The organism is Burkholderia sp. Bp9016, assembly GCF_003857765.1.
GTDB lineage: Bacteria > Pseudomonadota > Gammaproteobacteria > Burkholderiales > Burkholderiaceae > Burkholderia.
Genome location: NZ_QTPY01000007.1, coordinates 114238 through 171908, shown reverse-complemented (window position 1 = coordinate 171908; position 57671 = coordinate 114238). Strand labels below are relative to the sequence as shown.

At 67.1% G+C, this 57671-nt stretch carries 49 protein-coding genes and 1 other RNA gene (1 of these 50 running past the window's edge); 36 read left to right on the top strand and 14 right to left on the bottom strand.

Translation table 11 applies throughout. From position 1 onward, the window contains the following. A protein-coding gene (gene thiL, locus DIE13_RS11050; RefSeq protein ID WP_124827172.1) for a thiamine-phosphate kinase crosses the window boundary here: on the bottom strand, positions 1-96 show its start. Its footprint begins 903 nt before the window's first position; only the first 96 of its 999 coding nucleotides appear in the window; the start codon lies at positions 94-96; the stop codon falls past the left edge of the window. 134 nt (positions 97-230) lie between these two features. On the opposite strand from thiL, the gene DIE13_RS11040 reads away from it, so the two are divergent. The 3 genes from DIE13_RS11040 (at position 231) to DIE13_RS11030 (ending at position 3962) form a co-directional block, all read left to right on the top strand. Beyond that, positions 231-2573 (top strand): NADP-dependent malic enzyme, encoded by a 2343-nt coding sequence (locus DIE13_RS11040; RefSeq protein ID WP_279607231.1) that lies wholly within the window; start codon positions 231-233, stop codon positions 2571-2573. A gap of 377 nt (positions 2574-2950) precedes the next feature. Continuing rightward, on the top strand, positions 2951-3382 hold the full coding sequence (locus DIE13_RS11035) for a ribonuclease (protein WP_124827170.1): 432 nt from the start codon (positions 2951-2953) through the stop codon (positions 3380-3382). 16 nt (positions 3383-3398) lie between these two features. Continuing rightward, a complete protein-coding gene (locus DIE13_RS11030; protein WP_124827169.1) occupies positions 3399-3962 on the top strand; it encodes a barstar family protein in 564 nt (187 codons plus the stop codon). 125 nt (positions 3963-4087) lie between these two features. Here the strand turns inward: DIE13_RS11030 and DIE13_RS11025 are convergent, their stop codons facing one another. The 3 genes from DIE13_RS11025 to speE all read right to left on the bottom strand — a co-directional run bounded on the left by DIE13_RS11025 (position 4088) and on the right by speE (position 6306). Next, complete coding sequence (locus tag DIE13_RS11025) at positions 4088-4855, bottom strand: 16S rRNA (uracil(1498)-N(3))-methyltransferase (protein WP_124827168.1); 768 nt, start codon at positions 4853-4855, stop codon at positions 4088-4090. 17 nt (positions 4856-4872) lie between these two features. Continuing rightward, complete coding sequence (locus DIE13_RS11020) at positions 4873-5289, bottom strand: glyoxalase/bleomycin resistance/extradiol dioxygenase family protein (protein WP_124827167.1); 417 nt, start codon at positions 5287-5289, stop codon at positions 4873-4875. A gap of 159 nt (positions 5290-5448) precedes the next feature. Then, a complete protein-coding gene (speE, locus tag DIE13_RS11015; RefSeq protein WP_124827166.1) occupies positions 5449-6306 on the bottom strand; it encodes a polyamine aminopropyltransferase in 858 nt (285 codons plus the stop codon). Between the two features lie 216 nt (positions 6307-6522). On the opposite strand from speE, the gene tkt reads away from it, so the two are divergent. Both tkt and gap read left to right on the top strand, forming a co-directional pair. After that, the gene (tkt, locus tag DIE13_RS11010; protein ID WP_124827165.1) at positions 6523-8595 is read left to right on the top strand and encodes a transketolase; all 2073 of its coding nucleotides are present in this window, start codon (positions 6523-6525) and stop codon (positions 8593-8595) included. A gap of 85 nt (positions 8596-8680) precedes the next feature. Continuing rightward, positions 8681-9691 carry a type I glyceraldehyde-3-phosphate dehydrogenase gene (gap, locus tag DIE13_RS11005; protein WP_096506298.1) on the top strand — a complete coding sequence of 337 codons (1011 nt, stop codon included), beginning with the start codon at positions 8681-8683 and terminating at the stop codon, positions 9689-9691. A gap of 88 nt (positions 9692-9779) precedes the next feature. Here gap and DIE13_RS11000 read toward each other — a convergent pair whose 3' ends face one another. Further along, positions 9780-10670 carry a LysR family transcriptional regulator gene (locus DIE13_RS11000; protein ID WP_124827164.1) on the bottom strand — a complete coding sequence of 297 codons (891 nt, stop codon included), beginning with the start codon at positions 10668-10670 and terminating at the stop codon, positions 9780-9782. 151 nt (positions 10671-10821) lie between these two features. Here DIE13_RS11000 and DIE13_RS10995 point away from each other — a divergent pair, with 151 nt between their 5' ends. From DIE13_RS10995 to DIE13_RS10980, 4 genes are all read left to right on the top strand, one after another. After that, entirely contained in the window at positions 10822-11595 is a 774-nt protein-coding gene (locus DIE13_RS10995) for an SDR family NAD(P)-dependent oxidoreductase (protein WP_124827163.1), read from the top strand. Positions 11596-11744: 149 nt separating this feature from the next. Then, positions 11745-13184 carry an MFS transporter gene (locus DIE13_RS10990; RefSeq protein ID WP_124827162.1) on the top strand — a complete coding sequence of 480 codons (1440 nt, stop codon included), beginning with the start codon at positions 11745-11747 and terminating at the stop codon, positions 13182-13184. 70 nt (positions 13185-13254) lie between these two features. Continuing rightward, the gene (locus tag DIE13_RS10985; RefSeq protein WP_124827161.1) at positions 13255-14211 is read left to right on the top strand and encodes a 2-hydroxyacid dehydrogenase; all 957 of its coding nucleotides are present in this window, start codon (positions 13255-13257) and stop codon (positions 14209-14211) included. Positions 14212-14222: 11 nt separating this feature from the next. Beyond that, positions 14223-15281, top strand: a complete 1059-nt coding sequence (locus DIE13_RS10980; protein WP_124827160.1) for an L-idonate 5-dehydrogenase — start codon at positions 14223-14225, stop codon at positions 15279-15281. A gap of 93 nt (positions 15282-15374) precedes the next feature. On the opposite strand, the gene DIE13_RS10975 is transcribed toward DIE13_RS10980, so the two are convergent. Beyond that, a complete protein-coding gene (locus DIE13_RS10975) occupies positions 15375-16574 on the bottom strand; it encodes an MFS transporter (RefSeq protein WP_124827159.1) in 1200 nt (399 codons plus the stop codon). Between the two features lie 307 nt (positions 16575-16881). Between DIE13_RS10975 and cynR the strand changes: the two genes are divergently transcribed. Further along, entirely contained in the window at positions 16882-17772 is an 891-nt protein-coding gene (gene cynR / locus DIE13_RS10970) for a transcriptional regulator CynR (RefSeq protein ID WP_124827158.1), read from the top strand. 59 nt (positions 17773-17831) lie between these two features. On the opposite strand, the gene DIE13_RS10965 is transcribed toward cynR, so the two are convergent. Next, positions 17832-18554 carry a FadR/GntR family transcriptional regulator gene (locus DIE13_RS10965; RefSeq protein ID WP_124827157.1) on the bottom strand — a complete coding sequence of 241 codons (723 nt, stop codon included), beginning with the start codon at positions 18552-18554 and terminating at the stop codon, positions 17832-17834. Positions 18555-18766: 212 nt separating this feature from the next. Between DIE13_RS10965 and DIE13_RS10960 the strand changes: the two genes are divergently transcribed. From DIE13_RS10960 to DIE13_RS10950, 3 genes are all read left to right on the top strand, one after another. Beyond that, positions 18767-20086 (top strand): C4-dicarboxylate transporter DctA, encoded by a 1320-nt coding sequence (locus DIE13_RS10960; RefSeq protein ID WP_124827156.1) that lies wholly within the window; start codon positions 18767-18769, stop codon positions 20084-20086. Between the two features lie 104 nt (positions 20087-20190). Then, on the top strand, positions 20191-21198 hold the full coding sequence (gene alc / locus DIE13_RS10955; protein WP_124827155.1) for an allantoicase: 1008 nt from the start codon (positions 20191-20193) through the stop codon (positions 21196-21198). Positions 21199-21212: 14 nt separating this feature from the next. After that, positions 21213-21737, top strand: a complete 525-nt coding sequence (locus tag DIE13_RS10950; protein WP_124827154.1) for an ureidoglycolate lyase — start codon at positions 21213-21215, stop codon at positions 21735-21737. Positions 21738-21916: 179 nt separating this feature from the next. Here DIE13_RS10950 and fur read toward each other — a convergent pair whose 3' ends face one another. Then, a complete protein-coding gene (fur, locus tag DIE13_RS10945; protein ID WP_006753314.1) occupies positions 21917-22345 on the bottom strand; it encodes a ferric iron uptake transcriptional regulator in 429 nt (142 codons plus the stop codon). A 142-nt stretch (positions 22346-22487) separates the two neighbouring features. Between fur and DIE13_RS10940 the strand changes: the two genes are divergently transcribed. The 9 genes from DIE13_RS10940 (at position 22488) to DIE13_RS10900 (ending at position 31744) form a co-directional block, all read left to right on the top strand. Beyond that, positions 22488-23282, top strand: a complete 795-nt coding sequence (locus tag DIE13_RS10940) for an outer membrane protein assembly factor BamE (protein WP_124827153.1) — start codon at positions 22488-22490, stop codon at positions 23280-23282. Between the two features lie 65 nt (positions 23283-23347). Continuing rightward, positions 23348-24145, top strand: a complete 798-nt coding sequence (gene dapB / locus DIE13_RS10935; protein WP_096506320.1) for a 4-hydroxy-tetrahydrodipicolinate reductase — start codon at positions 23348-23350, stop codon at positions 24143-24145. Between the two features lie 19 nt (positions 24146-24164). Continuing rightward, on the top strand, positions 24165-24833 hold the full coding sequence (locus tag DIE13_RS10930) for a MotA/TolQ/ExbB proton channel family protein (protein ID WP_124827152.1): 669 nt from the start codon (positions 24165-24167) through the stop codon (positions 24831-24833). Between the two features lie 22 nt (positions 24834-24855). Continuing rightward, entirely contained in the window at positions 24856-25311 is a 456-nt protein-coding gene (locus tag DIE13_RS10925) for a biopolymer transporter ExbD (RefSeq protein WP_124827151.1), read from the top strand. Between the two features lie 278 nt (positions 25312-25589). Further along, positions 25590-28184, top strand: a complete 2595-nt coding sequence (gene leuS / locus DIE13_RS10920) for a leucine--tRNA ligase (RefSeq protein ID WP_124827150.1) — start codon at positions 25590-25592, stop codon at positions 28182-28184. 38 nt (positions 28185-28222) lie between these two features. Further along, complete coding sequence (lptE, locus tag DIE13_RS10915) at positions 28223-28774, top strand: LPS assembly lipoprotein LptE (RefSeq protein WP_124827149.1); 552 nt, start codon at positions 28223-28225, stop codon at positions 28772-28774. An 18-nt stretch (positions 28775-28792) separates the two neighbouring features. Then, entirely contained in the window at positions 28793-29887 is a 1095-nt protein-coding gene (holA, locus tag DIE13_RS10910) for a DNA polymerase III subunit delta (protein ID WP_124827148.1), read from the top strand. A 139-nt stretch (positions 29888-30026) separates the two neighbouring features. Next, positions 30027-31298, top strand: coding sequence for a glutamate-5-semialdehyde dehydrogenase (locus DIE13_RS10905; protein ID WP_124827147.1), 1272 nt, complete (start codon positions 30027-30029; stop codon positions 31296-31298). A gap of 23 nt (positions 31299-31321) precedes the next feature. After that, positions 31322-31744 (top strand): CopD family protein, encoded by a 423-nt coding sequence (locus tag DIE13_RS10900; protein ID WP_098549765.1) that lies wholly within the window; start codon positions 31322-31324, stop codon positions 31742-31744. A gap of 84 nt (positions 31745-31828) precedes the next feature. Here DIE13_RS10900 and DIE13_RS10895 read toward each other — a convergent pair whose 3' ends face one another. Further along, entirely contained in the window at positions 31829-32677 is an 849-nt protein-coding gene (locus DIE13_RS10895) for a MurR/RpiR family transcriptional regulator (protein WP_124827146.1), read from the bottom strand. A gap of 293 nt (positions 32678-32970) precedes the next feature. Here DIE13_RS10895 and edd point away from each other — a divergent pair, with 293 nt between their 5' ends. From edd to DIE13_RS10870, 4 genes are all read left to right on the top strand, one after another. After that, entirely contained in the window at positions 32971-34827 is a 1857-nt protein-coding gene (gene edd / locus DIE13_RS10890; protein ID WP_124827145.1) for a phosphogluconate dehydratase, read from the top strand. A gap of 19 nt (positions 34828-34846) precedes the next feature. Further along, positions 34847-35473, top strand: a complete 627-nt coding sequence (eda, locus tag DIE13_RS10885) for a bifunctional 4-hydroxy-2-oxoglutarate aldolase/2-dehydro-3-deoxy-phosphogluconate aldolase (protein ID WP_098549762.1) — start codon at positions 34847-34849, stop codon at positions 35471-35473. Positions 35474-35693: 220 nt separating this feature from the next. Next, positions 35694-37055 (top strand): GntP family permease, encoded by a 1362-nt coding sequence (locus DIE13_RS10875; protein ID WP_124827144.1) that lies wholly within the window; start codon positions 35694-35696, stop codon positions 37053-37055. A gap of 13 nt (positions 37056-37068) precedes the next feature. Then, complete coding sequence (locus DIE13_RS10870; protein WP_124827143.1) at positions 37069-37572, top strand: gluconokinase; 504 nt, start codon at positions 37069-37071, stop codon at positions 37570-37572. A gap of 81 nt (positions 37573-37653) precedes the next feature. Here DIE13_RS10870 and DIE13_RS10865 read toward each other — a convergent pair whose 3' ends face one another. Further along, positions 37654-38301 carry a TetR/AcrR family transcriptional regulator gene (locus DIE13_RS10865; RefSeq protein ID WP_124827142.1) on the bottom strand — a complete coding sequence of 216 codons (648 nt, stop codon included), beginning with the start codon at positions 38299-38301 and terminating at the stop codon, positions 37654-37656. Between the two features lie 264 nt (positions 38302-38565). Between DIE13_RS10865 and DIE13_RS10860 the strand changes: the two genes are divergently transcribed. After that, on the top strand, positions 38566-39987 hold the full coding sequence (locus DIE13_RS10860) for an FAD-binding oxidoreductase (protein WP_124827141.1): 1422 nt from the start codon (positions 38566-38568) through the stop codon (positions 39985-39987). Positions 39988-40063: 76 nt separating this feature from the next. Here the strand turns inward: DIE13_RS10860 and purB are convergent, their stop codons facing one another. Then, entirely contained in the window at positions 40064-41452 is a 1389-nt protein-coding gene (purB, locus tag DIE13_RS10855) for an adenylosuccinate lyase (RefSeq protein WP_124827140.1), read from the bottom strand. A 252-nt stretch (positions 41453-41704) separates the two neighbouring features. Here purB and DIE13_RS10850 point away from each other — a divergent pair, with 252 nt between their 5' ends. The 6 genes from DIE13_RS10850 (at position 41705) to DIE13_RS10825 (ending at position 47576) form a co-directional block, all read left to right on the top strand. Then, positions 41705-42658, top strand: a complete 954-nt coding sequence (locus DIE13_RS10850) for a LysR substrate-binding domain-containing protein (protein WP_124827139.1) — start codon at positions 41705-41707, stop codon at positions 42656-42658. Positions 42659-42919: 261 nt separating this feature from the next. After that, positions 42920-44206, top strand: coding sequence for a Glu/Leu/Phe/Val dehydrogenase (locus DIE13_RS10845; protein WP_124827138.1), 1287 nt, complete (start codon positions 42920-42922; stop codon positions 44204-44206). A 252-nt stretch (positions 44207-44458) separates the two neighbouring features. Then, positions 44459-45352, top strand: coding sequence for a glutamate/aspartate ABC transporter substrate-binding protein (locus DIE13_RS10840; RefSeq protein WP_175750751.1), 894 nt, complete (start codon positions 44459-44461; stop codon positions 45350-45352). Positions 45353-45436: 84 nt separating this feature from the next. Next, a complete protein-coding gene (locus DIE13_RS10835) occupies positions 45437-46177 on the top strand; it encodes an amino acid ABC transporter permease (protein WP_124827136.1) in 741 nt (246 codons plus the stop codon). After that, the gene (gene gltK / locus DIE13_RS10830) at positions 46177-46854 is read left to right on the top strand and encodes a glutamate/aspartate ABC transporter permease GltK (protein WP_124827135.1); all 678 of its coding nucleotides are present in this window, start codon (positions 46177-46179) and stop codon (positions 46852-46854) included. The genes DIE13_RS10835 and gltK overlap by 1 nt, the downstream gene beginning before the upstream one ends. Further along, a complete protein-coding gene (locus tag DIE13_RS10825; protein WP_124827134.1) occupies positions 46851-47576 on the top strand; it encodes an amino acid ABC transporter ATP-binding protein in 726 nt (241 codons plus the stop codon). The genes gltK and DIE13_RS10825 overlap by 4 nt, the downstream gene beginning before the upstream one ends. A gap of 141 nt (positions 47577-47717) precedes the next feature. Here DIE13_RS10825 and DIE13_RS10820 read toward each other — a convergent pair whose 3' ends face one another. Further along, a complete protein-coding gene (locus tag DIE13_RS10820) occupies positions 47718-52952 on the bottom strand; it encodes an autotransporter outer membrane beta-barrel domain-containing protein (protein ID WP_124827133.1) in 5235 nt (1744 codons plus the stop codon). Positions 52953-53585: 633 nt separating this feature from the next. Then, positions 53586-54500 carry a class II glutamine amidotransferase gene (locus DIE13_RS10810; RefSeq protein ID WP_175750749.1) on the bottom strand — a complete coding sequence of 305 codons (915 nt, stop codon included), beginning with the start codon at positions 54498-54500 and terminating at the stop codon, positions 53586-53588. Positions 54501-54704: 204 nt separating this feature from the next. Here DIE13_RS10810 and pyrC point away from each other — a divergent pair, with 204 nt between their 5' ends. The 3 genes from pyrC to rnpB all read left to right on the top strand — a co-directional run bounded on the left by pyrC (position 54705) and on the right by rnpB (position 57068). Then, the gene (gene pyrC / locus DIE13_RS10805) at positions 54705-55769 is read left to right on the top strand and encodes a dihydroorotase (protein ID WP_124827130.1); all 1065 of its coding nucleotides are present in this window, start codon (positions 54705-54707) and stop codon (positions 55767-55769) included. Next, entirely contained in the window at positions 55766-56644 is an 879-nt protein-coding gene (locus DIE13_RS10800) for a DUF3025 domain-containing protein (protein WP_124827129.1), read from the top strand. The genes pyrC and DIE13_RS10800 overlap by 4 nt, the downstream gene beginning before the upstream one ends. 12 nt (positions 56645-56656) lie before the next feature. Next, an RNA gene (rnpB, locus tag DIE13_RS10795) (RNase P RNA component class A) lies at positions 56657-57068 on the top strand. 69 nt (positions 57069-57137) lie between these two features. Here rnpB and DIE13_RS10790 read toward each other — a convergent pair. Next, a complete protein-coding gene (locus tag DIE13_RS10790; RefSeq protein ID WP_124827128.1) occupies positions 57138-57602 on the bottom strand; it encodes an OsmC family protein in 465 nt (154 codons plus the stop codon). Positions 57603-57671 lie beyond the last annotated feature (69 nt).

The window sequence follows — 57671 nt, the reverse complement described above, 5'->3', positions numbered from 1 at the left end:
GTCGCCGATGCCGAGCGTCGACGCGCGCGGCCCCCGGGCTGCACGGCGTGCGAAGAAGCGATCGATCAGCGAAAACTCGGAAAGGGCGGCTGGCACGGCGGGAGATCCGGAGCGGTTGAGGGAACGGCATTGTACGAGGCGAACGGCGGCGTTCCTGCACCGTTCAGTACATTTTTGTCGCGGCTGTTGCACTCGAATCGCCGGTCTGACGGGCTTCGATTGGCGCTACAATGCCGTCGAGCAGTCATTCTAATCCGCCCGTCACAAGACACATGTCGACCCAAGCCTCCTCCAAAGCCAAGCTCCGCGAAGCCGCTCTCGACTATCACGAATTCCCGACCCCGGGGAAGATCGCGATTGCCCCCACCAAACAGATGATCAACCAGCGCGATCTCGCGCTCGCGTATTCGCCGGGCGTGGCGTATGCGTGTGAGGAAATCGTCGAGAACCCGCTGAACGCCGCACGTTTCACCGCGCGCAGCAACCTGGTCGGCGTCGTCACGAACGGCACGGCGGTGCTCGGCCTCGGCAACATCGGCCCGCTGGCGTCGAAGCCGGTGATGGAAGGCAAGGCGGTCCTCTTCAAGAAGTTTGCCGGCATCGACGTGTTCGACATCGAACTGAACGAGTCGGACCCGCACAAGCTGGTGGACGTGATCGCCGCGCTGGAGCCGACCTTCGGCGGGATCAACCTGGAAGACATCAAGGCACCGGACTGCTTCATCGTCGAGCGCGAAGCGCGCAAGCGGATGAAGATCCCGGTCTTCCACGACGACCAGCACGGCACCGCGATCGTCGTGGCCGCGGCCGTCACGAACGGCCTGAAGGTCGTCGGCAAGGACATCAAGAAGGTCAAGCTGGTCGCGTCGGGCGCGGGGGCTGCCGCACTCGCGTGTCTGGACCTGCTGGTCGACATCGGCCTGCCGCTCGAGAACATCACGGTGACCGACCTGGCCGGCGTGGTCTACAAGGGCCGCACCGAGCTGATGGACCCGGACAAGGAGCGTTTCGCCCGCGACACCGAAGCGCGCACATTGGCGGAAGTGATCGACGGCGCCGACATCTTCCTCGGCCTGTCGGCTGCCGGCGTGCTGAAGCAGGAGATGGTGAAGGGCATGGCCGAGCGCCCGCTGATCCTCGCGCTCGCGAACCCGACCCCGGAAATCCTGCCGGAACTCGCACTCGAAGTGCGCCCGGACGCGGTGCTCGCGACCGGCCGTACCGACTACCCGAACCAGGTCAACAACGTCCTGTGCTTCCCGTTCATCTTCCGCGGCGCACTCGACGTCGGCGCGACGACGATCACGCGTGAAATGGAGATCGCGGCCGTCAATGCGATCGCCGAGCTCGCGCAGCACGAGCAGAGCGACATCGTCGCGACCGCGTACGGTATTCAGGACCTGTCGTTCGGGCCCGATTACCTGATTCCGAAGCCGTTCGATCCGCGCCTGATCGTGAAGATCGCGCCGGCCGTCGCGCAGGCTGCGATGGATGGCGGCGTCGCGACGCGCCCGATCGAGGACATGGAGGCTTACAAGCAGCACCTGCAGCAGTTCGTGTACCACAGCGGCACGACGATGAAGCCGATCTTCCAGATCGCGCGCGCCGCGTCGGAAGAGAAGAAGCGTGTCGTGTTCGCGGAAGGCGAAGAAGAGCGCGTGTTGCGCGCCGTTCAGATCATCGTCGACGAGAAACTCGCGAAACCGATCCTGATCGGCCGCCCGGCGGTGATCGAGCACCGTATCCAGCGTTACGGCCTGCGCCTCACGCCCGGCACCGACTTCACGGTCGTCAACACCGAGCACGACGAGCGCTACCGCGACTTCTGGCAGACGTACTACAAGATGATGTCGCGCAAGGGCATTAGCGAGCAGCTCGCACGCGTCGAGATGCGCCGCCGCACGACGCTGATCGGCTCGATGCTCGTGAAGAAGGGCGAAGCGGACGGGATGATCTGCGGCACGATCAGCACGACGCACCGCCACCTGCACTTCATCGACCAGGTGATCGGCAAGCGCGCCGGCTGCAGCGTCTACGCGGCGATGAACGGGCTGGTGCTGCCGGGCCGTCAGATCTTCCTCGTCGACACGCACGTAAACGTCGATCCGACCCCGGAGCAACTCGCCGAGATCACGATCATGGCGGCGGAAGAAGTGCGCCGTTTCGGCATCGAGCCGAAGGTCGCGCTGCTGTCGCACTCGAATTTCGGCACGAGCAACGCGCCTTCGGCGCAGAAGATGCGCGATACGCTCGCGATCCTGCAGGATCGCGCGCCGGAGCTGAAGGTCGACGGCGAAATGCACGGCGACGTCGCGCTCGACGCGGCGCTGCGCAAGGAAATCCTGCCGGAATCGACGCTGGAAGGCGAAGCGAACCTGCTGATCCTGCCGAACATCGACGCGGCGAACATTGCGTACAACCTGCTGAAGACGGCTGCCGGCAACAACATCGCGATTGGGCCGATCCTGCTGGGCGCTGCCCAGCCGGTTCACGTGCTGACCGAATCGGCGACCGTTCGCCGCATCGTCAACATGGCTGCGCTGCTGGTCGCCGACGTGAACGCCACGCGCTGAGCCCGAATGCACGCGCCGTGCCGGTCGAACCGGTGCGGCGCGTCGGGAAAAATTGTAAACAAAAGCAAAAAGAGGCGTGCCCGCAATGGGCACGCCGCCGGGCAGGGCGCGAACGCGCTTCCCGCAAGCAACAGCAGCATCTCTCCACTCTGGGTAACGAGCGTGGCAAGGAGGCAGAGTCTCGCCATACGAGAGATGCCACACGCATTTTAACCTATGTAAGATAAATGTATCCTTTATTAGGTAGAAAATACCCGATTCGGCGTGGCGTGCGGCTTTCGGTTCCCAAACGAACATTGATTCGCGCGGACAATAGCGCTACGCTAACGCCTTTGTTGGTCGTCAACTACTTGATTTAACAGCGGGAACCCTGGTTCATGGCACGCAAGTGGCTCCGCAACGGCGCGCTCGCGTCCGTCTTCGCGATGTTCGCGATGGGTATCGTCGGCACGCCGACGGGCAGTCTGGTTTCCGCCGCTTACGCACGGCAGGCCGTTTCGGCCGACATGGCCGTCGGCGGGCTCGATACGATCCCGACCGCCCGCCTGCCGCGCGAGGCCGTGACCACGCTTGGCCTGATCGGCGCCGGTGGCCCCTATCCGTACGAGAAAGACGGCGTCGTATTCGGCAACCGCGAGCGGATCCTGCCGAAAGCGAGGCGCGGCTTCTATCACGAGTACACGGTGCCGACGCCGCGCGCACGCAATCGCGGTGCGCGCCGGATCGTCTGTGGCGGGCCGTTGCGCCGGGTCGACAACTGTTACTACACGGACGACCACTACAACAGTTTTAAACGTATTGTTGAATGACTTCGGGATGAACGGAATGAGCGACTCCATCTACGCGCACGATACGGCGGCGGCGGAACTGTTCGCAGCCGGCGACGGCAATCTGTTTCAGCGCGTGATGCAATTACACGCGGCGGCACAGGCTGGCGGCGCGCCGGTGCAACAGGAAGCCGAGCCCGGGCTTTCATCGAACGAGGAGCCTATGAGCCTTTTCACGACCGTGCGACCCAATCTCGTGCAGTCGATCCGCGCGTTTCGCGTGCAGGATCTCGCCGACGAAGCCGGTCGGCTCGGCCAGCATTTCCTGTATGCGTATTGCGGCGCCGCGCAGTCCAAGCAGGAGGTGATGGAGACGATCGCGACGTCGTTCCTGTTTCCGAAGCATTTCGGAAAGAACTACGATGCGCTGTACGACTGCCTGACCGACCTCGTCGCGAAGGCGGGCGCCCAGCCCGGTTTCGTGATCGTTCTCGAAGGGCTGCCGATCGCGCAGAAATTCGACAAGGAAGGGCGGGAGACGCTGCTCGACGTGTTTCGCGAAGCCGCCGAATTCTGGGCCGAGCGCAAGGTCGCGTTCCGCGTGTTCTATTCGTTCGCGTAAGCGCGAAACCGCCGGCCGCTCACCCGCGGCCGATTCGGTAAAAAGCCCGCGTCGTGCGGGCTTTTTTGCGTCCGCGGCCCGCGGGGATCAGGCCGCGCGCGCCGCGAGAGCGGTGCCGGGACGCGTCACCAGCCGCCCCACCGCGCGGCCAGCGCCGCGAGCACGGCCGCGCCGGCGGTCTCGGTGCGCAGCACGCGCGGGCCGAGCGACAGCGCGGTGAAGCCGCGCGCGCGGGCCGCCTGCTCCTCGTCGGGCGACAGCCCGCCTTCCGGCCCGATCAGCAGCGTGACGGTCGCGGCAGGCGGCGCGTCGGGCAGCGACGCGAACGGGATGCTCGCGCGCGGCGACAACAGCAGCCGCAGTTCGCCGTCGAGCGGTGCGGCCGGCAGTGTATCGAGCCACGCGCCGAAGCCGCGCACGTCGGCGACGTCGGGCACGCGATTGCGCCCGCATTGTTCGCACGATGCGCGCACGACGCCGCGCCAGTGCGCGACGCGCTTGTCCGCGCGCTCGCCCGACAATTTCACGACGCCGCGCGCGGTCGACAGCGGCACGACCGCCGCGACGCCGAGCTCGACGGCTTTCTCGATCACCCAGTCCATCTTGTCGCCGCCGGCGATGCCTTGCGCGAGCGTCACGCGATAGGGCGGCTCGGCTTCGGCCGGGTCGAATGCCTCGATCTGCGCGAGCGCGCTGCGCTTGTCGATCTCGACGAGCCGCGCGCGGTACTGGCCGCCGCTGCCGTCGAACAGTGCGAGCGCGTCGCCGGGCTGCAGGCGCAGCACCTGCGCGTGGCGCGCGACGTCGGCCGGCAGCGCAAGCGTCGCATCGGCACGCAGCGCGGTTTCGACGAAAAAGCGCGGCACGGCCGCGGTGGTGGTGGCTTCACTCATGCGTAGTGCGGCTCCGCTCATGTGCGCAGGCGGCGCGCGAGCGCCCAGCGGTAGCCGTCGAGATCCTCGATCTGGGCGAAGCGATCGCCCCAGAACTGGTCCTGCGGCGCGGTCAGGGACTTGGCGCCCGCATCGAGCGCGCGCTGCCAGGTTGCGTCGACGTCGTCGACATACAGATAGAACGACTGCGGCGCGGTTGCGTCCGCACTCTTCGGCGTGAGCGCGGTCGAGCCGAACGCGCCTTCGGGCGCGAACATCACGATCAGCTGGCCACGGTAGGTCATCTCGACGTGCATGATCGCGCCGTCCTCGTCGAGCACGTCGCGCAGTTCGAAACCGAATGCGGCCTTGAAGAACTCGATGGCTGCCTGCGTATTGCGGACAGCCAGGTAAGGCGTCAACCAAGGCACGTCGGCCGGACGTGGATCGGTCATGAAAATCTCCTGTCGAACGAACAGCGGGGTCGTGCGGGTGCTTCGGCGGGCCTCCGGTAGCGTTCCGGACCTGCGCTCGCGCCCCGGCGACAGCCGGTCACGGACCGGTCGCGGACGCATGCGCGATGGAACAGCGAAACGATGCGGCCGCCCGGAAGCTCAGCGGCGAACGCCCAGTGTATCGCGCAGCGCGCGTGGCAGGGCAAAGAGGGACGCATGCAGGCGCGCATCGTAGTAGCGCAAGCCGTGCACGCGGCGTTCGGCGAGACGTTCGTCGACGTCGTGCGCGAACAGCGAGGCCGCGTCGAGCGTGTCGCTCGCGATCGCCATCAGCCATTGCGAGCCGTACAGCGGCACGTGCGCCGACAGCGGATCGACCACGGCGAAGCACGCACGCAGGTCGTCGAGCAGCGCGGCGATTCGCGACGCGTGGAACACGGGCGAGCCGAGGTGCATCGAGATCGCGCCGCGCGGCGTCAGGATCCGCTTGAGCCGCGCATAGAACGCGCGTGTATAGAGGCCGGCCGCCGGCGAATCGGGCGGCGTGAGATCGAACACGACGAGGTCGAAATGCTCGACGGTCGACGCGACGAAATGCGCGGCGTCGCCGATCACGACCTCCACGCGCGGGTCGTCCAGCGCGCCCTGGTGTACATCGTCGAGATAGCGGCGGGCCATGCCGACCACTTCGTCGTCGAGCTCGGCGACGACGATCCGCTCGATGCACGCATGCTTGAGCAGCTGGCGCGCCGCGCCACCGTCGCCGCCGCCGAGCACGAGCGCCTTCCTCGGGCACGGATGCGCGAGCGCGGCCGGGTGCGTCATGCACTCGTGATAGACATACTCGTCGCCGACCGACGTCATCGGCCGGCCGTCCAGCGTAAACAGGCGGCCGAGCTGAGGCGTTTCCCAGACCTCGATGTGCTGGTGCGGCGATGCGACGTGCGCGAGCCGCCGTGCGTTCGGGAAGCCGTAGGTGGCGTCGGGCGTCGGGTGAAAAAAGAGGGTAGTGCTCACGGGCGGGCCGCTCAGGGCAGGCAGTTCCGACGTCTGAATTATAGGAGGCGTGCGGTTCGACGGAAAAGCGTGCCGGAACACCGCGCGCCGACAAGGGAAATGTCGGCCCATCTGTTAAAATAATGCGCTTTGCAGCCCCGTCCGTAGGCTCCGTCCGCTTCGCGTCCGTCAGGCGCCGCATTGCGCGCCCGGAACGATTGACGCTCGAGCTTCCGGATGCCGCCGTGCCCCCGTTTCCTCGACTCGTTCTCCGGACTCGACATGACGACTTCGTCTCCCGCCTCAACCACCCTGATGGCCAACGCGATCCGTGCGCTCGCGATGGACGCCGTCCAGCAAGCGAACTCCGGCCACCCCGGCATGCCGATGGGCATGGCCGAAATCGGCGTTGCGCTCTGGTCGCGCCACCTGAAGCACAACCCGACCAACCCGCACTGGGCAGACCGCGACCGTTTCGTGCTGTCGAACGGCCATGGCTCGATGCTGCTGTACTCGCTGCTGCACCTGACCGGCTACGACCTGCCGATGGAAGAGCTGAAGAACTTCCGCCAGTTGCACTCGAAGACGCCGGGCCACCCGGAATACGGCATCACGCCGGGCGTCGAGACGACCACCGGCCCGCTCGGCCAGGGTCTCGCGAACGCGGTCGGCATGGCGCTCGGCGAAGCGCTGATGGCGGACGAATTCAACCGTGACGGCGCGAAGATCGTCGATCACCATACGTACGTGTTCCTCGGCGACGGCTGCCTGATGGAAGGCATCTCGCACGAAGCCTGCTCGCTCGCGGGCACGCTGAAGCTGAACAAGCTGATCGCGCTGTACGACGACAACGGCATCTCGATCGACGGCGACGTCGTGAACTGGTTCCACGACGACACGCCGAAGCGCTTCGAGGCATACGGCTGGAACGTGATCCCGAACGTGAACGGCCATGACGTCGACGCGGTCGACGCGGCGATCGCGAAGGCGAAGCTGTCGGACAAGCCGACGCTGATCTGCTGCAAGACGGTGATCGGCAAGGGCGCGGCGACCAAGGCCGGCGGCCACGACGTGCACGGCGCGGCGCTCGGCGCGGAAGAAATCGCGAAGACGCGCGCGGCACTCGGCTGGACCTGGGAGCCGTTCGTGATTCCGCAGGAAGTCTATGCGGCATGGGATGCGAAGGAAGCCGGCAAGCGCGCCGAAACCGAATGGGACGCGACGTTCGCCGCCTATCGCGCGAAATTCCCGGCGGAAGCCGCCGAATTCGAGCGCCGGATGGCCAACAAGCTGCCGGCCGACTGGGCCGAGAAGGCTGCGGCGATCGTCGCCGGCGCGAACGAGCGCGGCGAGACGGTGGCGACCCGCAAGGCGTCGCAGCAGGCGATCGAAGGGCTTGCAGCCGCACTGCCCGAACTGCTCGGCGGCTCGGCCGACCTGACCGGTTCGAACCTGACGAACTGGAAGGCATCGAAGGCGGTGCGCGCGAATCCGGAAGGCGCGGGCGTGCTGCTTGGCAACCACATCAACTACGGCGTGCGCGAATTCGGCATGAGCGCCGCGATCAACGGCCTCGCGCTGCACGGCGGCCACAAGCCGTTCGGCGGCACGTTCCTGACGTTCTCCGACTACAGCCGCAACGCACTGCGCGTCGCGTCGCTGATGAAGGTTCCGTCGATCTTCGTGTTCACGCACGATTCGATCGGCCTTGGCGAAGACGGCCCGACGCACCAGTCGATCGAGCACGTGTCGAGCCTGCGCCTGATCCCGAACCACGACGTGTGGCGTCCGGCCGACACGGTCGAGACGGCCGTCGCATGGACCCACGCGATCGCCGCCGACCGCCCGTCGAGCCTGATCTTCAGCCGCCAGAACCTCGCGTTCAACCCGCGTACCGATGCGCAGATCGCGAACATCGAGAAGGGCGGCTACGTGCTGAAGGACTGGGACGAAGAGATCGTCGCGCGCAAGATCATCCTGATCGCGACGGGCTCGGAAGTCGAACTCGCGATGAAGGCCGTCGAGCCGCTCGCGCAGCAGGGCATCGCGGCCCGCGTCGTGTCGATGCCGTCGACCAACGTGTTCGACCGCCAGGACGCCGAATACCGCGAACGCGTGCTGCCGCACGGCGTGCGCCGCGTCGCGATCGAAGCGGGCGTGACCGCGTTCTGGCACAAGTACGTCGGCCTCGAAGGCGGCGTCGTCGGGATCGACACGTTCGGCGAATCGGCACCGGCCGGCGTGCTGTTCAAGTACTTCGGTTTCACCGTCGAGCACGTCGTCGAGACCGCGAAGGCCGTGCTGGCCTGAAAGCATTCGCGACGCGCGCCCCCTTCGCGCGTCGCACCGTGAAGCTGCACGCAACGAATTTTTTTCAGCCATCAGGAGATAGACCATGACGATCCGCGTCGCAATCAACGGCTACGGCCGCATCGGCCGCAACACGCTGCGCGCGTTCTATGAAAACGGCAAGAAGCACGATCTCGAGATCGTCGCCATCAACGATCTGGGCGATGCGAAGACCAACGCGCACCTGACCCAGTACGACACCGCGCACGGCAAGTTCCCGGGTGAAGTGTCGGTCGACGGCGACTACCTCGTCGTGAACGGCGACAAGATCCGCGTGCTGGCGAACCGCAACCCGGCAGAACTGCCGTGGGGCGAGCTGGGCGTCGACGTCGTGATGGAATGCACGGGCTTCTTCACGACGAAGGAAAAGGCCAGCGCGCACCTGAAGGGCGGTGCGAAGAAGGTGATCATCTCGGCGCCGGGCGGCAAGGACGTCGACGCGACGATCGTCTACGGCGTGAACCACAACGTGCTGAAGGCCGAGCACACGGTCATCTCGAACGCATCGTGCACGACGAACTGCCTCGCGCCGCTCGTCAAGCCGCTGAACGACCAGATCGGCCTCGAAACCGGCCTGATGACGACGATCCACGCGTACACGAACGATCAGGTTCTGACCGACGTTTATCACGAAGACCTGCGTCGTGCGCGTTCGGCTACCCATAGCCAGATCCCGACGAAGACGGGCGCTGCGTCGGCCGTCGGCCTCGTGCTGCCGGAACTGAACGGCAAGCTCGACGGCTACGCGATCCGCGTCCCGACGATCAACGTGTCGGTCGTCGACCTGTCGTTCATCGCGAAGCGCGACACGACGGTCGAAGAAGTCAACGCGATCATGAAGGAAGCATCGGAAGGCGCGCTGAAGGGCATCCTCGGCTACAACGACGCACCGCTGGTGTCGATCGACTTCAACCACAACCCGGCTTCGTCGACGTTCGACGCAACGCTGACCAAGGTGTCGGGCCGCCTCGTCAAGGTGTCGAGCTGGTACGACAACGAGTGGGGTTTCTCGAACCGCATGCTGGATACGGCAGTCGCATTCGCGAACGCGAAGTAATCCTGCACGTTGCGCGGCCGCCGCAAGGCGGCATGTGCAGCGAACGAGCCCGGCCGGGTTTTCCGGCCGGGTTTTTTTTCGCCCCGCGTCATTGCGCGGCGTTGGCCGTCACGTGTTCGAGCGCGTCGACGAACGCGCGTTTGATCGCGCTGTCGAGGTCGATCCACGCGAGACCGATGCCGGTGCGGTGGCCCGCGAGGTCGAGCGGCCGTGCGAGCACGTTCGGCGGCAGCGCGCTCGCGGCTTCCGCCGGAATCAGCCCGATCCCCATCCCGGCTGCGACAAGCGCGAGCATCGTCGTGAATTCGCCGAACTCCTGCGCGATCTCGAGCGTCATGCCCGCGCGGCTCAGCGCGAGAAGCATGTCGTCGTAAAAGCCGGGCGCGTAACGGCGCGCGAGCACGAATGCAGGCTGGCCGCGCAATGCGTTCGGCGCGATCGCTTCGTGCGCGGCGAGCGGATGGTCGAGCGGCAGCGCGACGACGAAGCCTTCCTCCAGCACCACGCGCGTATCGATGCCCGCATACGCGGCCGGCAGCCGGATCATCCCGAAATCGATGCGCCGGTCGCGCAGCGCCGCGATCTGGTCGGGCGTCGGCATGTCCTTCAGTTCGAGCGTGATCAGCGGGTAGCGCTCGCGCATCGTGCGCAGCACGGCCGGCAGCAGCGCGGGCAGTACCGACGACACGAATGCGATGCGCAGCGTGCCGATCTCGCCACGGCTCGACAGCCGCGCCATCTGCTCCGCGCGCGCAGCCTGCTGCAGCGTCGCTCGCGCTTCGGGCAGGAAGACGCGCCCGGTGTCGCTGAGTTCGACTTTGTGGCGGTCGCGCTCGAACAGGCGCGCGCCCAGTTCGTCCTCGAGCGCCTTGATCTGCATGCTCAGCGCCGATTGCACGATGAACAGGCGCTGCGCGGCGCGCCCGAAATGCAGCTCTTCCGCGAGCGTGACGAAGGCGCGCAATTGCTTGAGTTCCATGGTCGGCGGCCGGCAAGGGGCGGTAATCAGATTTCATGATAACCGGATCAAAAAAGACCATTGGCGCAATGCCGGGCCGAACGCCGAAGATAGTCTCAACGCGAGACCGGCCGCGACGGGCGGTCGGCTCGTCTGGTCTGAGGAGACATGCATGACCCACGCGCTTGACCGGTTCCGCCTCGACGGCCGCCGCGCACTGATCACCGGTTCCGGACGCGGGATCGGACTGACGCTCGCCCGCGGGCTCGCCGAAGCCGGCGCGGCGATCGTGATCAACGATCGCAATGAGCAGAAGGCCGCGACGCTTGTGCGCCACTTCCGCGAGGAAGGTTTCGCCGCCGATTACGCGGTGTTCGACGTTGCGGAGCACGCGCAGGTGCGCGCGGCGATCGACGATTTCGAGGCGCGCGTCGGCGCGATCGACATCCTCGTGAACAACGCGGGCATCCAGCGCCGCGCGCCGCTCGACGCATTCGATCCGGAAGACTGGCACGCGCTGATGCGCGTGAATCTCGACGGCGTGTTCAACACCGCGCAGGCGGTGGCGCGCCACATGATCGCGCGCGGCCGCGGCAAGATCATCAACATCTGTTCGGTGCAGAGCGAGCTCGCGCGGCCGACGATCGCGCCGTATGCGGCGACGAAGGGGGCGGTGCGGATGCTGACGAAAGGGATGTGCGCCGACTGGGCGCGCCACGGCATCCAGGCGAACGGCCTCGCGCCCGGTTATTTCGAAACCGAACTGAATCGCGCGCTGGTCGACGACGCGGCGTTCTCGGACTGGCTGTGCAAGCGCACGCCGGCCGGCCGCTGGGGACAGGTCGACGAGTTGTGCGGCGCGGCGATTTTCCTCGCGTCGGCGGCGTCCGATTTCGTAAACGGCCAGACGCTGTTCGTCGACGGCGGCCTGACCAGCGCCGTCTGAGCGATGGTGCTTGCGCCGTGTGCGCAGCGCCGTCGAGCCGGTTCGGGCCGGCATCCGAATTCCCAGAAGAGCCCGCCGCACGAGCGGGCCGATGTCCGGCGCATCTGGCGCCGGGTTCCGGAATGGAAGGCAGGAGACAGGAGACAACGATGGATCGCAATTCCCCGCGGCGCGATGCAATGCCCGCCACGTCGGCCGACACTGCCGAGCGACACGGCGTCGACCGGAAGCAGCTCAACCGCGCGGCATGGACCTGCTCGCTCGGCAGCGCGCTCGAATACTACGATTTCGCGCTGTACACGCTCGCGTCGGCGCTGGTCTTCGGACCGCTGTTCTTTCCGTCGCAAACCGTCGAGACGCGGCTGATCGCGAGCTTCGGCACGTATTTCGTCGGCTTCGCGGTGCGCCCGCTCGGCGGCGTCATCTTCGGCGTGCTCGGTGACCGGATCGGCCGCAAGTTCGTGCTGACCGCGACGGTGCTGCTGATGGGCATCGCCAGCACGCTGATCGGCGTATTGCCGACCTATGCGAGCGCCGGCTACTGGGCGCCCGCGCTGCTCGTGCTGCTACGCATCCTGCAGGGCCTCGGCGCTGGCGCTGAGCAGGCCGGCGCGGCCGTGCTGATGACCGAATACGCACCGCCGGGCAAGCGCGGCTTCTACGCGTCGCTGCCGTTTCTCGGGATCCAGCTCGGCACGGTGCTCGCGGCGGCCGTCTATTTCCTGCTGCTCGCGAACCTCGACCACGTCACGGACGGCTGGGGCTGGCGCGTGCCGTTCCTGTTCAGCGCGGTGATCGTCGCGGTCGGGGTCTACATGCGGGCGCGGCTGCATGAATCGCCGACCTTCGTGCGGCTCGAGAAGCGCGCGCAGGTATTGGCGAATCCGCTGAAGAGCGCCGTGCAGCACTCCAGGCGCACATTGCTGATCGGCATCGGGCTGCGGATGGCGGAGAACGGCGGCTCGTCGATCTACCAGGCGCTCGCGGTCAGCTATCTCGCCGGCGTGATCGGGATGAAGGGGCCGATCGGTGCGCTCGCGCTGGTGTGCGCGGCCACCGTCGGCGCCTGCACGGTGCCGCTCGCGGGGCGATTGAGCGACCGCTTCGGCCGGGTGCGGGTGTACCGCACGTTCGCGTGGCTGCAGCTCGCGCTCGCATTCCCGGTGTGGTGGATCTTCAGCCAGGGGAACGTGGTCGCGAGCGTGATCGCGATCTCGGTCGCGCAAGGCTTTGCGAACTGGGGGATGCTCGGCGCACAGGCCGCGCTGCTGCCGGAATTGTTCGGCGCGCGGCACCGCTACATGGGCGTGTCGTTTGCGCGTGAAGTGTCGGCCGTGCTTGCCGGCGGAATCGCGCCGTTGATCGGCGCGACGCTGATCGCGACCGTGATCGCGCTGCACGGCGGCGATCACGCGGCCGGCGTGTATGCCTGGGTGCCGATCGCCGCGTACCTGGTGCTGCTCACGCTGATCACGCTGTTCACCACGGCGCGGATGCCGGAGACGCTGAACCGCGATCTCGACGATCCGCTCGACGCGGCGCAGGCGCAGCCGGCCCCGGAAACCGAGCCGCTCGCACGGCATGCATGAGCGCGCCAGGCGGCTGACGCGGCCCGGCACGCACTCCGATTTCAACTTATTTCGACAGGAGCAAGCGCAGATGGCGCACGATTCGACCCGGCGGCCCGAGCTGCTGATGACGGGCCCCTACCAGCCGTGGGACGACGCATGGCTGTCGACCGGCTACCACGTCCACCGGCTGTGGGAGGCCGTCGACCGAGCGGCGTTTCTCGCCGAACATGGCGCCGGCGTGCGTGCGATCGCCACGCGCGGCGACCTCGGCGCCGATGCCGCGCTGATCGCCGCACTGCCGCAGCTCGAGATCATCTCGTGCTACGGCGTTGGCACCGACGCGATCGATCTCGCAGCGGCGCGCGAGCGCGGCATCCGCGTGACCAACACGCCCGACGTACTGACCGGCGATGTCGCCGATCTCGGCGTCGGGCTCACGCTCGCACTGCTGCGCCGGATCGGCGCAGGCGACGCGTACGTGCGCTCCGGCGCATGGCGTGACGGCGACATGCCGCTCGTCACCCGCCTGTATGGCAAGCGCGTCGGCATCGTCGGCTTCGGCCGGATCGGCACGACGCTTGCGCGCCGGTTGTCCGGCTTCGACGTCGAGCTCGGCTATTTCGACGTCGCGCCGCGCGCGGACAGCCCGCATCGTTTCTTCGGCCAGCTGACCGAACTGGCCGGCTGGTGCGACGTGCTGATCGTCACGCTCGCGGGCGGCGCGTCGACGCGCCATCTCGTCGATGCGGCCGTGCTCGATGCGCTCGGCCCGCACGGCCATCTGGTGAACGTGTCGCGCGGCACGACCGTCGACGAACCCGCACTGCTCGACGCGCTCGAGCGCGGCGCGATCGCCGGCGCAGCGCTCGACGTGTTCTGGAACGAGCCGAACATCGACCCGCGTTTCCTCGCGTTGCGGAACGTGCTGCTGCAGCCGCATCATGCGAGCGGCACCGTCGAGACGCGTCAGGCGATGGGCTGGCTCGTGCGCGACAACCTCGCCGCGCACTTCGCCGGCGAGCCGCTGCTTACGCCGGTCGTCTGAGGAGGGGTGTCATGCGTATGCGTTGCATGTGTGTCGTGATCCACGGGCCGAACGACCTGCGGCTCGAAGAGCAGGACGCCGGCGAGATCGGCCCGGGCCAGGTGCGCGTCGATGTCGCGATGGGCGGCATCTGCGGCTCCGACCTGCATTACTTTCGGCATGGCGGTTTTGGCGCGATCCGGCTGCAGCAGCCGATGGTGCTCGGTCATGAAGTGGCCGGCACGGTCGCGGCGGTCGCGCCGGACGTGACGGCGGTGAGGGTCGGGGATCGCGTCGCGGTCAATCCGAGCCGCCCGTGCGGCGCGTGCCGCTACTGTCTCGAAGGGCTGCCGAACCAGTGTCTCGACATGCGCTTCTACGGCAGCGCGATGCGCATGCCGCACGTGCAGGGCGCGTTTCGCAACGCGCTCGTGTGCGACGCCGCGCAGTGCGTGAAAGTGGCCGATCACGTGCCGCTGTCGCTCGCGGCGCTTGCCGAGCCGTTCGCGGTCGGGCTGCACGCGGTGTCACGGGCGGGGCCGCTGATCGGCCGGCGCGTGCTGGTGTCGGGGTGCGGGCCGATCGGCGTGCTGGCAGTCGCGGCGGCGCGCGTGCACGGCGCGGCGGAGATCGTCGCGACCGACGTGGTTGATGCGCCGCTCGACGTAGCACGCGCGCTCGGCGCCGACCGGACGATCAACGCGGCGACCGACAGCGGCTGGGTCGCGCGCTACGGCGCCGACAAGGGAACGTTCGACGTGATGATCGAGTGTTCCGGCAATGCGCGCGCACTGCGCGACGGCCTCGACGTGATGCGGCCGCGCGGCGTCGTCGTGCAGCTCGGGCTCGGCGGCGACGTCAGCCTGCCGCAGAACGTGGTGGTCGCGAAGGAGCTGTCGATCTGCGGCTCGTTCCGCTTTCATGCGGAGTTCGCGCTCGCGGTGCAGTTGATCAATGCGGGGCGCGTCGATCTCGCGCCGGCCGTGACGCGCGTGTTTCCGGTGCGCGAAGCGAACGATGCGTTCGAGCTGGCCGGCGACCGGCAGCGGGCGATGAAGGTGCTGATCGATTTCGCCGACGCGACGGCATGACTGCCCGCTGATGGCGCGCGACGGCGCGCATGCAGAAAAGGCACGCCCGCGATGCGCGGAGCGTGCCTTTTTGTTGGGCGGCGCGAAAGCCGGTTACTGAGTGGCTTGCCGCACGCCGACGCGCTGCGATGCGAGCCACAAGGCGATCAGCACGCCGGACAGTGCGGCCCCGGCGATGCATACGCCGCGCCAGCCGTCGACACCGTACGCGACGCTCGCCGCGAACGACCCGAACGCGCCGCCGATGAAGTAGCTCGTCAGATAGATCGTCGTCACGCGGCTGCGCGCGTTGCCGGCGAGCGCATAGATCACGCTCTGGTTCGAGATGTGCATGCCCTGCACGCCGACGTCGAGCAGCAGGATGCCCGCGATCAGCGCGACGAGCGAGTGCGCGCCGGTCGCGATCAGCGCGAACGATGCGAGCACGGCCGCCGCGAACAACCCGGTCGCCGCGTTGCCGTGGCCGCGATCGACGAGCCGGCCGGCCGACGTCGCCGCGAGCGCGCCCACAGCACCGACGACGCCGAACAGCCCGATCTGCCCTTCGGAGTAGCCGTACGGCGGCTGGCTCAGCAGGAACGTGAGGCCGGTCCACAGCAGGCTGAAACATGCGAACACGAGCGCGCCGTACGTCGAGCGCAGCGCGATCAGCGGCTGCGCGCGCACCAGTGCGAGGAGCGACTTCATCAGCGCCGCGTAGTCGAGCCGCGCGTGGCGGCGATCCTTCGGCAACTTCACCGCGAGCACGGAGGTCAGCGCGAGGATCATCACCGCGGCGATCGCGTACACCGCGCGCCAGCCGAACCCGTCGGCGATCGCGCCGGCCGCGACGCGCGCGAGCAGGATCCCGAGCAGCAGCCCGCTCATCACGGTGCCGACCGCGCGGCCACGCGTGCGCGCGTCGGCGAGCGACGCGGCGAACGGCACGAGCAACTGCGTCGAGCAGGTGACGAAGCCGAGCGCGATGTTCGCGACGACGAACATCGTGAAGTTCGTGCTGAATGCGACGGCCGCCAGCGCGATCACGTTGAGCACGAGCAGCCGCACGATCAGCGTGTGGCGGTTGACCGCGTCGCCGAGCGGCACGATCAGCAGCAGGCTTGCTGCGTAGCCGAGCTGCGTCAGCGTGACGAGGTAGCCGAGCTCGGCCGGCGGGCGGCCGAAGCTGCGCGCGATCGCGGCGAGCAGCGGCTGCGCGTAATAGATGTTGCCGATGACGATGCCGCACGCGCAGGCGAACAGCAGCGTCATGGCGCGGGTCAGTGGGGGATGGTTGTCGTGATGCAGTTCCATGGTCGCGAAAAAACGGCGGCGGCCGGCGGCGCGGGGACGGTCGGCTGCACGGGGATTGCGGAAATCGGGGCCGGCGTCAACGGATCGGCGATGAGCCGATGCGCGCCGGGCGGAGCGTGGCCGGCGCCCGGGTGGGGCGGCGGCGGATCGTCGTGCGGCGGGCGGGGCGGGCCCGGGCGTGCCGTTCCGGTGCGGCGGCAGGCGCCATGCGCAGGAGCGGAAGTGCGTATGATGCGGGAATCGAATCATAGCGTCCAAGACTGGATTGCTATGGTATTCATTGGTACAGCCAATACATGAGCCGCGCATGCTACTTCGCCACATCCGCTATTTCCTGGCCGTCGCCGAGCAGCGCAGCTTCACGCGCGCGGCCGACTCGCTGCATGTGTCGCAGCCGACGCTGTCGCAGCAGGTGCGCCAGCTCGAGGACATGCTCGGCGTGCAGCTGTTCGACCGCTCGGGCCGCACGGTGCGGCTCACCGAGTTCGGCGAAGTCTATGCGCGCCACGCGCGCGCGGCGCTGCACGAACTCGATACCGGCCAGCGCGCGCTGCACGACGTTGCGGATCTCGGCAGCGGTTCGCTGCGGCTCGCGATGATGCCGACCTTCGCCGCCTACCTGAGCGGCTCGCTGATCGACGCGTTCCACGCGGATTTTCCGAACGTCGCGCTGACGATCGACGCGATGCCGCAGGAGCGCATCGAGGCGCTGCTGGCCGACGACCGGCTCGACGCGGGTTTCGCGTTCATGCCGCCGCGCGCGCCGGACATTGACGCGCTGCCGTTGTGGGACGAGCCGCTCGCGCTCGTGACGGGCCGCACGCATCGCCTGGCCCGCCGTCGCCGCGCGCTGAGTCCGGCCGAACTCGTCGGCGAGCCGCTGGTGCTGCTGAGCCGCGCGTTCGCGACGCGCGAAAGCATCGACCGGTATTTCATCGAGCAGGGGGCGCAGCCGAAGATCGCGATCGAGACGAACACGATCAGCGCGGTGCTGGAACTCGTGCGCTGCGGGCGGCTCGCGACGGTGCTGCCCGATGCGGTCGCACGCGAGAGCGGCGATCTGTGCGCGCTGGAGATCGATCCGCCGCTGCCGACGCGCACGGCCGCGCTGCTCACGCGCAAGGGCGCGTACCGCAGCGTCGCGGCGCGTGCATTCATCGAGCGCGCGCTCGCGTATCGCGATCCGTCGGGGGGGTGACCGGTACGGCCGGCGACCGGTTGCGGCGCCAGCCGCGCGGATGGGCGGTGCTCAGGCGCTCAGGTGCGCGGCGTCGGGAAGAAGATGCCCGCGCGCTGCGCGGCGTTGGCAATGTGCGTCTCGATCGCGGTGCCCGCGGCCGCCGCATCGCGGGCGATCAGCGCATCGACGATCGCACGGTGTTCGTGCCATGTCGACAGCAGCAGCTCGCGCCGGTAGAACGGCATGCGCTGGCTTTCCTTCATGATGTCCGCGCTGCTGCGCAGTACCGATTCGATCGCCGCGTTGCCCGCGAGATGGATGATTCGCATGTGGAAGTCGAAATCGAGCCGCGACGCCTCGTCGAGCGCGCTCTCGGTCAGCGCGACGTGCAGGTCGGCGAGATTGTTCTCGAACCATGCGATGTCGTCGTCGCTGACGACGTGCGCCGCCATCCGCGCGGCAAACCCCTCGAGCGCATAGCGCATCTGGTACGTGTCGGGCGGCGACGACTGCTCGGCGAACCGCCAGGCGTGGGCGGCCGTCGCCTGCGCGCTTTCGACATAGACGCCCTTGCCGGCGCGGATGCGCAGCATCCCGAGCGCCTCGAGCGTCGACAGCGCCTCGCGCAGCGACGCGCGGCTGATCTCCAGCTCCTCGGAGAGCTGCCGCTGGGCCGGCAGCAGGCTGCCGACCGGATATACGCCTGCCTCGATCCGGTCGCGGATCGTCGAGATGGCGGCGTCGGTCACGGTGTGCGGAACGTTCTTCATGATGTGAGCGATGGCCGGTCTGACCAGCATTGTAATCCGCACGCAGGCAGTGCATGAGCGGCCTACGGGAAAGCCACGATCCGCCCCGATCCGGTGCATTCAGACCCCATGCCGAAGGGCGGGAAATCCCTATTTGATTCGTCCTTGACGCGACTATATCGGCTTCCTACTATCCACCATAACATCACTGGTCTTACCAGTATGAACAGACGAAACTGCAACCGTTGGATCGGGAGAGCGCCGTGTCGAAATTCCTCAATTCGCTGTTTGGCCGGGTAGTCGTCGCATTGATACTGGGGGTCGCGCTCGGCGCGTTCTTCCCGCATTTCGCCGAGTCGCTGCGACCGCTGGGCGACGGCTTCCTGAAACTCATCAAGATGGTCATCGGCCCGATCGTGTTCTGCGTCGTGGTCAGCGGGATGGCCAATGCGGGCGACCTGAAGAAGGTTGGCCGGGTCGGCCTGAAGGCGGTCGTCTACTTCGAGGTGATGACGACGATCGCGCTCGGCATCGGGCTAGTGCTCGCGTGGCTCACGCGCCCGGGCGTCGGGATGAACATCGACCTGCGCTCGCTCGATGCGGCGTCGCTCGCGTCGTATGCGAAGAATGCTGAAAGCCTGAAGGACACGGCCGGCTACCTGATGAAGATCATTCCCGAGACCGCGATCGACGCGTTCGCAAAGGGCGACATCCTGCAGATCCTCGTGTTCGCGGTGCTGTTCGGCTCCGCGCTGTCGCTGCTCGGCGACAAGGCGCAACGCGTGAACAGCCTGATCGAGGAACTGTCGCACGTGTTCTTCCGCATCATCGGCTTCATCATCAAGCTCGCGCCGCTCGGCGTGCTCGGCGCGATCGCGTTCACGACCGGCAAGTACGGCGTTGCATCGCTCAAGCAGCTCGGCTATCTCGTCGCGGTGTTCTACCTGAGCTGCTTCGTGTTCGTCACGGTCGTGCTCGGCACGGTGATGCGCCTCGCGGGCTTCTCGGTATTCAAGCTGATCCGCTACCTTCGCGAGGAACTGTCGATCGTGCTCGGCACGGCATCGTCCGACGCGGTGCTGCCGCAGGTGATGAGCAAGCTCGAATACATGGGCATCAAGGATTCGACGGTCGGCCTCGTGATTCCGACCGGATACTCGTTCAACCTCGACGGCTTCTCGATCTACCTGACGCTCGCCGTGCTGTTCATCGCGCAGGCCACCAACACGCCGCTGTCGACGCATGACCTGATCGTCGTGCTGCTCGTGTCGCTCGTCACGTCCAAGGGCGCGCACGGGATTCCGGGCTCGGCGATCGTGATCCTCGCGGCGACGCTGTCGGCGATCCCCGCGATTCCGGTGCTCGGCCTCGTGCTGATCCTGCCTGTCGACTGGTTCGTCGGCATTGCCCGCGCGGTGACCAACCTGATCGGCAACTGCGTCGCGACGGTGGTCGTCGCGGTGTGGGAGCACGACATCGACCGGGCCCGCGCGAAGCGCGTGCTGAACCGCGAGCTGCGCTACGTGGCCGACGCGCCGGGCGCCGCCGCACCGGTCGCGGGCGATCAGGCACACGCGCTCTGAGCGCGACTGCGCACGGCGCGGCGTCCCCTGGCCGCGCGGCGCGAACGAATTTCGTGCGACCGGCGTGCTGATGCGCCGGCGCTTCTCAAAATAGTGGAGACGACATGGCAGCCCCCATCCTCGATCCGAACGCGCCGGCCTTCACGCGGCGCTACATGAACCTCGCCGATCCGCGCCTGGGCGCGCAGGCGCTCTTCGCCAGCGACGAATTCTTCGCGCCGAAGGAGCGCATGCTCAATCCCGAGCCGGCCGTCTTCATTCCCGGCAAGTACGACGACCACGGCAAGTGGATGGACGGCTGGGAGACGCGTCGCAAGCGCACCACCGGCCACGACTTCTGCGTGGTCCGGCTTGCGCGGCCCGGCGTGATTTACGGCGTCGATCTCGACACGAGCCACTTCACCGGCAACTTCCCGCCGGCCGCGTCGATCGAGGCCTGCGCGGCGGATGGCGACACGCCGCCGGACGACGCCGAATGGCGCACGATCGTCCCCGCGACGACGCTGCAGGGCAATTCGCACCACTACGTCAGTGTCGACGATGCGCAGCCGGTCACGCACCTGCGCGTGAACCTGTATCCGGACGGCGGGCTCGCGCGGCTGCGCGTGTACGGCCAGCCGCAGCGCGACTGGCGCCATGTGCCGGCCGGCGAACTCGTCGATCTCGCGGCGATCGAGAACGGCGGTTATCTGGTGGCGGCGAACAACCAGCATTTCGGGCCGGCCTCGCAGATGCTGATGCCGGGGCGGGGCGCGAATATGGGCGACGGCTGGGAAACGCGGCGCCGCCGCGAGCCCGGCAACGACTGGGCGATCGTCGCGCTGGCGCGCCCGGGCATCATCCGGCGCGTCGAGGTCGATACGGCGTTCTTCAAGGGCAACTTCCCCGACCGCTGTTCGCTGCAGGCCGCGCACGTCACGGGCGGCACCGACGATTCGCTCGTCACGCAGGCGATGTTCTGGGCCGAACTGCTCGGCGAGCAGAAGCTGCAGATGGATCACGTGCACACGTTCGACCAGCTCGCGGCGCTCGGCCCCGTCACGCACGTGCGCTTCAACATCTTCCCGGACGGCGGCGTGTCGCGCCTGCGTCTGTGGGGCGAGCCGGCTTGACGGAGGGCGAAGGCATGAGCGGACCCCATATCCTGCGCGTCGAGCGCCTGACCCGCGAAGCGTTCGCGCCGTTCGGCGACGTGATCGCGCTCGAAGGCGCGCGGCATTTTCCGATCAACGGCGGCACGACCGAGCGTTTCCACGATCTCGCGACGATCGACGTCTGCGCGGACGGCGGCCGGCCGCTCGTCAGCATGTTTCGCGCGCAGCCGCGCGCGCTGCCGGTCGCGATCACGCTGATGGAGCGTCATCCGCACGGCAGCCAGGCGTTCATCCCGCTGGCGGCCGTGTCGCGCTACGCGATCGTTGTCGCGCCGGCCGGCGAATTCCGGCCCGGCGCGATGCGCGCGTTCCTCGCCGAAGGCTGGCAGGGCGTGAATTACGCGAAGGGCGTGTGGCACCACCCGCTGCTCGCGCTCGACGCGGTCAGCGATTTCGTGATCGTCGATCGCGGCGGCCCGCAGCCGAACTGTGACGAGATCCCGCTCGACGACGCGTGGGCGCTCGAGTTCGAACCGGCCTGCGCGAGCACTGCCTGACGCGCGGCGCGGCCGGCATCGGGTCACGCCGTGGCCGGCGCGCAGCCGCATGCTCGAGAACGTTTCCATACGGGCCCGCGTGTCACGCGGGCCTCGTCACATTGGTCTTGTCCCGAAAACGACACGGCCCGGGCGGCGAGGTGCCGGCCGGGCCGTCGCGCATGCGCGAATGGTGCGGATCAGTGCTTGCGGTGCGGGCAGTTTTCGGTCGTGCAGGAACCGTACATCGCGAGCGAGTGTTCCTGGAGCCGGAAGCCGCGTTCTTTCGCGATCGCTTGCTGGCGGCTTTCGATCTCGGCGTCGAAGAATTCTTCGACGCGACCGCAATCGAGGCACACGAGGTGATCGTGGTGCGAACCTTCGTTCAGTTCGAACACGGCCTTGCCGGATTCGAAGTTGCTGCGCGTGAGCAGGCCCGCCTGCTCGAACTGCGTCAGCACGCGGTAAACCGTGGCGAGCCCGATGTCGAGCTGTTCGTTGAGCAGGTTCCGGTAGACGTCTTCGGCCGTCAGGTGACGCACGGGGCTCTGCTGGAAGATCTCGAGAATCTTGAGGCGCGGTAGGGTGGCCTTTAGCCCGATATTCTTGAGATCCGTCGGATTGGTCATGGCTAGGCATCCCTAGAGTACAATGCAGGGCTTCAATGTTACCGGCTTTTCGCCGTTCCAGAAACACGCGCGGCTCGCGACGCGGGCCAGCACGGTGACGGAAATGATCCCAGAATCTCTTTCGCACTTTCAGAGGAGTCGCATGCGGAGTGCCATCATCGCTGCCGCCGCCGTTGCCGCGCTGGCTGGTTGTTCGTCGTACGACAGCGTGACGCAGCGCATCGCGCAGAGCATCACGCCCTATCGGATCACTGTCGTGCAGGGCAACTTCGTGTCGCAGGAAAAGGCCGCGCAGCTGCAGGCCGGGATGTCGCGCGAGCAGGTCCGCGCGCTGCTCGGCACGCCGCTGCTGACGGACATGTTCCATGCCGATCGCTGGGATTACCTCTTTTACTTCAAGCGCGGCTCGACGGCAGTCGTCCAGCAGCGCGACCTCGTGCTGACATTCTCGGGCGACCGGCTCGCGAGCTGGGCGGGTGCCGAGAACCTGCCTTCCGAGCTCGACCTGCTGGCCGATATCGACGGCGATCGCGGCGGCAAGAAGGCGAAGGCCGCAGCCGCGGCGAAGAGGGCGTCCGAAGCCGCTGCCGCGAGCGCCGCGCAGGCCACCGCTGCCGCGAGCCCGGTTGCCGAGCCGGCATCCGGCGCGGCGGTCGACCAGGACGCGAACGCCCAGGCCGCACGTGCGGCGAACCGCGCGACCAACCAGGTATCGGGGCAGGGGGCGGCCGCACGCCGCTTCACGCCGTCCGCGCAGGTCTCGAGCGGCGCACCGGTGCCGGGCGGCCAGCCGCCGGGCGTGGCGCCGGCGATCCAGCCGCAGTTCCAGTTCCATCGTCCGCCGCAGCCGAACGTGTCGAACGACACGACGCAGCCCGTCGGCCCGCAGGGTTCGGACACGCTGCAGAACCAGCCGCTCACCGCGCCGGCCCAGTAGGCGGCCGGCGTGCGGAAACGGGGCGGCATGCGCCGCCCGCCTTTATACCTGTCGTGTAGAAAGCCATGAAGATTGCGATTGCCGGTGCATCGGGCCGTATGGGCCGGATGCTGATCGAAGCCGTTCTCAACGATTCCGACGCGCAGCTCGTCGGCGCGCTCGACCGCGCCGATTCGCCGTTCCTCGGCCAGGACGCGGGCGCGTTCCTCGGCAAGGAAACCGGGATCAAGCTGACCGACGACCTCGACGCCGTGTTCGCGCAGGCCGACTACCTGATCGACTTCACGCGTCCGGAAGGCACGATCGCGCACGTCGAGGCCGCGCTGCGCCACGACGTGAAGCTCGTGATCGGCACGACCGGCTTCACCGCCGAGCAGAAGGCGGAGCTGCAGGCCGCGGCAGGCAGGATCGGCATCGTGTTCGCGGCGAACATGAGCGTCGGCGTGAACGTCACGCTGAAGCTGCTGGAATTCGCGGCGAAGCATTTCTCGCACGGCTACGACATCGAGATCATCGAGGCGCATCACCGCCACAAGGTCGATGCGCCGTCGGGCACCGCGCTGATGATGGGCGAGGCCGTCGCCGGTGCGCTCGGGCGCTCGCTCGACGAATGTGCGGTGTACGGCCGCCAGGGCGTGACGGGCGAACGCGATCCGTCGACGATCGGCTTTGCGGCGGTGCGCGGCGGCGACATCGTCGGCGATCACACCGTGCTGTTCGCCGGGATCGGCGAGCGGATCGAGATCACGCACAAGTCGTCGAGCCGCGTGTCGTACGCGCAGGGCGCGCTGCGTGCGGTCCGCTTCCTGTCGGCGCGTGGCGCCGGCCTGTTCGACATGCAGGACGTGCTCGGCCTGCGCTGACGCTCACGGGGAAACTCCGATGGCCATTCCCACCGGCGTTGTCCACTACCTCGAAAGCGGCGATGCGATCACGCACGCCGTCGCCTACGTGCTGCTGGCGATGTCCGTCGCCAGCTGGTGCTTCCTCCTCATGAAAGCCTGGCTCCTGGTCCGCGCGAAGCGGCAGGGGCCGCGCGCGCTCGCCGCGTTCTGGCGCGCGCCGTCGCTCGATGCGGGCATCGCCGCGCTCGTCGGCGCCGATCGCGAACGCGTGTTCGTGCCGCTTGCCGAAGCCGCGCGCGACGCGGCCGACGAACACGATCCGGCCGCGCTGGCCGCGCGCGTCGAGCGCAGCGAACGCGTGCTGCGCGCGCTGCGTCACGCGATGCTGCGCTCGCAGCGCCGGCTCGAGTTCGGCCAGGTGCTGCTCGCGTCGATCGGCAGCACCGCGCCGTTCGTCGGACTGCTCGGCACCGTGTGGGGCATCTATCACGCGCTCGGCAGCATCGCCGCGAGCGGGCAGGCGCAGATCGAGAACGTCGCGGGGCCGGTGGGCGAAGCGCTGATCATGACCGCGTTCGGGCTCGTGGTCGCGATTCCCGCGGTGCTCGCGTACAACATCCTCGGGCGGCTCGTGCGACAGCTCGCCGAGGAACTCGACGGCTTCGCGCGCGACCTGCACGTGTTCGTGTGCGCGCAGGGCGCCTGACGCGCGGCCCGGAGGAGCGACCATGGCATTCGGCGGACTGGAGCACCACAAGACGTCCGCGCCGATGGCGGAGATCAACATGACGCCGCTGATCGACGTGATGCTCGTGCTGCTCGTCATCTTCATCATCACCGCGCCGCTGATGACGCATGCGATCCGGCTCGATCTGCCGAAGGTCGCGGCCAGCGCCGCGCGCGATACGCCGCAATCGGTCACGCTGTCGATCGATGACGCCGGCAAGCTGTTCTGGGACGACACGCCCGTCGCGCTCGACGCGCTGCCGGCACGCTTTCGGGCCGCCGCCGCGGGCGCCACGCCGCCGGAGCTGCGGCTGCGCGCGTCGCGCGCGACCCGCTACGACGTGATCGCGCAGGTGATGGGCGCCGCGCAGGCCGCGGGGCTCACGCGCATCGGCTTCGTCACCGACATGCCGCCGGCGGGCACTGCCGCGCCGGCCGCAGCGGGCGCGAAACGCTGACCGGCCGGCCGCCTGCGCGTCCGGTGCAAGCAAGAATGCGTGCCGGCCCGCGAGACGGGCCGTGCCGCCCGCCACGGACGGTATAATCGTCGTTTCCGCCCGGTCGGCAGGGTTTCGCCGGGTAACCTGGAGACCTTCCGGGTTACCCGGCTGATCTCCGGACCATGAGGCAGGCCCGGGAACCGGGAGCCTGCCCGCGCCGCCGGGCTGCCCGATTTCGTCCACTTCCGCGTGCCCGCCCCGTGGCGCGCCGCTTAAAGCCTAGTCCGAACCACACCATGCACGAGAGATACGTACCCGCCGACGTCGAAGCCGCCGCCCAGGGCGACTGGCGCGCAGCCGATGCTTACAAGACGAAGGAAGACTCGCAGAAGCCGAAGTTCTACTGCGTGTCGATGCTGCCGTACCCGTCCGGCAAGCTGCACATGGGTCACGTGCGCAACTACACGATCAACGACGTGATGTACCGCTATCTGCGGATGAACGGCTACAACACGCTGATGCCGATGGGCTGGGACGCGTTCGGGATGCCGGCCGAGAACGCCGCGATGGCGAACGGCGTGCCGCCCGCGAAGTGGACCTACGACAACATCGACTACATGAAGGGCCAGATGCAGTCGATGGGTCTCGCGATCGACTGGTCGCGTGAAATCGCGACGTGCAAGCCCGACTATTACAAGTGGAACCAGTGGCTGTTCCTGAAGATGCTCGAGAAGGGTATCGCTTACAAGAAGACGGGCACCGTGAACTGGGACCCGGTCGACCAGACCGTGCTCGCGAACGAGCAGGTGATCGACGGCCGCGGCTGGCGTTCGGGCGCACTCGTCGAGAAGCGTGAGATCCCGATGTACTACCTGCGTATCACGCAGTACGCGGATGAGCTGCTGAACGACCTCGAAGGCCTCGGCTGGCCCGAGCGCGTGAAGATCATGCAGCAGAACTGGATCGGCAAGAGCTTCGGCGTGAACTTCGGCTTCCCGTACGAAATTGACGGCGAAAAGACGCTGCTGCGCGTGTTCACGACGCGTGCCGACACGATCATGGGCGTCACGTTCTGCGCGATCGCGGCCGAGCATCCGCTCGCCACGCGCCTCGCGCAGGGCAAGCCGGAACTGCAGGCGTTCATCGACGAATGCAAGCGCGGCGGCGTTGCCGAGGCCGACGTCGCGACGATGGAGAAGAAGGGCGTCGCGACGGGCTTCTCGGTGTCGCACCCGCTGACGGGCGAGCCGGTCGAGGTATGGATCGGCAACTACGTGCTGATGAGCTACGGCGAAGGCGCGGTGATGGGCGTGCCGGGCCACGACGAGCGCGATTTCGCGTTCGCGAAGAAATACGGCCTGCCGATCAAGCAGGTGATTTCGAGCGAAGGCCAGGCTTACTCGCTCGATGCATGGCAGGAGTGGTACGGCGACAAGGAAACCGCGGTCTGCGTGAACAGCGGCAAGTACGACGGCCTGCGCCATGCGGATGCGGTCGACGCGGTCGCGGCCGACCTGAAGGCCGGCGGCTTCGGCGACAAGCAGGTCACGTGGCGCCTGCGCGACTGGGGCGTCTCGCGCCAGCGCTACTGGGGCACGCCGATCCCGATCATCCACTGCCCGTCGTGCGGCGACGTGCCGGTGCCGGAGCAGGACCTGCCGGTCGTGCTGCCGGAAGACCTCGTGCCGGACGGCTCGGGCAACCCGCTCGCGAAGTCCGAAGCGTTCCTGAACTGCGCGTGCCCGAAGTGCGGCGCGGCCGCGAAGCGCGAAACCGACACGATGGACACCTTCGTCGATTCGTCGTGGTACTTCTCGCGCTACACGGCACCGGACGCCGACACGATGGTCGACGCGCGCACCGACTACTGGATGCCGATGGATCAGTACATCGGCGGCATCGAGCACGCGATCCTGCACCTGCTGTATTCGCGCTTCTGGACCAAGGTGATGCGCGACCTCGGCCTCGTGAAGTTCGGCGAGCCGGCAAAGAACCTGCTCACGCAGGGGATGGTGCTCAACGAGACGTATTATCGCGAAGACGCAGCGGGCAAGAAGACCTGGTACAACCCGGCCGACGTGACGGTCACGCACGACGACAAGGGGCGCCCGGTCGGCGCGACGCTGAACTCGGACGGCCAGCCGGTCGTGCTCGGCGGCATCGAGAAGATGTCGAAGTCGAAGAACAACGGTGTCGATCCGCAGGTGCTGATCGACCAGTACGGCGCCGATACCGCGCGCCTGTTCACGATGTTCGCCGCGCCGCCCGAGCAGCAGCTCGAGTGGTCGGGTGCGGGCGTCGAAGGCGCGAGCCGCTTCCTGCGCCGCGTGTGGAGCTTCGGCGCGGGCAATCGTGAGGCGCTCGCCGTGCGCGCCGGTTTCGACGCGGCGGCGCTCGGCGACGCCGACAAGGCGCTGCGCCGCGAGATCTACAGCGTGCTGAAGCAGGCCGATTTCGACTACCAGCGTCTGCAGTACAACACGGTCGTGTCGGCCGCGATGAAGATGCTGAACGCGATCGACGGCGCGAAGGGCGCGACGCCCGCCGTGCTGCGCGAGACGTACGGCGTACTGCTGCGCGTGCTGTACCCTGTCGTGCCGCACGTCACGTTCGAGCTGTGGAAGGCGCTCGGCTACGCGGACGAATTCGGCCCGCTGCTCGACGCACCTTGGCCGAAGGTCGACGAAGCCGCGCTCGAGCAGGCCGAGATCGAACTCGTGCTGCAGGTGAACGGCAAGGTGCGCGGCGCGCTGAAGGTCGCGAAGGACGCGAGCCGCGAGGCGATCGAAGCCGCGGCGGTGGCCGACGAAGCGTTCGCGAAGTTCAGCGACGGCAAGCCGGCGAAGAAGATCGTCGTCGTGCCGGGCCGCCTCGTGAACATCGTCGTCTGACGGCCGCCGGCCGTCGGGCGTACACAGAAGGAGCGAAGGTGATCCGCAGATCGTTTTTGGTGCTCGTCGGCAGCGCGGTCGCGCTGTCGGCATGCGGCTTCCAGTTGCGCGGCCAGCAGGACTACGCGTTCAAGCGGCTGCTGATCGCCGGCGCGCCGGCGGCCGTCGGTGCGCGGCTCACGCGCCTCGTCGAGGCAGGCAGCGACACGAAGATCGTCAAGTCGGCGGACGACGCCGACGCCGTGCTGCGCATGTGGGAGTCGCGCGGGCAGAACACGCTGACACTCAACAAGTACGGTTCCGCGCAGGAATATGCGCTGTACTACACGCTGAACTACACGCTGACGAGCAAGGACGGCACCGTGCTGATCCCCGCGAGCGCGATCGCGCTGAACCGCGCGATGACGTACAGCGACCAGTACACGAACGCGAAGGCGCAGGAAGCCGACATCCTGTACGCGGACATGCAGAACGATGCCGTCGACCAGCTGATGCGGCGTCTCGCGATCGTCCACTCGCTGACGCCGGCGCCGCAGGACGTGGTGCCGGGCGTGGCGCCGGGCGCGCCGCTGCCGCCGCCGCCGCTCTGATCGCCGGCGCACGTACCGATGCAATTGCGACTTGATGCGCTGGAGCCGCACCTCGCGAAGGGGATGGCCGGGCTCTACACCGTGTATGGCGACGAGCCGCTGCTCGCGCAGGAAGCGTGCGACCGCATTCGTGCGGCCGCGCGCGCGGCCGGCTTCACCGAGCGTTCGGTGCATACGGTCGAGCGCGGCTTCGACTGGAGCGTGCTGCTGGGCGCGACCCAGGCGATGTCGCTGTTCGGCGAGCGTCAGCTGATCGAGCTGCGCATTCCGTCGGGCAAGCCGGGCAAGGAAGGCGCCGATGCGCTGAAGACGCTCGCGGCGACGCCCAACCCCGACGCGCTGATGCTCGTCACGTTGCCGCGGCTCGACGCGGCAACGCAGAAATCCGCCTGGTTTACCGCGCTGCAGAACGGCGGCGTCGCGCTGAAGATCGATCCCGTCGAGCGCGCGCAACTGCCGAACTGGATCGGCCAGCGTCTGTCGATGCAGGGCCAGCGCGTCGCCCTCGGCGACGACGGCCGGCGCGCGCTGCAGTTCATCGCGGAGCGCGTCGAGGGCAACCTGCTCGCCGCGCACCAGGAAATCCAGAAGCTCGGGCTGCTGTATCCGCAGGGCGTGCTGGCGTTCGAACAGGTGCACGACGCGGTGCTGAACGTCGCGCGCTACGACGTCTTCAAGCTGAACGAAGCGATGCTCGCCGGCGACGCCGCACGGCTCGCGCGGATGATCGACGGGCTGAAAGGCGAGGGCGAGGCGATCGTGCTCGTGATGTGGGCCGTCGTCGAGGAGTTGCGCACGCTGCTGCGGATCAAGCGCGGCGCGACGGCCGGCAAGCCGCTGGCCACGCTGCTGCGCGAGAACCGCGTGTGGGGTCCGCGCGAGCGGTTGATCGCCCCCGCGCTGAACCGCGTGTCGGAAGGCGTGCTCGAGAAGGCGCTCGCGTTCGCCGCGAAGCTCGACCGGCAGGTCAAGGGGCTGTCGGCCATCGCGCCGGGCCGCCGCACGCAGGACGATCCGCCGCCCGATCCGTGGGACGGCCTGTTCCAGCTCGCGATGACGGTGGCCGGCGAGCGCGGCGAGCGACCGCCGACCGCGGGTCGCGTGCGGCGTTAAGCCTCGTCGAGGGCCTTCAGCGCCTGCATCGCAACCCGCTTACAATATTTCGATGGCCGGTGCGGCCCTTTCTGCTGCCGCGCTGCACGCTTTCCCCGAATTCACGCCGCGCCAAGCGGCTCGCTTCTCGAGTCACACGATGGATATCGACCAGTACATGACGGACCTGGGCCGCCGTGCCCGGCACGCTTCCCGCGCCATGGCGCGCGCCAGCACGGCCGCGAAGAATGCGGCGCTCGACGCCGTGGCCCGCGCGATCGAGCGCGATGCGCAGGCACTGAAGGATGCGAATGCACGCGACGTCGCCCGTGCGCGTGAAAAGGGGCTCGATGCGGCGTTCATCGATCGCCTCACGCTGTCGGACAAGGCGCTGAACACGATGGTCGAAGGTTTGCGCCAGGTCGCATCGCTGGCTGATCCGATCGGCGAGATCGGCAACCTCAAGTACCGCCCGAGCGGGATCCAGGTCGGCCAGATGCGCGTGCCGCTCGGCGTGATCGGCATCATCTACGAGTCGCGCCCGAACGTGACGATCGACGCGGCCGCGCTGTGCCTGAAGTCGGGCAACGCAACGATCCTGCGCGGCGGCTCCGAAGCGCTCGAGTCGAACGCTGCGCTCGCGAAGCTGATCGGCGAAGGGCTCGAAGCGGCGGGCTTGCCGCAGGACGCGGTGCAGGTCGTCGCGACCGCCGATCGCGCGGCGGTCGGCAAGCTGATCACGATGACCGAATACGTCGACGTGATCGTACCGCGTGGCGGCAAGAGCCTGATCGAGCGCCTGATCAACGAGGCGCGCGTGCCGATGATCAAGCACCTCGACGGTATCTGCCACGTGTATGTCGACGATCGCGCCGATCTCGCGAAGGCGCTGACGGTGTGCGACAACGCGAAGACGCATCGCTACGGCACCTGCAACACGATGGAGACGCTGCTCGTTTCGAGCGGCATCGCGGCGACGTTGCTGCCGCCGCTCGGCAAGCTGTATCGCGACAAGCAGGTCGAACTGCGTGTCGATGCGGCCGCGCGCGCGGTGCTCGCCGAGGCCGGCGTCGGCCCGCTCGTCGATGCGACCGAAGAAGACTGGCACACCGAATATCTCGCGCCGGTGCTCGCGATCAAGGTCGTCGACGGCCTCGACGCGGCGATCGAGCACATCAACCATTACGGTTCGCACCATACGGATGCGATCGTCACCGAGGATCACGACCGCGCGATGCGCTTCCTGCGCGAAGTCGATTCGGCGAGCGTGATGGTCAACGCGTCGACACGCTTCGCGGACGGCTTCGAATTCGGCCTCGGCGCGGAAATCGGCATTTCGAACGACAAGCTCCACGCACGCGGCCCCGTCGGCCTGGAAGGGCTCACGTCGCTGAAGTACGTCGTGCTCGGGCACGGCGAAGGCCGCCAGTAACCGTAAAGCGAGGCGCACAACCGATGGCAATGCTCTGGGTCAAGACGTTCCATATCGTTCTGATCGCCGCGTGGTTCGCGGGGCTGTTCTACCTGCCGCGCATCTACGTGAATCTCGCGATGGAAACCGATCCGGCCGCGGTGCGGCGTTTGCTGCTGATGGCGCGCAAGCTGTTTCGCTTCATGACGTTCATCGCAGTGCCGGCGCTGGCATGCGGGTTGTGGCTCTGGCTCGCGATCGGCATTGGCCAGGGGCAGGGCTGGATTCACGCGAAGGTGACGGTGGTGCTGCTGCTCGTGATCTACCACGCGTATTGCGGACACTTGCTGCGGGTGTTCGAGCGCGGCGAGAACCGTCGCACCGACAAGTGGTATCGCGTGTTCAACGAGCTGCCGGTACTCGGCATGCTTGCCGCGGTCGCGCTGGTCGTGATCAAGCCGTTCTGATCGCGCTGCACGGCAGCGCTGGCGATCGATACGCAACAATGGCGCCCCGCGGGGCGCCATTTTTCATGCGCGCGTCGGGCGCGTTCATTCCTTCGTCGGGTCGTCGATCCGGCGGCGCGTGATCGCTTCCTTCGCGCGGCCGACCCGCTCCATCAGCGCCGGCCCGCGCGACAGCGCGACGCCGACCGCGAGGATGTCGCCGATCGCGAGATGCGACATCCGCGACGTCATCGGCGAGAACACGTCGGTTTCCTCGGCGACGTTCGACGCGAGGCTCACCGTCGCGAGCTTCGCGAGCGGCGAATGGCTTTGCGTGATCGCGACGACCTTCGCGCCGCACGCGAGCGCGGAGCGCGCGGCATCGACGATGTCGCGCGTGCGGCCGGTGTTCGAGATCGCGACGACGACGTCGTGCGGCCCGAGCAGCGCCGACGACATCGAGAACGTGTGCGGGTCCGAGTACGCGACGCTCGGCACACCAAGCCGGAAAAACTTGTGCTGGATGTCCTGCGCGGCGATGCCCGAGCCGCCGGCACCATAGAACTCGATGCGCGACGCGTTCGACAGCAGCGAGATCGCGTCGGCGACGCTGCCGGCCGACAGGCTGTTGCGCACCTCGATCAGCGCGCCGATCGTGCGGTCGAACACCTTGCCGATGATGCCGGGCGCCGGTTCGTCGGGCTCGACGTCGCGATACACCGACGACACGCCGGGCGCGACGCTCTGCGCGAGCCGGATCTTGAATTCGCGAAAGCCGCTGCAGCCGAGCGCCTGGCAAAAGCGCGCGATGGTCGGCTGGCTGACGCCCGCGCGGGTCGAAAGCTCGGTCATCGCGAGGTCGAGCACCTCGCGCGGTGCGGCGAGGATGTAGTCGGCGAGCTTGCGCTCGGACGGGCGCAGCTCGGCGCGGATCGCTTCAATGCGAGGCAGCATGGGGCGGCAGATGAAAATCGGGTTCGGATGAGCGAGTGTATCGCAATCGAATTGTAGAAAATCTACAAGAAAATGCTAGCTCTTTCGTCGGTCTTTCTCGGGCTGCCCGATGAGGCGAATTAGGGTTTTCACTAGTTAAAGCCTTGCTGGTGGCGGGAATAAGGGTTGCGTGTATATCGATCCGCATTGCGCGCGTGTAGTTTTTCTACTAGACTTGCTTCGTTCGTTCGACGCACTCGATCGTCCCCACGATTCCAACCGCCGGTGTCGTCCGGCATACAGGAGCGCCCAGCATGACGTCGCTGCACCCCACTCTGGCGAAAGTCACCGACCGCGTGATCGCCCGCAGCCAATCGACCCGTTCCGCCTATCTGCAGCGCATCGCCGGCGCGCAAGGCAAGTTCCCGGCCCGCGGCGCGCTGTCGTGCGCGAACCTCGCCCACGGCTTCGCGGGTCTCGAGGGCAGCGACAAGTTCCAGATCAAGGCGATCCGCGAGCCGAACATCGGCATCGTGTCCTCGTACAACGAGATGCTGTCCGCGCACGCGCCGTACAAGGGTTTCCCCGACATCATCAAGGCCGCCGCGCGCGAGAACGGCGGCGTCGCGCAGTTCGCCGGCGGTGTGCCGGCGATGTGCGACGGCGTCACGCAGGGCAACCCCGGGATGGAGTTGTCGCTGTTCTCGCGCGAGGCGATCGCGATGGGCACGGCGATCGCGCTCACGCACAACATGTTCGACGCGGCGCTCTGCCTCGGCATCTGCGACAAGATCGTGCCGGGCCTGCTGATCGGCGCGCTGCAGTTCGGCCACCTGCCGACTATCTTCGTGCCGGCCGGCCCGATGACGAGCGGCCTGTCGAACGACGACAAGGCGAAGATCCGCCAGCAGTTCGCGACCGGCCAGGTGGGCCGCGACGCGCTGCTCGAAGCCGAATCGGCTGCGTATCACGGCCACGGCACCTGCACCTTCTACGGCACCGCGAACAGCAACCAGATGCTGATGGAGCTGATGGGCCTGCACCTGCCGGGCTCGGCGTTCGTTCATCCGCACACGCCGCTGCGTACCGCGCTGACGGCCGAGGCTGCGCGCCGCGTGCTCGATCTGACGGTGGAGCGCGGCCAGTACACGCCGATCGGCCACGTGATCGACGAGAAGGCGATCGTCAACGGGATCGTCGCGCTGCTCGCGACGGGGGGCTCGACCAACCACACGCTGCACCTCGTCGCGATTGCGCGCGCGGCCGGCATCCTGATCGACTGGAACGATTTCGACGAGCTGTCGGCCGCCGTGCCGCTGCTCGCGAAGATCTACCCGAACGGCAAGGCCGACGTGAACCACTTCCACGCGGCGGGCGGCGTCGCGTTCCTGGTGCGCAACCTGCTCGAAGGCGGGCTGTTGCACGAAGACGTGACGACGGTCGCGGGCAAGGGGTTGTCGCACTACACGAAGGAGCCGAAGCTGATCGACGGCAAGCTGACGTGGGTCGACGGCACGACCGAAAGCCACGACACGAAGGTGCTGCGCGGCATTCGCGAGCCGTTCCAGCCGGACGGCGGCCTGCGCCTGATGCAGGGCCGGCTCGGCCGCGGCGTGATCAAGATTTCGGCGGTCGCGCCCGAGCACCGCAAGGTGACGGCGCCCGCGATCGTGTTCGATTCGCAGGAAGCCGTGCAGGAAGCGTTCGATCGCGGCGAACTGAAGCGCGACTTCGTCGCGGTCGTGCGTTTCCAGGGCGCGCGCGCGAACGGGATGCCCGAGCTGCACCGTTTGACGCCGCTGCTCGGCGTGCTGCAGGATCAGGGCTTCCATGTCGCGCTCGTCACCGACGGCCGCATGTCGGGCGCGTCGGGCAAGGTGCCGGCGGTGATCCACGTGTCGCCGGAAGCGCTGCTGGCCGGCCCGCTCGGCAAGGTGAAGACGGGTGACACGCTCGTGATCGACGCGGACGCGGGCGTTCTCGACATCGAGATCGACGCAGCCGAATGGCAGGCGCGCCCGGTCGCGCAGCCGCTGCACCAGGCCGACAACGAGACGGGTTTCGGGCGCGAACTGTTCGGTGTGTTCCGCGCGGCTGCCGCGCCGGCCGAGCAGGGCGCATCGGTTTTCGGGACGCTGGTCGGCGAAACGGCCGTCCACGTCGCCGCGTGAATTTCAAGGAGCCAAATCAATGAAGACGATTGCGGAAATCGTGAAGCTGGGCCCGGTCATTCCGGTGCTCGCATTCGACTCGGTCGAGCAGGGCGAACACGTGTCGCGCGCGTTGCACGCGGGCGGCGTCAAGGTGCTCGAGATCACGCTGCGCACGCCGGCGGGCCTCGAGGCGATCCAGCGCGCGAGCCAGCTCGCGGACGATATCGTCGTCGGCGTCGGCACGATCACGAAGCCCGAGCACTGCGCGCAGGCGAAGCGCGCGGGTGCGAAGTTCGGCGTGTCGCCGGGCCTGACGAAGGATCTGCATCTCGCGTCGCTCGACGCGGACCTGCCGCTGCTGCCGGGCGTGATGACGCCGAGCGACATCATCCAGGCACTCGAATTCGGCTACGAGATCGTCAAGTTCTTCCCCGCGCAGCAAGCCGGCGGCGTGCCGATGCTGCAGGCGTTCCACGGCCCGTTCCCGGCGCTGAAGTTCTGCCCGACGGGCGGTATCACGGTCGAGAGCGCGCCGAATTTCCTGAAGCTGCCGAACGTCGTGTGCGTCGGCGGCTCGTGGCTCACGCCGAAGGCAGCGCTCGCGGCGCAGGACTGGGCCGAAGTCACGCGTCTCGCGCAAGCCGCGAGCCAGCTCCCCCGGTAAGACTTGTACGAAATGATGATTTAACCCTCGGTAAGCAGGCGCTTAGTGCTTGTTTTACCGAGGGTTTTTGCTGATGGAACCGGTTCTATCCGCGGACCGTAAAGATAAGTAAAATTCAGCGTCCTCGCGGGGTGGGTACCCCCCGTGTTTCGGAGACCTGCATAGCCGGGCATACTCGCTACAACTCGCCCGGTTCGAACAATCCAAGGAGGAGTGCCACATGGGGGCTGTCCAAGGCAGCATGCTGCTCGTATTCACGCTGATCGCGATCGCCGCGCTGATCCTGATGATCGCGCGTTTCAAGATCTACCCGTTCCTGGTGCTGATCATCGTTTCGCTTGGCCTGGGTCTCGCCGTCGGCATGCCGATGGACAAGATCGTCAAGTCGTTCGAAGCGGGCACGGGCGGCACGCTCGGCCACATTGCGATCGTCGTCGGCCTCGGCACAATGCTCGGCAAGATGATGGCCGAATCGGGCGGGGCCGAGCGGATCGCGACCACGCTGATCGACTGGTTCGGTGAGAAGAACATTCATTGGGCGATGATGTTCGTCGCGATCATCGTCGGTCTGCCGGTGTTCTTCGAAGTCGGCTTCGTGCTGCTGATCCCGATCGCATTCAACGTCGCGAAGCGCACCGGCAAATCGCTGCTCGTCGTCGGCCTGCCGATGGTGGCCGGCCTGTCGGTCGTGCACGGGCTGATTCCGCCGCACCCGGCTGCGCTGCTGGCCGTTCAGCAATACGGCGCCGACATCGGCAAGACGATCGCGTTCGGCCTGATCGTCGGCGTGCCGACCGCGATCATCGCGGGTCCGCTGTTCGCGCTGACGATCTCGAAGTTCGTGAAGCTGCCGGAAAACAACCCGCTCGCGTCGCAGTTCGTCGACACGCACTCGAACGGCCGCACGCGCGAGCTGCCGGGTTTCGGCATCACGCTGTTCACGATCCTGCTGCCCGTCGTGCTGATGCTGGTTGGCAGCTGGGCCGACCTGGTGTTCGCGCCGAAGTCGCTGCCGAACAACCTGCTGCGCTTTGCCGGCAACTCCGACGTCGCGCTGCTGATCGCCGTGCTGGTGAGCTTCTTCACGTTCGGCAAGCTGCAGGGCTTCAACCGCGACCAGATCCAGAAGTTCTGCGGCGAGTGTCTGGCGCCGATCGCCGGCATCACGCTGATCGTCGGCGCGGGCGGCGGCTTCGGCGGCGTCCTGCGCGACAGCGGGATTTCGCAGCAGATCGTCGAGACCGCGAAGCACGCGCACCTGTCGCCGCTGCTGCTCGGCTGGTTCGTCGCGGCGCTGATGCGTCTCGCAACGGGTTCGGCAACGGTCGCGATGACGACGGCCTGCGGCATCGTCGCACCGATCGCCGCGGCGGCCGGCACGACGGTCAGCCCGGAACTGCTGGTGCTCGCCACCGGTTCGGGTTCGCTGATCTTCTCGCACGTGAACGACGGCGGTTTCTGGCTGATCAAGGAATACTTCGGGATGACGGTCGGTCAGACGTTCAAGACCTGGTCGCTGCTCGAAACCATCATCTCGGTGCTCGGTCTCAGTTTCACGTTGCTGCTGAGCATGGTTCTGTAACAAGGGGTAGTCAATGATTCTGATCGCAATGGGCGTGTCGGGCGCGGGCAAGTCGCGAATCGGCGAAATGCTGGCGGAGCGCCTGTCGTGCAGCTATACCGACGGCGACGCGTTTCACAGCGCGGCGAACAAGGAAAAGATGCACCACGGCATTCCGCTGACCGACGACGACCGCTGGCCGTGGCTGCGCACGATCCGCGCGGCCATCGAGGAAAAGCAGCATGCCGGCGAGACGGCCGTGTTCACGTGCTCGTCGCTGAAGCGTTCGTACCGCGACGTGCTGCGCGGCACCGACACCGACGTGCGGTTCGTGTACCTGAAGGGTTCGTTCGAGGTGTTGCACGAGCGCCTGAAGACCCGCACCGGCCATTTCTTCGATCCGTCGCTGCTGAAAAGCCAGCTCGACACGCTCGAGGAACCGGGCGAGGACGAAGCGATCGTGGTCGGCATCGAGCTGACGCCCGAACAGATCGTCGACGAGGTCATGGTGAAGATCGGCCTCGCGCAGCAGCACTGAGCGCAGTTCGCGGCAATCGTGATGCAGTAGTGACAAAGGCGCCCGTCCGGGCGCCTTTGTCGTTTCCGACCTCGCGAGCGCTCAGGCAGTGCGCGCGTGCTGTGCGATGCCGGCGAGCAGCACGTCGAGCATCGTGTCGTGCACGGCGGCCGGATCGAGCTGCGCATACAGCGGCGCGGCCGACTTGACGAGCGGGTACCCGGCGTCGGACAGCGCGTGCATCTCCGCGAGCTCGACGTCGTTCGCCGGCCGCGTGAGGCCGCCGGCCTCGGCGGCGGCGAGCCCGATCACGCTCGCATACCAGCCGACGCATACCGACGGCAGCGCCGCGCGCGCAATGCCGGCGTCGACCAGCGCGCGATGCACGGCCTCGATGTGAGCGAGATCGGCCGGGCCGGTGCTCATGTGACGCTGCAGCAGCGTGAACGCGGCCGGATGGCGCAGCGCGAGCGCGCGGTACTGGCGCGCGAGATCGCGCAGCCGCTCGCGCCACGGCAACGTGTCGTCGACCGGCACGAGCGAGCGCGACAGCGCGTTCGCGATCGCGCGGCTCAGGCCGTCCTTCGACTTGAAGTGATACAGCACGCTCATCGGGTCGCAGCCGACCGACTGTGCGAGCTTGCGCACGCTGAAGGCGGCTTCGCCGACTTCTTCGAGCAGCGCGAGCGCGGCCGCGACGATCGCGTCCTTGTCGAGGCCGCGCGGGCCTTGAGCGGGTTTGTCTTTCATGGGAAAGGCGAGGCGGGTGGCTGTAATCTTGACGAAAGCGTATTCTACGCTGTAGAATTATTTCTGCGGTGTAGAAATTGGGTGTCCCGGCACCTCTCAATGCGTGCTTTGCACGGTCCGGGATCCAGGCAGACACGAGCGTGCCTGCCGTCAACACGGGCCATCGCGCCCTTTATCTTGTTGACACCCAAGTGGAACCGGCTGCCCCACCCGCGAAGCCTCAAGGCTCTTCGACAGGCGGCCCAAGACCATGCAAGTGCAATCATGACTTCCAATCACAAGCCCCTGATCCGGGGCGAATCGCGTTTCGACCAGACGCAGCTGAATATCGAGAAAGACAACTGGAACTGGTGCGATCCGTCGCGCTACGACGGCGGTCGTCCGGCCAACTGGTACGAGGCGTCGCTGTCGCACCATGAAAACAGCGCGCCGCTCGCGCATGACGCCGTGTGCGACGTGCTCGTGATCGGCGCCGGGTTGCTCGGCGCATCGGCCGCGCTGCACCTCGCGGAAGCGGGCGTCGACACGATCCTGGTCGACAAGCACCACGTCGGATCGGCCGCGTCGGGCCGCAACGGCGGCCAGCTCACGCCGGGCCTCGCGCGCTGGGAAGCGGCCGACATGATCGACCACCTGTCGCACGACGACACAAGGCGGCTGTGGCGCTTCGCATCGGCCGAGTCGATGGATCTGATCGATGCGATCGGCGCACGTTACGCGCTCGATCTCGACCGCCGCCGCGGCCACGTGACGGCGGCGGTCCACCCGGGCCACATGAGCGCGCTGCTCGACGGCGCGGACGCGCGCCGCCATCTCGGCGACGCCGGCGTGACGCTCGTCGGCCGCCATCAACTGCACGACGAATATGTGCGCTCCGGGCTGTACCACGGCGCGGCAATCGACGCGCTCGGCGGGCAGCTCCATCCGCTCGCGCTGGTGCGCGGCCTCGCGCACGGCTTCCGGCTGAACGGGGGCGCGCTATACGAAGGCACCGAGGTGCTCGAGCTCGACGAAACCCCCGCAGGCGTGGTCGCGACGACGCCGCGCGGCACGATCATCGCCCGTAAGGGCGTCGTGCTCGCGCTGCACAACACGACGTTCCGGCTGCTCGACGACGGCGCCGCGACGACCGTGCCGTTCTTCACGTACGTGAGCGTGACGGCGCCGCTCGACGTCGACGTGGCGACGCTGATGCCGGCCGGCATGCCGGTGTACGACACGCAGTTCCAGATCGACTACTACCGGCCGGTGCGCGGCAACCGCCTGCTATTCGGCGGGCAGGGCACCGGCACGTGCTGGACCCAGCCCGACGTCAACGCGTACCTGCTGACGCGGCTGAACACGGTGTTTCCGCAGCACGACGGCCGCTTCGCGCTCGACTACTGCTGGAGCGGCGTCAGCGACTTTACGCTGAACGGCGCGACCGACAGCCGCAAGACCGACGGCCGCGTGCCGATGTACATGGTGCAGGGCTGGAGCGGGCACGGCGTCGCCCAGACGGTGCGGATCGGCAAGGCGATCTGCGACGATTTCGTCGGACGCAACGACGACTTCTCGATGCTGACCGGCATCGACCATCGCGAGATTCCGCTCGGCCGGCAACTGTCGCCGATCGCGATTCCGGCCGCGAAGGCGGCGATGAGCGTGATGAGCGCGCTCAATCCGGGGCGGATGATCTCGTTCTGACCGGACTGCGACAGGCAACAAAAAGCCCGATGCGATCGCTCGCATCGGGCTTTTTTCCGTCCGGCGACGGCGGCGCTTACGCGATCCGCTTCGCGAGTTCGACGGCCTTGCCGATGTACGACGCGGGCGTCATCGCGAGCAGGCGGTCCTTCGCGTCCTGCGGGATCGCCAGCGTGCCGACGAATTCCTGCAGCGCTTCGCGCGTGATGCCCTTGCCGCGCGTCAGTTCCTTCAGTTGCTCGTACGGGTTCTCGATGCCGTAGCGGCGCATCACCGTCTGCACCGGCTCCGCGAGCACTTCCCAGCAGTTGTCGAGGTCTTCGTTCAGGCGCTGCGGGTTCACTTCGAGCTTGTCGAGGCCGCGGATCAGCGAGTCGTATGCGAGCAGCGAGTAGCCGAGCGCGACGCCCATGTTGCGCAGCACCGTCGAGTCGGTCAGGTCGCGCTGCCAGCGCGACACCGGCAGCTTGTCGGCGAGGTGGCGCAGCGTCGCGTTCGCGAGGCCGAGGTTGCCTTCCGAGTTCTCGAAGTCGATCGGGTTGACCTTGTGCGGCATCGTCGACGAGCCGATTTCGCCGGCCTTCGTCTTCTGCTTGAAGTAGCCGACCGAGATGTAGCCCCACACGTCGCGGTCGAGGTCGAGCAGGATCGTGTTCGCGCGGGCGACCGCGTCGAACAGCTCGGCCATGTAGTCGTGCGGCTCGATCTGGATCGTGTACGGGTTGAACGTGAGCTTCAGGCGGTTTTCGATCACGTCGCGCGAGAACGCTTCCCAGTCGAATTCCGGATACGCGGACAGGTGCGCGTTGAAGTTGCCGACCGCACCGTTCATCTTGCCGAGGATCTCGACCTTCTCGATGCGTGCGATTGCGCGTGCGAGGCGCGCGGCGACGTTCGCGAGTTCCTTGCCGAGCGTCGTCGGGCTGGCCGGCTGGCCGTGCGTGCGCGACAGCATCGGCTGTTCGGCCAGCGCGTGCGACAGCGCGACGAGGCGCTGGTGCACCGTGCGCAGCGCCGGCACGATCACGTGCTCGCGCGCGCCGGCGAGCATCATCCCGTGCGACGTGTTGTTGATGTCTTCGGACGTGCACGCGAAGTGGATGAATTCGCTGGCCTTCTCGAGTTCGGCCTGACCCTTCACCGATTCCTTCAGCCAGTATTCGACGGCCTTCACGTCGTGGTTCGTCACGCGCTCGATTTCCTTGATGCGCGCGGCGTCGTGCGCGGTGAAGCGCTCGGCGAGCTGCAGCAGGAATTGCTCGGACGCTTCGGAAAAGCGCGGGACTTCCGCGAAGCCGGCGCGCGACAGCGCGATCAGCCAGTGCACCTCGACGGTGACGCGGTGGCGCATGAAAGCGGCTTCGGAGAGCCAGTCGCGCAGCGCTTCGGTCTTGCTGGCGTAGCGGCCGTCGATGGGCGAGAGCGCGGTGAGGGCGAAAAGCGTATCGGGACGAGTGTCGGACATGATCGGGCGGGCCTTGGAGCCGGGGCGAACGAGGGGGAGGAGAATCCGACATTTTACCATTGGCGCGGGTCGAGCCCGGCCGACCGGAGCCGGCCGCCGCCGCGACGGGCGATCGGCGCCCCGGCGAGCGCCCGCGCCGGATCGCCGGGCCGCTCGGCTACGGCCGGCGGAGCATGGACAACACGGTCGGCTGGGCCCGCCCGCCGGTAGAATGCAGACTTCTTCCCGACCGCCGCCGCCGCGCCCGCCTGCATGGAACTGAAATGGCTCGAAGACTTCGTCTCGCTCGCGGAAACGCGCAGCTTTAGCCGGTCCGCCGAACTGCGGCACGTGTCGCAGCCCGCGTTTTCGCGGCGCATCCAGGCGCTCGAGGCGTGGCTCGCTACCGAACTGATCGATCGTTCGGTCTATCCGACGCGGCTCACGCAGGCCGGCCAGATCTTCTACGAGCAGGCCCTGACGATGCTGTCGCAGGCGCACGAGGCGCGCACGCTGCTGCGCGGCCACGTCGGCGCGCCGGTGCCGACCATCGAGTTCGCGGTGCCGCACACGCTGTCGCTCACGTATTTCCCGCGCTGGCTGCAGCGGATCGAGGCGAAGATGGGGCAGGTCCACACGCGGCTGCGCGCGCTGAACGTGCACGACGCGGTGCTGTCGCTCGTCGAGGGCGGCTGCGATCTGGTGATGGGCTATCACCACCCCAGCCACCCGGTCGCGCTCGATCCGGCCCGCTACGACATGCTGGTGCTCGGCGCGGAGCCGATCAGCGCGTTCTCGGCGCCGGGCCGCGCGGGCCGGCCGCGCTACACGCTGCCGGGCACGGCCGATGCGCGCGTGCCGTACCTGTCGTATACACCGAACGCGTATCTCGGCCGGATGACCGAAGTCATCGTCGCGAACGCACCGACGTCGCTGTTCCTCGATCGCGTGTACGAAACCGACATGGCCGAAGGGCTGAAGGCGATGGCGCTCGCGGGGCATGGCGTTGCGTTCCTGCCGCACAGCGCGGTCGAGGACGCGGTGGCCGGCGGCCGCCTGATCCGGCTCGACCGCGCCGCGCGCGGCGGCACGCATCCGTTCACGCTGACGATGGAGATCCGGCTCTACTGCGACAAGCTCGCGCTGCAGGGCGACGATCCGCGGCAGAAGCTCGTGCGCGCGCTGTGGGAAGTCGTGCGCGACGAGCTGCGCGAAACGACGGATTGACGGCAACCGGTCGCACGTTCGCTGACGAGCGCCTTGCGACGCCTGTCGGACGCCTGTCCGGCGGGCGTTCCGCATATTCCCAGAACGATTTTTCACGCACGCGATGCACGACCGATCGCGTGCGTTCTTGCGCAAATCGACCGCGGATTTGCGAAAAATCGCGATCATGCAAGAAACGCATAATCGAATAAGCAAACGGCATTGGATAAAAAAAACGGGTTTTTCGACAATGTGCGCAATCCGTTGAACGTTGGAGCGTCCATGTCTTCGCAACTGCAGTCCATTCCGTCCTACCTTCATGCCGACGATCTCGGCCCGTGGGGCAACTACCTTCAGCAGGTCGATCGCGTCGCACCGTATCTCGGTTCGCTGTCGCGCTGGCTGGAAACGCTGAAGCGTCCGAAGCGCATCCTGATCGTCGACGTGCCCATCGAGCTCGACAACGGCACCGTCGCGCACTTCGAAGGCTATCGCGTGCAGCACAACGTGTCGCGCGGTCCGGGCAAGGGCGGCGTGCGTTACCACCAGGACGTGACGCTGTCGGAAGTGATGGCACTGTCCGCATGGATGTCGGTGAAGAACGCGGCCGTGAACGTGCCGTACGGCGGTGCGAAGGGCGGCATCCGCGTCGACCCGCGCAAGCTGTCGCGCGGCGAGCTCGAGCGCGTGACGCGTCGCTACACCAGCGAAATCGGCATCATCATCGGCCCGAACACCGACATTCCGGCACCGGACGTCAACACCAACGAACAGGTGATGGCGTGGATGATGGACACCTTCTCGATGAACCAGGGCCAGACGTCGACCGGCGTCGTGACCGGCAAGCCGATCTCGCTCGGCGGTTCGCTCGGCCGCAAGGAAGCGACGGGCCGCGGCGTGTTCGTAGTCGGCTGCGAAGCGGCGAAGAAGAAGGGCCTCGAAATCGAAGGCGCACGCATTGCGGTGCAGGGCTTCGGCAACGTCGGCGGCATCGCGGCGAAGCTGTTCCAGGAAGCGGGTTCGAAGGTGATCGCGGTGCAGGATCACACGGGCACGATCTATCAGCCGGCCGGCCTTGACTCGAACAAGCTGCTCGACCACGTGGCACGCACGGGCGGCGTTGCGGGCTTCGAAGGCGCCGAGCCGATGGCCAACGACGAGTTCTGGACGGTCGAGACCGACATCCTGATCCCGGCGGCACTGGAAAACCAGATCACCGAGAAGAACGCGGCGAAGATCCGCACGAAGATCATCGTCGAAGGCGCGAACGGCCCGACGACGACGGCGGCCGACGACATCCTGAGCGCGAACGGTGTGCTCGTGATCCCGGACGTGATCGCGAACGCGGGTGGCGTGACCGTGTCGTACTTCGAGTGGGTGCAGGATTTCTCGAGCTTCTTCTGGACGGAAGACGAGATCAACCACCGTCTCGAGCGCGTGATGCGCGAAGCGTTCGCCGGCGTGTGGGCGGTCGCGGAAGAGCACAAGGTGTCGGTGCGTACGGCGGCGTTCATCGTCGCGTGCAAGCGCATCCTGATGGCGCGCGAAATGCGCGGCCTGTACCCCTGATCGGGCGTCGCCGGCCGGCCTCGACGGTCATGCCGGTTGGCTTCGATCAAATCGTGACGCAATCCACCCGATTGCGTGCATGAGCCCTCGCGGGCGGTGCCGAATCCGGCACCGCCCGCGCGCGCATTCGGGGTGCCCGAAGCCGGGAGGACGGCTTCGCGCAGGGCGAGTCGTCATGCGGTAAACAACCAGTTCTTTCAAAAATATTACTTTGATACACTGGCGCAGGTTTTAGCCAAGGAGATGACCAAAATGAAATACCACAAGGCAGTCCTGATGGTCGCGGCGCTGTGCGCGTTCGCGAGCGGCGCGCATGCACAGGAGACCGGCACGCTGAAGAAGATCAAGGACACGGGCGTGATCGCGCTGGGGCACCGCGAATCGTCGATCCCGTTCTCTTACTATGACCAGAACCAGCAGGTCGTCGGCTATTCGCGCGAATTCCAGATGAAGGTCGTGGACGCGGTGAAGAAGAAGCTGAACCTGCCGAACCTGCAGGTCAAGAACATCCCGATCACGTCGCAGAACCGCATCCCGCTCGTGCAGAACGGCACGGTCGACATCGAGTGCGGCTCGACGACCAACAACGCCGAGCGTCAGCAGCAGGCTGCGTTCTCCGACACGATCTTCGTGATCGGCACGCGCCTGATGACGAAGAAGGATTCGGGCATCAAGGACTTCGCCGACCTGAAGGGCAAGACGGTCGTGACCACTGCCGGCACGACGTCCGAGCGCCTGCTGCGCAAGATGAACAACGAAAAGCAGATGGGCATGAACATCATCAGCGCGAAGGATCACGGCGATTCGTTCAACACGCTGGAATCGGGCCGTGCGGTCGCGTTCATGATGGACGACGCGCTGCTCGCGGGCGAGCGCGCGAAGGCGAAGCAGCCGGGCGAGTGGGTGATCGTCGGCACGCCGCAATCGGAAGAGGCGTACGGCTGCATGATGCGCAAGGGCGATGCCGACTTCAAGAAGGTCGTCGACGACGCGATCTCGCAAGTCGAGAAGTCGGGCGAAGCCGCGAAGATCTACGCGAAGTGGTTCGAAAACCCGATCCCGCCGAAGGGGCTGAACCTGAACTTCCCGCTGTCCGATTCGATGAAGAAGCTGTACGCGAACCCGAACGACAAGGCGCTCGACTGACCACACGGCCGTTGATGCAGAAATGACGCTACTGAAACGGAAGAGGCCACGCTTCTTCCGTTTCTTTTTGCTGGAGTCTTGCCCATGTCTTACCACTGGAACTGGGGCATCTTCCTGAGCCCCGTCTCGACCGGCGAGCCGACGACTTATTTCGGATGGCTGATGTCCGGCTTCTGGGTGACGATCGAGGTGTCGCTCGCCGCCTGGGTCATCGCGCTGATCGTCGGTTCGCTGTTCGGCGTGCTGCGCACTGTGCCGAACAAATGGCTCGCCGCGATCGGCACCGTGTACGTGTCGATCTTCCGGAACATCCCGCTGATCGTGCAGTTCTTCGTCTGGTACCTCGTGATACCCGAGCTGCTGCCCGCGTCGATCGGCACTTGGATCAAGCAGTTGCCGCCAAGCACGCAGTTCTTCACCGCATCGATCATCTGTCTCGGCCTGTTCACGGGCGCGCGCGTGTGCGAACAGGTGCGCTCGGGCATCAACGCGCTGCCGAAGGGCCAGCGCGCGGCCGGCCTCGCGATGGGCTTCACGCAATGGCAGACGTATCGCTACGTGCTGCTGCCGGTTGCGTACCGGATCATCGTGCCGCCGCTCACGTCGGAGTTCCTGAACATCTTCAAGAACTCGGCGGTCGCGTCGACGATCGGCCTGCTCGACCTGTCCGCGCAAGCGCGTCAGCTCGTCGACTACACCGCGCAGACCTACGAGTCGTTCATCGCGGTCACGCTCGCGTACGTGCTCATCAACCTCGTGGTGATGGCATTCATGCGCTGGATCGAAGGCCGCACGCGGCTGCCCGGCTACATCGGAGGCAAGTGATGCATCAGTTCGACTGGAGTAGTATTCCCGGCGCGATACCGACGCTGTGGTCAGGTGCGATCGTCACGTTCCAGATCACGCTGATCGCGATCGTCGTCGGCATCGTGTGGGGCACGTTGCTGGCGCTGATGCGGCTGTCCGGCGTGAAGCCGCTCGCGTGGTTCGCGAAAGCGTACGTGACGGTGTTCCGCTCGATCCCGCTCGTGATGGTGCTGCTGTGGTTCTTCCTGATCGTGCCGCAGCTGCTGCAGGGCGTGCTCGGGTTGTCGCCGACGATCGATATCCGCCTTGCCTCGGCGATGGTCGCGTTCTCGCTGTTCGAAGCCGCGTATTATTCCGAGATCATCCGCGCCGGCATCCAGGCGGTGCCGCGCGGACAGGTGAACGCCGCGTTCGCGCTCGGCATGAACTACGCGCAGGCCATGCGCCTCGTGATCCTGCCGCAGGCGTTCCGCGCGATGGTGCCGCTGCTGCTCACGCAGGCGATCGTCCTGTTCCAGGATACGTCGCTCGTGTACGTGATCAGTCTCGCGGACTTCTTCCGCACGGCCGCCAACATCGGCGATCGCGACGGCACGACCGTCGAGATGGTCCTGTTCGCGGGCGCATGCTATTTCGTGATTTGCTCGTTGGCGTCTGTTCTCGTCAAGGGTCTCCAGAAAAAGGTCACAAGATGATTTCCATCAAGAACGTTTCGAAGTGGTACGGCCAGTTTCAGGTCCTCACCGAATGCACGACCGAGGTCAAGAAAGGCGAGGTGGTCGTCGTGTGCGGTCCGTCGGGCTCGGGCAAGTCGACGCTGATCAAGACCGTGAACGGCCTCGAGCCGTTCCAGCAGGGCGAGATCCTCGTGAACGGCCAGTCGGTCGGCGACAAGAAGACGAACCTGTCGAAGCTGCGCTCGAAGGTCGGGATGGTGTTCCAGCATTTCGAGCTGTTCCCGCACCTGTCGATCACCGAGAACCTGACGCTCGCACAGATCAAGGTGCTCGGCCGCGGCAAGGACGAGGCGAACGAGAAGGGCATGAAGCTGCTTGACCGCGTCGGCCTGAAGGCGCATGCGCACAAGTATCCGGGCCAGTTGTCGGGCGGCCAGCAGCAGCGGGTCGCGATTGCGCGCGCGCTGTCGATGGACCCGATCGCGATGCTGTTCGACGAACCGACGTCCGCGCTCGATCCCGAGATGATCAACGAAGTGCTCGACGTGATGGTCGAGCTCGCGCAGGAAGGGATGACGATGATGGTCGTCACGCACGAAATGGGCTTCGCGAAGAAGGTCGCCCATCGCGTGATCTTCATGGACAAGGGCGCCATCGTCGAGGACGACCGCAAGGACGATTTCTTCTCGAATCCGAAGTCGGAGCGCGCGAAGGATTTCCTCGCGAAGATCCTGCACTGAGCGTTCGCAACGCGTGCGCGCTTGGTGCGCGCCCATGAAAAAACCGCCTGGCCAGTCACCAGGCGGTTTTTTTTCGCCGGCTGCCCGTCGCCGGCTGCCCGTCGCCCACCGACGGCGGCGGACGGGCTCGCGTGTCACGCATTACCAGCTGTAGCGATAGCCGACCTGGCCGGTGATCCCGCGCCGGTAGTCGCCGCCGATGTTGCGCGCGTATTTCGCGTTCGCGTACAGCTCGCCCGACTTGCCGAAGCCCGCGGTCACGCCGATGCCGAGCTCGTACCACGTGCGGCCCAGGTGCGTCGCGAACGGCGTGCCGCCGACGACGGTCTGGCCCGGCGACAGGAAGTCGTGCAGCACATCGGCCGTGAAGTACGGCGTCGCGGCACCGCCGCCCGCGTTCGCATCGAGGTTCGGCCGGAAGATGCGCACGCCGACGCGCCCGCGCAGCGCGTTGGCCGTCGTGCCCGATACGGCCGACACGTTGTCGTTGAACCCGTTGAGCTTCAGGTACTGGTACATCAACTGCGCCTGCGGCTCGACGGCGACCGGCGTGCCGCCGATCCCGAACGGCTTGCCGACTTCCTGCGACAGCGCGACGCCGAAGCCGTTCTGCGATGCCTCGTTGCCGTAGCTGTCGCGGTAGCGGTTGCCGTAGTGCGTCACCTGGCCGACGCTGTCGAAGTACGTGCCGTCGGACAGATAGCGCGTCCAGTAGCCGCCGATACTCTGCGCGTGCATTTCGACCGAGCCCGTCGAAGTCGACAGGCCCTGCGTATCGGCGCGCGCCAGGTCGCTGAAGCTCGCATTCGCGACGCCGATGCTCGCCGTCACGCCCGCGTGCGTGCTGCCGCCGGCGCTTGCCTGGTCGAGCGTCCAGTCCTTGCCGAACTGCGCGAAGAACGTGCGTTCGTCCGCCGCGAAGCGGCCCGCGTTCGCATCGAGGCTTTGTCCGCCGATGCGGCCCCATACGCCGTCGCGGTTGCCTGGCGCCTGCTTCTCGAGGTTGTAGACGTCGCCGACGCGTTCATGCAATCTGCCGAGCGTCGAGAAGCCGTAGTCGGCGTTCAGCAGCGGCGTCATCGCATAGCCCGCGACACCCGGACGATAGGCGAGATTGCCGCCGTTGCCAGTGCCGGTCGGATCGACCGGGTCGCCGGGATCGGTCGGATCGAGTTGCGAGCGCAGGTACCAGCCGTTCGCGTCGCCCTGTCCGCCGCGATAGAGGCGGTACTCGTACGCGCCGGCCTGCACCGGGCCCGCGAGATGGAACGCCGATGCGGTGGTCGTGCCGCCGTTGGCCGTGACGACCACAGGAATCCCGTCGCCCTGCGTCTGCGCGCCGCTGCCGGCCGTGTTCGCGATCTTCAGGCCCGTCGTGCCGCTCGCGGCGCCGCCGTTCACGATCAGTTGGTCGGTCGGCGAGTTGTCGGCGCCGAGGTAGGTGTTCAGCGCGATCGTGCCGCCGTTGCCGACGTAGCTGCCGGTCGTCAGCGTCCGGTAGCTGCCCGCTGCCGTCGGCGCGCCGGACGGCGCGGCGAATGCGACCAGGCCCGCGTTGTTCAGGCTGCTCAGCACCGAGCTGTCGGTCATGTGCCAAGCGCTGGTGGTGTCGACGCTCAGCGCCACCGGATCGATCTTGCCGGTGAGCGTCGTGCCGTTCGTCAGGAACACGTTGCCGGTGCTCGACGCATCGGACACGATGTCGCCGGTCAGGTTCACGGCCGACGCGTTGAAGGTCGCGTTGCTGCCGTTCGCGAGATCGAGCAGCGTGCCGTTGCCGGCCGTCACGACCGTGCCGTTGCGCACCGCGATGTCGACCGTGCCGCCGCGTGCGGCAAACGCCGGCCCGGCGACCGAGGTCACGCTGCCGCCGTCGACGAGCATCGAGCTCGTCGCGCCGGTGGCGGACGTATCGGTGCTCAGCACGCCGGCCGTCGCGCCCTTGAGCGTCGTGCCGGTCAACGCGAGCACGCCGCCGCCGTCGACGGTCGCGCCGTTGCCGGCCGCGCTCGCGATCGACGAACCCGTATCGCCGATGCGGCCGCCCTTCTGCGCGACGAGGCCGTCGGCTGCCGCGCCCGTCGTGGAGAGCTTCGTGCCCGACAGCAGCGCGGTCGCGCCGCTGTCCGCGGCGATCGCGTTCGCGCCGGCACCCGTCGTCGCGACGGTCGTGCCGTTGGCCGCGAGCGTCGAATCCGCGCCGGACACGAAGACGCCGCGCGCGTCTTCGCCGGCGGTGCGGATGACGGTCGCCGCATCGGTCGCGATGCGCGCGCCCGCGCCGGTCGACGACAGCCCGTCGGCGCCGTTGCCGGTCGTGCCGATCTGCGTACCCGACAACACGATCGTCGAATGGGTGCCGAGGTTGTCGATGCCCGTGCCGGAGCCGCCGACCGCGATCGACGTCGCGCCGGCCGCGATTCCGCCATCCGACACGCTCGAGTCGATCAGCACGCCGTCGGCGCTGCCGTTCGCGACGACGGTGCCCGCGCCCGACAGCGCGACCGATGCGCCCGCGCCGGTCAGGTGCACGCCCGCGACGCCGTCGTCCGCTTCGATCGTGCCCGCGTTGATCAGCGTCGCCGACGCACCCTGCACAAGCGCGCCGGTGCCGTCCGATACGCGAATCGTCGATCCGTTGTTCACCGTGCCGAGCGCGCCGACCACGACGCCCGTCGATCCGGCGCCGGTCAACAGTACCGTGTTGCGGTTTTCGAGCGTGCCGAGATTCTGCGCGACGAAGCCCGTCACGCCGGCCGTCGACGACGTGACCGCCGCATCGTTGGTCAGCATCGTCGCCACGGGCGCGTCGACGTTCGCGCCGGTGAGGTCGTGCGCCTGGCCGTCGACGACGCCCGCGATCGCGCCGCCCGCATTCAGGTTGATCGTCGCGCCCGCGTCGATCGTGCCCCGCGCGCCGCCTTCGAGCGTCACCGCGATGCCGTTCGCGCCGTTGACGTTGTAGACGGCGTCGCCGGTCGCGAGCGTGGTGCCGGCGCCCGTCGCCAGTACGCCGCGTGCGCGCTGGCCGTTCACGTCTGTCGTCAGCGTGCCGGCTGCCGACGAGCCCGTATAGGCGGCGCCGCCCGCGATCCGGAACAGCGTCGAGTCGTCGGTATCGACGCTCAGGCGCTGCGCGGCGACGTTGATGTTCGAGCCAGCGCCATACGCGTAGAAGCCGATCTGGTTCGTGCCGGACATGAAATGGGGCACCGCGTTCGCGCCGACGTCGATCGTCGCGCCCGAGCGCGCATGGACGCCGATCGCGCCGTTCCCCGTCAGGTTGAGTGTGCCGTCGAGCGTGGCCTTGGCGAGCGGCCCTTCGGCCCACACGCCGTAGTTGCGCATGTCCGATGCCGGGTCGAGCGCGCCGGCGACGTTGATCGTGCCGGTCGACGTCGCTGCCGTCGCGGTCGTGCCGGTGCCGACCACCATGATGCCGATGCCGTTGACGCCGCTCAGCGTAATCGTGCCGGTGTTCGTCACGGTCGCCGCGGTGTTCGCCGCGAGCATGCCGGCGTTCGCGAGCGGCGTGCCGGTCGCCGCGCCGTTCACGGCGATCGAGCCCGCGTTGAGCAGCGTGCCCGACGACGAGCCGATGCTCGCCATTCCCGCGCCGTTTTGCGTTTGCGAGCCGATGACGATCGTGCCGAGGTTGCTCGCGGTGCCCGATGCGCCGAGCAGGATGCCGTATCCGTGCGCGGACAGCGCGACGTCACTCGCGGCGGCGGCGGGATCGTACTGGGCCGCGCGACCGAGGTAGATCGTGCCGCCGGCCTCGTTCGTGAAGTTGCCGCCGGCCGCGAAGCCGCCGATCACCTGGCTGTCGAGCGTCGTCGCGTTGACGCCGACGTTGATCGTGCCCGCGTTCGATGCGCTCGCGCCGCTCGTCACGGCCACCGCGTAGTTCTGCAGGTCCGGCTGGTTGCCGTCGAGCGTCCACGCGCCGACGTTCATCACGCCGTTGTTCACGAACGTGGTGCCCGCGCCGCTCGCGTACACACCGTTGCCTTCCGTGTACGCATGGAAGCCGAAGTTGTCGGGCGGCGTGCTGCTGCCGGTGTCGACGTTGTCGCCCGACGCGTATCCGGACGAAATCACGCCGTTGTTGACGCCGCTCGCGCCGCTCAGCAGGCGCACCAGCGTGAAGTCGCCCGACAGGCGGCCGTCGTTGATGAAGTGTGCACCGTTTTCCGCGAGGACGGCCGAACTGGATGCGATCGTGTTGGTGCCGCGGAAGTCGATCTGGCCGTCCTTGTCGATATGCAGCGTCGCGTTCGCGCCGGTGCCGTGCATCACCGACAGGTGATCGATCGGAAGCGCGTTCTCGTCGCCGGCCGATACGTTGTTCGCGTACTGGAAAGTTTCCTGCGTGAACGTGACGGCCTGGCCGAACGCGGTGTCGTAGGCGGTCTGCGAGCCGAGCGCGCCGCTCTGGACCGAGCGTACGAGGAAGTTGTTGTACGCGGCGAGCGATGCGGCGTCGGTGACGGTCCACGTGCTGCCGTCGAACGCGGTGAAGGTGCCTGCATAGGCCGGCACGTCGAGCTGCAGGTTGCCGACGGGGCCGCCGCTCGCGAGATAGTCGCCGGTGCCCATCCAGATCTGGTTGCGCGAGTTCCAGTTGACGACGCTGGGTGCCGAGCCGGTGCCGTCCGCGAAGGTCAGGTCCGTCTGCTTCGGCGCGATCGAGATCGCGTTGCCGGGCGCGTCGGGTGCGTTCGCCGGATTGCCGATCGATACGTTCAGCGTGCCGCCGGAGCTCTCGACGGTGCCGATGCGCGTGTTCACGTACTGGTTGCCGTTCACGTCGTGGTAGACGGGCACGTTGGTGGAGCCGACCGTCGACGCGGCGAACGCGGACGAGTCGTAGGTCGCGACCGACGTATGGGTGCCCGTGATCGAGTCGGGCGTGCTGATGCTCTGCGTCTTGCCGCCGAGCGACAGCAGTGCCTGGTTCGGGGCGCCCGACACCATCGACGTGCTGCCGAGCGGCGCGAGCGTATAGCCCGGGTCGCCGCCGGTGCCCGTCCAGGCACCCGTCACGCCGACGGTATCGCCGCCCGACACCGTCGTGGCGCCGACCAGGTTGCTGTTCACGGTCGGGCTGAAGCTGCCGAGTGCGCAACTGCCGCCGCTTGCGACCGCCGAATTGTCGCCGCAGGTCGACGCGTACGCGGAGCCTGCCGACAGTGCAGCCAGCGCGGCCCCGAGCGCGGCCAGGCGCAGCGGCGAGCGGTGGAGCGCCGCGCGGCCGGCGCCGCGACATGCGCCGGATGTGCTGCCCGAACGCTTGCCGCGCGCCCGTGCGGTTTCCCCAACCGCAATCCAGCAGCCGGCGGTTTCGCTCCATATCGATCGAAATGAGTGATTCACGACATACCCCTCTTTCTTTTTTTGAAGTGATATTCACCGCGCTGCGGTGAAAGCGCATTCCGCGGTCGAAAAATGGCCCGGACGGGCTGCGGTGGCCATTGCCGATTTCGCGCCAGTCGTGATCCGTTACGCCGAGGATGGACGGAGTCTACTAATCGGAATGGCGGGTGATTGTCAAAAAAATAAGGGATGTGGCGATAATGTCGATTTCGATGTGTATTTTTTTATTATGTGGTTAATCGAACTGAAAGCATTGATGGGTAAGGGTTTGCGGTATTTTCGACAAGTTGCTTGCCGATGGCCGGATCGGTGATCTGACGCACCGATCGCGAAAAATTTATGCGTTAAACTAGGCTTCCCGGATTATATGAGTGAAATTATGGGGTTTTGTTTGTTTCGCATATGGATTATTTTCGCTTGAAAATTAATTAAATCAAGTGAATGTTGTGCAAGGCCGATTCGGCGAGCCGGTTTGTGGTTTGGATGACACGAAAGCCGAAAAGGACGGGGGCGGGCGGCGCGATTTTTCGGGGCGGCGCGGGTTGGCGGATGCGATACGCGGAAAACCGCGCGCGCGACCGGCGCGTCGCGCGGCGTCGGGAAAGGAAGCAGGGAGGGGCGCGAGCGCGCCGCTCAGAAATCGATCGAGTCGTCAGCGTCGTCCGCGGCACCGGCCGCGAGCGCTTCGCGACGCGCCATGCATGGTGCGGACGCCGACGCGTCGAGCGCCGGATTGCGAAGCTTCTCGAGCACGCGCTCGGGCACCGGAATCTGCATCCGCGCGGCGACGTCGCCGCACTGGAACATGATCAGCTCGCCCGGCTCGAACGACGTCCAGATCTCGTTGTCGGTCAGCGGCTGCGTGGCGATCACCGCGACGCGATCCTCGGGCGTCGTGTATTTGGCGAAGTCGATCGACAGGTCTTCGTCGACCAGGTGCGCGGTCGAGAACGGCCAGCGGCGCACGAGGTAGTGCAGTCGCGTCGAGCAGTGCGCGAAGAGCGCCTGGCCATTCGACATCAGGAAGTTGAACACACCGTGATCGGTGATGCCGCGCGTCAGTTCGCCCACGCGCTCGAACAGCTCCGGCAACGGCGGCTGCGCGCCGGGGAATGCTTCGCGCAGCCCCTGCATCAGCACGCAGAACGCCTTTTCGCTGTCGGTCGTGCCGACCGGATGGTAGACGCTGCCGTCGAGGTCGGGTTCGTAGTCCTGCAGATCGCCGTTATGCGCGAAGATCCAGTGCCGCCCCCACAGCTCGCGCATGAACGGGTGGCTGTTCTCGAGCAGGATGTGGCCCTGCGTGGCCTTGCGGATGTGCGCGATCGTGTTCTTGGACTTGATCGGGTAGCGCTTCACCATTTCGGCGATCGGCGACGTGGCCGAGGCCTGCTGGTCGATGAACAGGCGGCAGGCCTTGTCCTCGAAGAAGGCGATTCCCCAGCCGTCGGCATGGTGATCGGTGAGCCCGCCCCGGGCTGCGAAACCTGTGAAGGAGAAAGTGACGTCCGTCGGTGCGGCGCAGTTCATTCCTAGCAGTTGGCACATTTTACTTGGGGGCGGGAGGCTGAAGCGGGGTAACGAACCGGGTGAACCCCGGTACAATGCGGGTTCTAGCATATCACCGAGCCTGGAGCGGTAAAAAGCGGATTCCGCCGGCCGAAGGCCTCGTGTTGCGGTTTGCCGTCAGTCGGCCCGCGCACGCGCGTTCCGGCCCCGCAGATGGCCAGCCCGTTCCTCACGACGCCTCCTATGACTGCCTCGAACGCTTCCTCCCCGGCGACGCATACGCTTGCCCGTCCCGACGACCTGCACCTGCACCTGCGCGACGGCGACATGCTGGCCGCGGTGCTGCCGCACACCGCCCGCCAGTTCGCCCGTGCGATCGTCATGCCGAACCTGAAGCCACCCGTCACGACCACCGAGCACGCGCATGCGTATCGCGAGCGGATTCTGGCCGCGCTGCCGGCGGGCATGGCGTTCGAGCCGCTGATGACGCTGTACCTGACCGACAACACGGCGCCCGACGAAATTCGCCGCGCGCGCGACAGCGGCTTCGTGCACGGCGTGAAGCTGTATCCGGCCGGTGCGACGACGAACTCGGATCACGGCGTCAGCGATCTCGCAAAGTGCGCGAAGACGCTCGAAGTCATGCAGGAAACCGGCATGCCGCTGCTCGTGCACGGCGAGGTGACCGATCCGGCGATCGACATGTTCGATCGCGAGAAGGTGTTCATCGACCGCGTGATGACGCCGCTGCGCCGCGATTTCCCCGGGCTGAAGGTGGTGTTCGAACACATCACGACGAAGGACGCGGCCGACTACGTGCGCGACGCCGATGCGGCGCCGGGCCTGCTCGGCGCGACGATCACGCCGCAGCACATGCTGTACAGCCGCAATGCGCTGTTCGTCGGCGGGATTCGTCCGCATTATTACTGCCTGCCGGTGCTCAAGCGCGAGACGCATCGCGTCGCGCTCGTCGAAGCCGCAACGTCGGGCAACCCGCGCTTCTTCCTCGGCACCGACAGCGCGCCGCATGCGCGCGACGCGAAGGAAACCGCGTGCGGCTGCGCTGGCTGTTACACGGCGCTGCACGCGCTCGAGCTGTATGCGGAAGCGTTCGACCAGGCCGGCGCGCTCGACAAGCTGGAAAATTTCGCGAGCCGCTTCGGCGCCGATTTCTACGGGCTGCCGCACAGTACCGAGTCGATCACGCTGCGCCGCGAGAGCTGGGAACTGCCGCGCGAGGTGTTCGCGGGCGATACGCCGGTCGTGCCGCTGCGCGCCGGCGAAACGATCGGCTGGAAGTTTGCGTGAGCGGCGCGCCGCCGCGCGGGGCCGGCCTGACGGCCGGCGTCGGGGCGGCGGATTGGGCGCGGATCGACTGGTCCGCGCCGTGGCTCGCGCATTACGCGGAGCCCGGCCGCACGCTGCAGGCGGCCGCGCTTGAGGGCGAGGCCGCGCTGCTCGATGCGCTGAACGGCGCGTTGCGCGAAGGCGATCGCGCGAGCGGCCGCGGCAGGCCGCTGCGCTTCGTGCCGCAAGGCGAACTGCCGCCCGACGTCGCATACGAAATCCATATCGCCGACACCGGCGGTGTGCCCACCCGTCACAATCTTCACGACTTCTTCAATGCGCTCGTCTGGTTCGCATATCCGCGCACCAAGGCCGCGCTGAATGCGCGCCAGGCCGCGGCGATCGACGCGGCGGGCGGCGTCGGCCCCGTGCGCGGCACGTTGCGCGATGCGCTCACGCTGTTCGACGAGAACGCCGCCGTGTTCGTGACGGCCGACCCGACGCTCGCCGACGCGTTGCGCGGGTTCGACTGGCAGCGCTTGCTGATCGGGCCGCGTGATGCGTGGGGCGCGCGCTGCGAGACGCGGCTCCTCGGCCATGCGCTGCTCGAGCAGCTCGTCGCGCCTTACAAATCCTGTACCGCGCACACGTGGATCATCGAAGTGTGCGCGGACTATTTTTCGTGGTCCGACGCCGCGCGCGCCGTGCATGTCGATGCGCGCCTTGCCGGCGAACTTGCGACCCGCAACCTGACGAGCCGCGATTTTTCGCCGCTTCCAGTGCTCGGCGTGCCGGGCTGGTGCGACGCGAATGCCGCGCCCGCGTTCTACGACGATCCGGCCGTTTTTCGCAGTGGCCGTCGTTCGCGCGCCGCCGGCGGCGGCGCGCAGTGCTAGAATGCGCACCGCAAAGCAGGCCAGGCAGTCGCGGCCTCGCCGCCTTCGGGCAGGCGGGGGCGAGGAAAGTCCGGACTCCACAGGGCAGGGTGATGGCTAACGGCCATCCGTGGCGACACGCGGAACAGGGCAACAGAAAGCAAACCGCCGATGGCCCGGCGCAAGCCGGGATCAGGTAAGGGTGAAACGGTGCGGTAAGAGCGCACCGCGGCGACGGCGACGTTCGCCGGCACGGTAACCTCCACCCGGAGCAATTCCAAGTAGGCAGGCGCGCATTTTCGGATGCAGGACGGGGCCCCCGTCTCGTCTGCGGGTAGGAAGCTTGAGCGCGTCAGCAATGGCGCGCCTAGAGGAATGGCTGCCACGCGTTGCGCGCTTCGGCGCGCAGCGTGCACAGAATCCGGCTTATCGGCCTGCTTTGCCGCTCGAATACGAAAAGGCCGGCGCTCCGCGAGGAGCGCCGGCCTTTTTTTCAGGTTCGCGCGCCGGGCGTTCAGCTCGCGACGATGTCGAACGAATGCGTGAGTTCGGCCGTCTTCGCGATCATGATCGACGCGGAGCAGTACTTGTCGTGCGACAGGTTGATCGCGCGCTCGACCGTGGCCGGGTTCAGGTTGCGGCCCGTGACGGTGAAGTGGAAGTGCACCTTCGTGAACACCTTCGGATCTTCGCTCGCGCGCTCGGCCTTCAGCGTGACCGAGCAGCCGGTCACTTCCTGGCGGCTTTTCTTCAGGATCAGCACGACGTCGTACGCGGTACAGCCGCCGGTGCCGACCAGCACCATTTCCATCGGGCGCGGCGCGAGGTTATGGCCGCCGCCTTCCGGTGCACCGTCCATCGCGACGAGGTGGCCGCTTCCGGTCTGCGCCGAAAACGCCATGCCATCCTGACCCATCCAGCTTACTTTGCATTCCATGCTTGCACTCCAGCGTTGCCTGATTCGGATTCGATCCGGCATTGTAGCCCGCTGCGCAACGGTCGGCTGATGCGCTGCACGACGCGAAACGCCGCACCGGCGGATGCGGCG

Excerpts from the sequence above, each read along its gene's own strand:
- DIE13_RS11040 (WP_279607231.1), top strand. The coding sequence starts at position 231 with ATGCCGTCGAGCAGTCATTCTAATCCGCCCGTCACAAGACACATGTCG.
- DIE13_RS11035 (WP_124827170.1), top strand. The coding sequence starts at position 2,951 with ATGGCACGCAAGTGGCTCCGCAACGGCGCGCTCGCGTCCGTCTTCGCG.
- DIE13_RS11030 (WP_124827169.1), top strand. The coding sequence starts at position 3,399 with ATGAGCGACTCCATCTACGCGCACGATACGGCGGCGGCGGAACTGTTC.
- DIE13_RS11025 (WP_124827168.1), bottom strand. The coding sequence starts at position 4,855 with ATGAGTGAAGCCACCACCACCGCGGCCGTGCCGCGCTTTTTCGTCGAA.
- DIE13_RS11020 (WP_124827167.1), bottom strand. The coding sequence starts at position 5,289 with ATGACCGATCCACGTCCGGCCGACGTGCCTTGGTTGACGCCTTACCTG.
- tkt (WP_124827165.1), top strand. The coding sequence starts at position 6,523 with ATGCCGCCGTGCCCCCGTTTCCTCGACTCGTTCTCCGGACTCGACATG.
- gap (WP_096506298.1), top strand. The coding sequence starts at position 8,681 with ATGACGATCCGCGTCGCAATCAACGGCTACGGCCGCATCGGCCGCAAC.
- DIE13_RS11000 (WP_124827164.1), bottom strand. The coding sequence starts at position 10,670 with ATGGAACTCAAGCAATTGCGCGCCTTCGTCACGCTCGCGGAAGAGCTG.
- DIE13_RS10995 (WP_124827163.1), top strand. The coding sequence starts at position 10,822 with ATGACCCACGCGCTTGACCGGTTCCGCCTCGACGGCCGCCGCGCACTG.
- DIE13_RS10990 (WP_124827162.1), top strand. The coding sequence starts at position 11,745 with ATGGATCGCAATTCCCCGCGGCGCGATGCAATGCCCGCCACGTCGGCC.
- DIE13_RS10985 (WP_124827161.1), top strand. The coding sequence starts at position 13,255 with ATGGCGCACGATTCGACCCGGCGGCCCGAGCTGCTGATGACGGGCCCC.
- DIE13_RS10980 (WP_124827160.1), top strand. The coding sequence starts at position 14,223 with ATGCGTATGCGTTGCATGTGTGTCGTGATCCACGGGCCGAACGACCTG.
- DIE13_RS10975 (WP_124827159.1), bottom strand. The coding sequence starts at position 16,574 with ATGGAACTGCATCACGACAACCATCCCCCACTGACCCGCGCCATGACG.
- cynR (WP_124827158.1), top strand. The coding sequence starts at position 16,882 with ATGCTACTTCGCCACATCCGCTATTTCCTGGCCGTCGCCGAGCAGCGC.
- DIE13_RS10965 (WP_124827157.1), bottom strand. The coding sequence starts at position 18,554 with ATGCTGGTCAGACCGGCCATCGCTCACATCATGAAGAACGTTCCGCAC.
- alc (WP_124827155.1), top strand. The coding sequence starts at position 20,191 with ATGGCAGCCCCCATCCTCGATCCGAACGCGCCGGCCTTCACGCGGCGC.
- DIE13_RS10950 (WP_124827154.1), top strand. The coding sequence starts at position 21,213 with ATGAGCGGACCCCATATCCTGCGCGTCGAGCGCCTGACCCGCGAAGCG.
- fur (WP_006753314.1), bottom strand. The coding sequence starts at position 22,345 with ATGACCAATCCGACGGATCTCAAGAATATCGGGCTAAAGGCCACCCTA.
- DIE13_RS10940 (WP_124827153.1), top strand. The coding sequence starts at position 22,488 with ATGCGGAGTGCCATCATCGCTGCCGCCGCCGTTGCCGCGCTGGCTGGT.
- dapB (WP_096506320.1), top strand. The coding sequence starts at position 23,348 with ATGAAGATTGCGATTGCCGGTGCATCGGGCCGTATGGGCCGGATGCTG.
- DIE13_RS10930 (WP_124827152.1), top strand. The coding sequence starts at position 24,165 with ATGGCCATTCCCACCGGCGTTGTCCACTACCTCGAAAGCGGCGATGCG.
- DIE13_RS10925 (WP_124827151.1), top strand. The coding sequence starts at position 24,856 with ATGGCATTCGGCGGACTGGAGCACCACAAGACGTCCGCGCCGATGGCG.
- leuS (WP_124827150.1), top strand. The coding sequence starts at position 25,590 with ATGCACGAGAGATACGTACCCGCCGACGTCGAAGCCGCCGCCCAGGGC.
- holA (WP_124827148.1), top strand. The coding sequence starts at position 28,793 with ATGCAATTGCGACTTGATGCGCTGGAGCCGCACCTCGCGAAGGGGATG.
- DIE13_RS10905 (WP_124827147.1), top strand. The coding sequence starts at position 30,027 with ATGGATATCGACCAGTACATGACGGACCTGGGCCGCCGTGCCCGGCAC.
- DIE13_RS10900 (WP_098549765.1), top strand. The coding sequence starts at position 31,322 with ATGGCAATGCTCTGGGTCAAGACGTTCCATATCGTTCTGATCGCCGCG.
- DIE13_RS10895 (WP_124827146.1), bottom strand. The coding sequence starts at position 32,677 with ATGCTGCCTCGCATTGAAGCGATCCGCGCCGAGCTGCGCCCGTCCGAG.
- edd (WP_124827145.1), top strand. The coding sequence starts at position 32,971 with ATGACGTCGCTGCACCCCACTCTGGCGAAAGTCACCGACCGCGTGATC.
- eda (WP_098549762.1), top strand. The coding sequence starts at position 34,847 with ATGAAGACGATTGCGGAAATCGTGAAGCTGGGCCCGGTCATTCCGGTG.
- DIE13_RS10875 (WP_124827144.1), top strand. The coding sequence starts at position 35,694 with ATGGGGGCTGTCCAAGGCAGCATGCTGCTCGTATTCACGCTGATCGCG.
- DIE13_RS10870 (WP_124827143.1), top strand. The coding sequence starts at position 37,069 with ATGATTCTGATCGCAATGGGCGTGTCGGGCGCGGGCAAGTCGCGAATC.
- DIE13_RS10865 (WP_124827142.1), bottom strand. The coding sequence starts at position 38,301 with ATGAAAGACAAACCCGCTCAAGGCCCGCGCGGCCTCGACAAGGACGCG.
- DIE13_RS10860 (WP_124827141.1), top strand. The coding sequence starts at position 38,566 with ATGACTTCCAATCACAAGCCCCTGATCCGGGGCGAATCGCGTTTCGAC.
- purB (WP_124827140.1), bottom strand. The coding sequence starts at position 41,452 with ATGTCCGACACTCGTCCCGATACGCTTTTCGCCCTCACCGCGCTCTCG.
- DIE13_RS10850 (WP_124827139.1), top strand. The coding sequence starts at position 41,705 with ATGGAACTGAAATGGCTCGAAGACTTCGTCTCGCTCGCGGAAACGCGC.
- DIE13_RS10845 (WP_124827138.1), top strand. The coding sequence starts at position 42,920 with ATGTCTTCGCAACTGCAGTCCATTCCGTCCTACCTTCATGCCGACGAT.
- DIE13_RS10840 (WP_175750751.1), top strand. The coding sequence starts at position 44,459 with ATGAAATACCACAAGGCAGTCCTGATGGTCGCGGCGCTGTGCGCGTTC.
- DIE13_RS10835 (WP_124827136.1), top strand. The coding sequence starts at position 45,437 with ATGTCTTACCACTGGAACTGGGGCATCTTCCTGAGCCCCGTCTCGACC.
- gltK (WP_124827135.1), top strand. The coding sequence starts at position 46,177 with ATGCATCAGTTCGACTGGAGTAGTATTCCCGGCGCGATACCGACGCTG.
- DIE13_RS10825 (WP_124827134.1), top strand. The coding sequence starts at position 46,851 with ATGATTTCCATCAAGAACGTTTCGAAGTGGTACGGCCAGTTTCAGGTC.
- DIE13_RS10810 (WP_175750749.1), bottom strand. The coding sequence starts at position 54,500 with ATGTGCCAACTGCTAGGAATGAACTGCGCCGCACCGACGGACGTCACT.
- pyrC (WP_124827130.1), top strand. The coding sequence starts at position 54,705 with ATGACTGCCTCGAACGCTTCCTCCCCGGCGACGCATACGCTTGCCCGT.
- DIE13_RS10790 (WP_124827128.1), bottom strand. The coding sequence starts at position 57,602 with ATGCCGGATCGAATCCGAATCAGGCAACGCTGGAGTGCAAGCATGGAA.